Consider the following 57,671-nt stretch of genomic DNA (forward strand, 5'->3'; position numbering starts at 1 on the left):
GAGCTACGCCTGAGAAAAGATCGCGGAAATACGCTACATCTGTCTCTGGAGTTTGTAGCTTAGGCTCATTTGCATGATGCTCTTCTTCATCATATTTTTCAGCAGTTAAAAACTGCTCTTCGATATCTGCAACATTTTCTTTGCTTAGTTGCCATGAATAGATTGCTTGAAGAGCAAATTGACGTGCATTACGACGTGCGGCTGGTTTCACACTAACCCCCATTAGGATTCGATTTGAGACAGAACATTAATCATTTCGAGTGCGCTTAGTGCAGCCTCTGCCCCTTTATTACCAGCCTTGGTACCGGCGCGCTCGATTGCTTGATCGATAGTATCAACAGTCAAAACACCAAATGCTACTGGAATGCTATATTCCAGAGATACTTGTGCTAGACCTTTATTACATTCACTACATACATAGTCAAAATGTGGTGTGCCACCACGGATAACAGAACCCAATGAAACGATAGCATCATACTTTGCTGTTTTAGCTACTCGTTGAGCAACTAACGGTAATTCTACGGCACCTGGGCAGCGAACAACGGTGATGTTTTCTTCAGATACTTGACCAAAACGCTTTAGAGTGTCGATAGCACCTGAAAGTAGACTTTCATTAATAAAGCTATTAAAGCGAGAAATAACAATTGCAATTTTCGCATTAGGAGCAGCAACGCCGCCTTCGATTACGTTCATGAGCCTTCCTGTATCTGTTTTATTCCAATTAAACTGGTTTCTATTTATCAACTACGCATTCATAGTGAGAATCGCCGGATTCTATCACAGCTTTGTGACAAATATCTAATTATTTAGGCCCTACTCATCGAATAGGGCCATATATTTTTACTTTTATTTCGTTACGTATTCAACAACGTTCAAACCAAAGCCAGATAAGGCATGATAACGTTTCGATGTTGATGAAAGTAAGCGCATGTCTGAAATACCAATATCAGCTAAGATTTGAGAGCCGACACCCACACGGCGAGAAGTACCTTGTTTCTTCGCCATGGTTGGTGCTTCACCACTGTCTTGACGTTCAAGAACTTTCACTTTATGTACGATACTATCTGTTGATTCTTCATTACCAAGAATCACTAATACGCCACCTTCATTGGCAATACGTTGCATTGCCGTTGGCAGTGTCCAGCTGCGTTCTGCACAACGATCTGAATGCAAAATATCAGTGAACGTATCTTGTAAATGAACACGTACTAACGGTGCTTCACTTGATGTATTTTCTTTCTTCAATGCATAGTGAAGCTGATTATCAATCGTATCGCGGTACGTAACTAAATCAAACTCACCAAATTCAGTAGGTAATTTACACTCAGCTACACGTTCAATTGTGGTTTCATTGTTATTTCGGTATTCAATTAAATCAGCAATCGTACCTAATTTAATGCCATGTTTTTCAGCAAAAATTTCCAAATCAGGGCGACGAGCCATTGTTCCATCATCATTTAAGATTTCAACAATCACGCCCGCAGGCTCATAACCAGCTAAACGAGCTAGATCACAACCCGCCTCTGTATGACCCGCACGAGTTAATACGCCACCTTCTTGCGCTGCAAGTGGGAATATATGACCCGGTTGAACTAAATCTGCAGCAACGGCATTTTTAGCTACTGCCGCTTCGACTGTACGTGAACGGTCTGCTGCTGAAATACCAGTTGTTACGCCTTCTGCCGCTTCAATTGATACCGTAAAGTTCGTTGTAAATTGTGCATTATTGTCTTGCACCATAGGAGGTAGACCTAGTTTTTCACAACGATCTTTTGTCATCGTTAAACAGATTAAACCACGTCCATGAGTTGCCATAAAGTTAATGGCTTCAGGAGTGATTTTCTCAGCGGCAATAATTAAATCACCTTCATTCTCACGATCTTCGTCATCCATAAGAATAACCATCTTACCTAAACGAATATCTTCAATAATGTCTTTTGCTGAGCTAATTGCCATGTGAAATACCTTTTATATTAATTAGGTTAAGTGGTGAGGCTTAATTTAAGAAGCCTGATTTTGCCAAAAGATCCATCGTAACAGAAGACTCTGGTTGCTCTTCTTTCTGTCCGATCACAAGTCTTTCTAAATATCGAGCGATCACATCAACTTCTAAGTTAACTTTTTGCCCAACAGAAAAATTATCCATCGTTGTCTCTGCTGCCGTGTGCGGAACAATGGTCAATTTAAATGCATTTTTTCGAATATCATTAACCGTTAAGCTAATGCCATCCACAGTAATAGAGCCTTTTTCTACAACATACTTAGCGAGTGTTTGAGGTAATTGTATCCAAAACTCAATTGCACGGCCGGTTTGGTGACGTTCAATTATTTCACCTACGGCATCGACGTGGCCAGAAACAATGTGCCCACCAAATCGGGTTGTTGGCAGCATCGCTTTTTCAAGATTTACTTTATCGCCAGCTTTATAATTAACAAAACCGGTACGCTTTAATGTTTCTAAAGATAAATCAGCAGTGTAAGTTTGCTCTGTCATCGCAACAACCGTTAAGCAAACACCATTAGTTGCGATACTATCTCCAAGCTTTACATCACTCATATCTAGCTGTCCAACATTAACCGTTACGCTAATATCTTCACCTTTTGGTGTAATCGCTTGCAGTGTACCTACTGACTCAATAATTCCTGTAAACATGGGTTACCTTGCTATTGTTGCGGTAATTCGAATATCTTTACCGACCATACGAATATCTTTTATATCCAAGTCAATTGTCTCAGACATCGTTTCCAATCCAATTAAGTTAATGATGCTACGGCCATCAGCCCCCATCAATTTTGGAGCAAGATAAATAATCAATTCATCAACTAAATTTTCTTTAATCATACTTGCAGCTAATGTAGCACCAGCCTCAACCCAAATATGGTTTACATTAAAATCACGAGAAATTTTATTTACTACTTCTTTAAGATCCAATTGACCATCATCAGAAAGCCTACATTGTAGATGCTTTTCTTTAGCTACGATTGAGTGTGTTTCTTGAGGTGAGATAGTGGCGATTTCACCAGAGGCTTGAAACAGTTTTAAATCCGATGTTAATGCATGCTGACGATCTAAAATAAAACGCATTGGCTGTCGAATAGTTGTTTCTTGATAATTTTTTTGAATTGAGAGAGGAAGATCGCTCCAACGCACATTTAATGAGGCGTTATCATCAATCACGGTTTTCGCTGTTGAGAGTATTGCACCAGATTGTGCACGATAACGTTGAACATCTTGTCTTGCTTCTTTTGAAGTGATCCATTGACTCACTCCATTTTTTAATGCGGTTTTACCATCAAGACTCGCGGCCATCTTTAACTGTACAAATGGCTTTCCGGTTTCCATTCGAGTTAAAAAATGAGGGTTTAAGGCTCTAGCATCAGCTTCAAGCAGACCTGATGCCGTTTCTATCCCAGCGTCATTTAACATAGTAAGACCGCGACCTGCTACCTGTGGGTTTGGATCAACCATAGCGCAAATGACTTTCTTTACACCGGCCTTAATAAGCCCTTCAGCACAAGGGGGGGTTCGTCCGTAATGAGAACAAGGTTCTAGAGTAACGTAAGCCGTTGCTCCTTGAGCTTTGATTCCAGCTTGTCTTAAAGCATGAACTTCAGCATGAGGCTCACCCGCTTTTAAGTGCGCCCCTTCCCCAACAATCTTCCCATCTTTAACCAATACACATCCCACATTAGGGTTGGGTGCTGTGGTATAAATGCCTTGCTTAGCTAATAAAATAGCTTTTTGCATCATCAGATGATCTTGGGTAGTAAATGTCATGTTATTTCTCTAATTTTGCAATTTCTTCACCGAACTCTTTAATATCTTCAAAGCTTCGGTAAACAGAGGCAAAACGAATATAAGCCACTTTATCGAGCTCTTTTAATTGGTCCATAACAAGGTTGCCAATCATATCTGATGGAACTTCACGTTCACCAGTAGCACGAAGCTGTGATTTTATCGTATTTAATGCGAGTTCAACTAAGTCAGCGCTAACTGGTCTTTTTTCCAATGAACGATATAGGCCACCGGATAATTTATCTTCATCAAAAGGTTCACGGTTACCATTTGATTTAATCACTTTTGGCATCACTAATTCAGCGGATTCAAATGTAGTGAATCGCTCACTGCATGCTAAACACTGACGACGACGACGAACCTGATGCCCATCAGACACAAGTCGAGAGTCAATAACCTTAGTATCTGTTGCGCTACAAAATGGACAATGCATTACTTGCCTCCTAATTTTTTTCAATTAGTGTACAAGAAAAGCAGATGCCTGCCTATGTCCCTTCATTAAGTTCCTGTTTAAACCAAAAGAAAAACCCAGTTTTAATTATTAAAGTATCAATTAATGCAACCGATAAATGTATATACCCACATTAATTAAAAGGTTAACTATGATTTTATCTGTCTTTAAAAGTATAAAATATCGATTATTAATCATATCACTTCTACCGACATTGATTATCTCAACATTCTTATTTCAATTGTTACTGCAAGAAAATGAAAATGTTTATGATGCCAACTACTCTTTAGAAGCCGTGACCCTTTTTAATGCTTTAGATAATGTTGCGCATAACTTTGCAGTTGAGCGCGGATTAACCGCCGGTTTTGTCGCATCAAAAGGACGATCGGGAAAAGATAAGCTGCTCTCGCAACGACAGAAATCAGATCAAGCAGAACAAGTCCTACGAAGCTTTACTCCTCTCTACCTAGACAAACAGTTAATCAACGCGCTTCTTTCAGATATCATTCAGCAACTCAATCATAAATCAGCTGTCCGCTCGCAAGTTGATAGTCTCTCCATCCAAGACTCCCCGTTCATATATTATTCAACACTCAATCAACTTTCTCTGGATTCAATATCAATCATCATTGGTAATATTGATGACCAATTTATTCGTAATGAAATGCTTGGTCTCTCTGCACTATTACAAGTAAAAGAGGAAGCGGGGAAAGTTCGAGGGGCGCTTAATGGGGCATTTGCTGGAAAAAGCTCAAGCTTAGATAAATTTGCCGATATAAATAGTTATATTTCAACAGAATCCCTAGCGATTCGACAAGCTCAATCCGTGTTATCTAACCGCTTTACAAAAACATTAAACACCACCATTGAATCAAAAACATGGAAGCAAGTTTCTGATATTCAATCATCATATTTATCTCAAAAAGATAACTTAAATGATATTAGTGGACCTAAAGCAAGTGACTGGTTCCCTTTAGCTACTCAACGAATTGGGTTAATCAAAAAAATAACAGACAGCATCTCAACAGAGTTAAATGATGCTGCAAAACATAATATGGACGCAGCTAAACTAACTCGTAATATTTACATTGCTATTGCCGTATGTTTGATACTCCCTATAGCTGTGGTTAGTTTATTAACAACACGCTCTATCAGTAACCGTATGACATCATTTAGTCAGCGCATTAATGAAATGTCTGCGACAAAGGATCTCACGCTGACTCTTGAAGATAATAATGAAAACGAATTTGATCATATAGCAAAAGACATCAATTCTTTAATTGAAAGTATCTCCTTACCACTAAGAGCTGCTCATAGTGTGGCATCCAAAACACAAGATGAATTAAATGAATTAAGCCATCATTTAAAGCGAGCAACTCAATCAAGCCAAACAACATTAAGTCACTGTGACAGTATTGCAACAGCGATGACTGAAATGGCACAAACCAGTTCAGAGATTGCAGGAGTAACCAATAATGCTCACGAAACAACGACTCAAGCCACAACCAATGCTACTGACTGTAAAGAGCACACCCAAATCACGACTCGTGTTGTAAACGATTTACACCACAGTATTATTAACACGCATGAGCATGTTCAAAATTTAGAAAAAGAAACTCTTAATGTATCAGAGATCTTAGATACGATAACGTCTGTATCCGAACAAACGAATTTACTTGCATTAAATGCAGCTATTGAAGCAGCTCGTGCTGGTGATCAAGGTAGAGGCTTTGCCGTCGTTGCTGATGAGGTAAGAAAATTAGCTCAGCGCAGTCAAGAAGCAACAAATGATATTCGACAATTACTTGATGCTATTGGAAACAGCGCAAAACAATCTTTTATTTTAATGGAAGAAAGCAAAACATTAAGCAGCAATACTCAAGAAAGTGTGATTAATTCTTCGGATTTTATCGATTCACTGCACTCTGCAGTAACAGAAATAGACAGTTTTAATACCAGCATTTCTGCTGCAACCTTAGAGCAGTCTGAAACAGCAAATTCTGTTAATGCTGATATTGATGAACTTGCCTCGCTGGCTAATGGAACAAATGAATTAATTCAGCATCTTGAGAGTGAAATGCACAATATTGAACAAACAATGTCTGAGTTAAGTATTCAAATTAATACAATTCGAGTTTAATGAATATTTGTTAAGCAGAAATTCGCTTTCATTGGATATAAACGATATATTTAATAGATAGTCTAGTTTAAAGGAATTATCACAATGAAAAAAATCAGTTTAGCGTGCCTATTTACGCTTGTTTTAGCCGGTTGTAGCAGTGCACCAAAACAACAAGATAACTATCAAGACGCCTCTTTTGAACTGTGTAATACAGAAGTAAAAGTTTACTCTGTAAGTGATGATGGCCGTGTTCGTATCGTATGTAGTGATGGTTCTAAATTCATGCTGAATAATGAAAAAACACTGGATATTATGCGTGATATTAATGTTGATTACTGTGTGGGTGAAGGCCTAGGTAAATTTAACGAAACTAGCCGCTACTACACTTTCCAATGTAAATCTGGCGCGTTAATTAACATTAACAAGTAATACCCAATTTAATCAGTTTCTATTTTATTAAATAGCTGACAATAAAAAGCCCCCGAGCCGTGATGGTTCGGGGGCTTTTTTATCATTACCTTCTATTACTTAGGTAATGCATTAATAGATAATGGATCTTTCTTCGGTTTACTCAACTTCAATTCAGCAAGCTTACTTAAACCAGTAGAGCTAATACCACCAGAGTAAACTTTAGTACCATCGGCATTAGTCACTGATGTTTCACCAACATTCCATGTTTGGAAAAACTCACTTAAATCATAACCAGATACATAAGAACTACACACCATCATTAGATCACCAGCACTTAAGCCTGTGTCACGAGAGCTACAGTAGTTGATACCCTCATCACCTTGTTGATCACCACGAGCCTTACGGTGCATCAGCTTAATCATATTCCAACCTTGGTCTTGATTGTAGATAGCAGGTTTAGTTTCACTATCAACATACCAACGATCAATTTCGAAATGATTTTCAGCCCAAATCTTCAGTTGACCAAACATAACTAAACGAAGACCTGCATCACCATGACTCCATGCATGGTATTTTCCTTCGGAAAAGTTATCTGAAGCATTCAACCAGTTAGGCGCTTTTTGAATACTCGTTCTAATACGATCCATTTCTGGATTAGCATTACGGCCTTCCAATTCTTGCATATACAGAGCTAGAAGGTTATTTGTTACTTCTGTACTACCCGGTGCTGAGAATGGTGCAGAAGCAAGGTTATGCCCAACTTCGTGCCATACCAACCAATCATCAATTGCATTTGTTGGTGGTGTCGTTGCTTTCACGTTAAATGAACTACTCATCACAGGATAACCTGAATGGGCCGCACCAATCGAAATCTGCACATCATTCACAAAACGATGACGGAACTCTTTTAGCTCTGGGTAAGTAAAGCGACGATGTTTACCATCTGCACTCTCTTCATCACGGCCGTAAAAATCACTTGCTGCATCAGCAAAGCGGTTCATATTTTTACTGAATTCATTTAGATCAGCTGTCTTAACATTATTAATAGCTGTGGTGTAAATAAATGAGCCTGTATCAACTTCTGCGATTGGCGCAGTTGAAGAATCTGGTGTATTTACCCACTCACCAAGATTACTCGCTGGATCTTTTTTCCACCATGCCGCTTTTTCAACACCGTCCAAATTAAATTCAGCGACAGTTGAAACACCACTTAATGTTTCTGTAGGTTTAATATAAATTAAACCACCGTAAGGAACTTTAAATGTTGTTGAACGGCCATCATGAGCAAAACTCATCTGCATTCTAGGAGGACGATTTAAACTTGTCTCATGTTGTGGCTTACCAGTTAAATCATCCGCCATCATAACGGTAATCATTGCAGCCACACCATCACGAACCGTCACCTCACTTAATTGAGGAGCCCATAAACCCGTTGATTGGTTATTTCCTGCTGAATAACTTACCGCCTTGCCTGCTGTTTCGATATTAGCAACTTCAGATGCTGTAGCGCCAACAGTTCGGCCTGGGTACTTAGTCGTATCAACCGTTATTTCATGATCCCAAAAAGATCGACCTAACATAATGCGAGTTAACGGTTTTTCCATGTAGTTTAATGGATAGCTAGGATTCATTTGTCCTGCTAATTCACCTTCACCATGAATCATACCATTTGCAATTAATGTCGCTTTTAGATCAACTGGACACGCAGCTTCTGGAACATCAGTCTGATGTTGATTATCTGTATAACAATTTAAGAAGTTAACCGCAGTTTTAAACCCTAATTCATCTTGAACATTAGGATCATAAGCGTATGGGTTATCATTCCACATCCAAATTGAAAGATTATCGTACGTCTGATTTAGCTCAACGGTAGATAAACGAGCACCCTGCTTACCTTTAGTGCGGTAATACATTTCATGCTCCATTAGGGCATTGAAGTTATCGCCAAGGTTTGCAGCTTTAACCATGCTTTCTACAACATCTTGGTTCATTTGATAACGATCGAAATCCGCACGCCAATATGCGCCACGAACTTGTATACCATCACCCTGACGAGTTTCTATACAGTTAAACTCATACTCATAAGAGTGAGAACATAAAGGCGTTCCTTTAAATGCTTCTTGTAATTCAGATATAGCTGCGGCTCTCTCTTCACCATTCTTAACGAAAATACGAGCGAACTTAGTCTCCATTACAGGATTGCCATCTTTGTCTAATAAAGGATCACCTTTATCATCGCGTTTGATAATTTCATACGTTGGAATTTCAAACTTGATCTTAGTTTCATCTTTAGTCCATTCTACCGAACCATCTTGATTCACGGTATAAGGCTGCTGTCCATCCACATCTTGGAAACGCTCAAGAACCACCATCTCATATTGGCTCTTCACATGAAGGTTTGGAGATGGCGCTTGGCAGTAATATGACGAACCACAAAATGCTTGTGATGTTGGGGTAACGTTACTTCCTCCCAATGAAACACCCGCTGAGTCAGCTAAACGTCCAATTGGTTCAGGGTTAGTCACCTTATCAATCGCATCCATAAATAAAACACTACCACCTTCATTAATATAAGTAATTAAAGCAGTAACATCATCTTGGCTTAGATTTGGGCTCTCTAAATCAGCGATAAAGCGGTGACTCATGCCGTCACCTTGAGGCTTAGGAGGATAAGCCTGAAGGATTAATAATGGCGTTTCACTTGCAGACAAACGTCCAGAGAAACCATCCTTAGTTAATTTTTCAACAGATGAAAAACCAAAAGATGGGTTTACAAAGAAGTCATATGCGTTGCCGTGAGAAGTACCTGAACGTAAGGCTGTAGCAACGTCGATATTTGTTGCAACGTTAATACCTTTGATTGACTTATCATTATTTAACCACGTAAAAAGGTTATTAAAGAAAGTCTTCATACTGCCATTATCATTACGAGGATCGTTAGCTAAATCAAACGATGATGTACATGATTGTAATGCAGGATCAATTCTTAGTGCATCATTAGCCCAGTAATTATCTGGACATGAAATAATGCTTGGGTACATGCTATTACCCATAAATACCACTTTACCAGAACCAATTTCGCCAGCGGTAACAAAAGGAAAACCAAAAGTAGCGTTATCTTTAGAAACTAGAGGGATCGGTGGCATCTCAATAGTTGGATGAATTGCAATATAAGGACGACCTTCACGAGTCCATGCTTGCTGCTCTCCAAAAGGAATATCCTTATTGATATCCGCACGAGGCATCATAATAGGAAATGCTCGGTTAGATAAATTTAACGCTCGCATTCCTCGAGTATAACCCGTAGCACCATAAAAGCTGCCGTTGTCATTGAAGACATGAAAGCTCGTTACTCCATTGAATATTTTCGTCAAAGAATCGGTCACATAAGTGCCATTATCCAATGAAAAAACATGTGGAAAATCTGAAAAATAAAATGATGCTCGTTGCTGTTGTAACTCAGCATCAATAGCAGCAGTTAGCCCATTTTGGAACTGTGCATCAAATTCATCAGGTAATGAAAAATTCGTCCCTTCAATTTTTCCACCATTAGGTAAACTCAAATTAATCAGTTCATTAATTACATTTGGATAAAGAGAAAATGTCTCTTGAACTTTTTCAGTGATAAGTAACCCGTTATTGTTATTATCTGCATATCGTGTAATTAACGATTGGATATTCGCTTTAACAACTGCATTATCACTAACGTCTGTGATCTTATAACTAACTTGGTTACCAGCAACACTACCAAATTCAAAGGTATCAATACCAAAGGTAAGCTTGTCGCCCCACAAGTATTCGAATTCACCATTTTCGTCCGTAATACCTACCGCATTAGCAGAGAAGAAATTAACTCCAGCTAATGGTGTACCTGTACTATCCGTTAACTGGCTCTTAGTTAAGACTTTCGCTTCAGCACTTGGTTTATAGGCATAGCTATCTTCTGCACTAGCAGAAACAAAATCACTATTTAAATCATTACTTGTACCAGGTGTTACTTCAGGAACAATTTCAGCATCAACGTGTGAACTAGGTGCTTTACCCACTTCATCGGTCGCTTCTTCTTCTTTTGACTTCAAAAATGCATCAACAGAATCCTTATTGTCCAAATCTGAATAGATCTCTTGAATGTCAATAGAATCAAAGTCATCTAAACAAATACTATCTTGTTGCTCACATGTAGAAATAGACTGCAAAACTCTCGTTGCATTTCCTCCTTTTACATCTTGAAGGTCAAAAGAGGCTTCTAGTGTAGTATTTGCCACATCTACAGCCTTAGCTTTCGGGCTTGGCGCAATGAATTCACCTAGAGTCAGTCCACCTAAAGAACAATCAAATGCCGATCCTTCTTTTACTGTAAAAGTTCCAGTGTCTGAATTTAAAGACTTTCCATTACAATAGACATCACCTGTAATGGTTTTTCCTGATGCCATTAATGTACTGATATAAGTCGTAGGAATTACTGGGGGAGTAGGTGGCGTTGTAGCCCCACTATCAGAGCCACTTCCTATATTTATTTCTTCTTGATTACAGCCAGCTAGCAGCATTGGTATCAATGACGCTAATAATAGTTTTTTATTCATGATTCAACCTTTTAGAAGTGCTGAAACTAAACGTTCAGTTCACTAAGATCGAAACATACCACAACTATTTTCAGTTATTCTCAAAAATAATACAGAAATAGAATTAAAATCATGAAACAGAAAATACTTTGCATGTTTATCATTATTTATCTGTACTTTATTTCACACTTGTTAACGTAAAAAACCATACTAATAACTGATTAAACACAAAATAATCGTATAAAAAATAAATAGTTAAAACTATCAATAAAAAAGGCTAGCCCATTACAGGCTAGCCTTTAACATTTTAATAAAGTAAAAAATTAAGCGTAAACTGGTAGACGCTTACAGATTTCTAATACTTTTGCTTTTGTCGCTTCAATCACAGACTCATCACCCATGTTATCTAGAATGTCACACATCCAGCCAGCAAGGTTTTTTGCATCTTCTTCAGTGAAACCACGACGCGTAATTGAAGGTGAACCAATACGAATACCAGAAGTAACAAATGGACTACGAGGGTCATTAGGTACTGAGTTCTTGTTTACAGTGATGTTAGCTGAACCAAGTGCAGCGTCCGCTTCTTTACCCGTAATATCTTTATCAATTAAATCAACTAGGAACAGATGGTTCTCTGTTGAACCAGAAACAATGTTATAACCACGAGCTAAGAATTCAGCCACCATTGCTTTTGCGTTAGCAACAACGCGCGCTTGGTATTCTTTGAACTCAGGCTCTAGTGCTTCTTTAAATGCCACCGCTTTACCAGCAATAACGTGCATTAAAGGACCACCTTGGCCACCAGGGAATACTGCTGAATTCAGTTTCTTGTAAAGGTCTTCACCTTCATTAGAAAGAATAAGACCACCACGAGGGCCAGCAAGTGTTTTGTGTGTTGTTGTTGTTACAACGTGAGCATGTGGCACAGGGTTAGGGTAAACACCTGCAGCAATAAGACCTGCTACGTGAGCCATATCTACGAAGAAGTAAGCGCCTACTTTGTCTGCGATTTCACGCATACGTGCCCAATCACATACTTGAGAGTAAGCAGAGAAACCACCGATGATCATCTTAGGTTTATGTTCTACTGCTAATGCTTCCATTTCTTCATAGTCAATTTGACCATTTTCATCAATACCATAAGGAATGATGTTGTAAAGTTTACCAGAGAAGTTTACTGGAGAACCGTGAGTTAAGTGACCACCGTGAGCAAGGCTCATACCTAATACAGTATCACCGGCATTTAGCAGTGCCATGTAAACAGCGTTATTTGCTTGTGAACCAGAGTGAGGCTGTACGTTTGCGTACTCTGCACCAAACAACTCACATGCACGTTCAATAGCAAGTGTTTCAACTTTATCTACGTACTCACAACCACCGTAGTAACGTTTGCCAGGGTAACCTTCAGCATATTTGTTCGTTAGTTGCGAACCTTGAGCTTCCATTACTCGTGGGCTAGTGTAGTTTTCAGAAGCAATCAGCTCGATATGCTCTTCTTGACGTACTGTTTCTTCCTGGATTGCTGCAAATAAGTCTGCATCGTAATCGGCAATGTTCATATCACGCTTAAGCATCTGTATCTCCTGACTCAGATAAATATAAAACCCAAAAATAGCCCAATGACGCAAACGTTTACGTCACCAGTCTTAACTGCAATGTATTCTACATAATTTGATCTGGATCAGATACCCTAAATTGCATATTAATTTGTTATTTTTGTTGCGGATTACTCATTATCAACATGAAATATATTCATAATCATCAATATAAATAACTAGTTATTCAAATAATTGCATGAACGAAAACAGAGGTATGACATTTTAATATTGTTATATATGTCAATTTTTCTGCTTTACACTCTGTAAAGGCTTTACTACAAATCCTCTATTTATTTACGCCTAGCTAATTGCATAAATTCCGATTCACTCTATCCTAGCGAGCATTATTATGTTCGTCGCAAGGTATTGCACACTGTGGAAAAAATAAAACATTCACATAAAGAAGATGTGATCGCTATTTTGACAGGCACTTTTTTAGTATCACAAGGGATTTTCTTTTTACAAGCCGCACATTTACTGACTGGCGGAACAACAGGACTAGCCTTATTAATTAGCCAAATGAGTGGCATCAGCTTTGGTATTCTTTACTTTTTATGTAACTTGCCTTTTTATGCACTTGCTTGGCAACGCTTTGGAAAACGTTTTGCATTAACCAGTTTAATTTCTGGGGCGCTTGTTTCTATCATGACTGATCATTTAAATATGATGATTTCAGTGGATCATATCAATGATATTTACTGTGCAGTTGCTGGTGGATTATTGATGGGTTTAGGTATGTTGATATTATTTAGACACCGCTCAAGCTTAGGTGGTTTCAATGTATTATGTCTGTTTATTCAAGAGAAGTTCGGGATCTCTGTAGGAAAAGTTCAAATGGCCATTGACTGCTGTATTTTAACGGCTTCATTTTTCTTTATCACTCCATGGTTACTTCTTGTTTCTGTATTAGGTGCTGTTGTTCTCAATATTGTATTGGCAATGAACCACAAACCAACTCGTTATATTGTCACCTACGGCTCTTAAGTTGATTTCTAAATACAATAATGCCCATACAAATGAATGCATGGGCATTTTAGCGGCTATCTTCCTAAATAATATTTAGGATATATGACCTTTCGTAGCTATTACTATTTTGAAACGGTGCAATTTTTCAAAACAACTCGACCAAGCTCTAAAATGGCTTCATCGCCTTTACCATGAAATACAATTGCAGAGCTAACATCGGGCATACCATCATTTAATACATACTTCATTCCTGATGCAGATACCGCACGCTTTAATACGTATTCCTCTTTTGGTAGTGTTAACAACGCATCATCATTATTGAACGTAATATCAAAATTTCTTCCAGCTTCACATTCATAATGCACAGGTTTCGCTGCCCCCATATCTGGAACCGTTGTTGAAGAACAACCACCAATCACACCAAAAATAGCCAACACCAATAATCTCTTCATTCTTTTAAGCCTATGTTAATTCTAACCTTGTAACTATAGGATAAAACAGAGACATTAAGATGTTTCAAAAAAGATATTTATTTATATAAATGGCAAGCCACTTCATGCGCATTATTATCAAGCAATTGTCTTTTGGGCTCATCATGAAAACACAGTTCCTCTGCTTTTGGGCAACGAGTTGAAAAACGACATCCCTTTGGGGGATTAATTGGTGAGGGTACATCGCCTTTTAATATAATCCTCTCCTTCCCTCTAAACTTGGGATGTGACACGGGAATAGCGGATAATAATGCCTTGGTATAAGGATGTTTAGGTGAATGATAAAGAGCCTCTGAATCACCATATTCAACAATTTTACCTAAATACATCACCGCAACTTTATCTGAAATGTGCTTTACTACTGATAAATCATGAGCAATAAAAATCAACGCCAGATTCATCTCTTTTTGTAAATCGAGTAATAAATTAACGATTTGCGCTTGAACAGAGACATCTAATGCAGAAACCGATTCATCACACACGATTAATTTAGGTTTTAATGCAATAGCTCTGGCGATACCGATACGCTGTTTTTGCCCACCTGAAAACTCATGAGGATATCGAGTAGCGGCACTTGGTGGCAATCCTACTTTTATTAATAACTCTTCGACCCATTGCTTTCGCTCTTCTTTTGTTCCTACATCATGAATAACAAAAGGTTCTTCTAAGATCATTTCGATGGTATGGCGAGGGTTTAATGATTCTGTTGGATCTTGAAAAATAATCTGCATTTCTTGGCGCAATGAGCGCATCTCTTTATTACCTAAATGGGTAATGTCCTCTCCCTCAAAAAAAATACGCCCAGTTGTTGGTTCAAATAATTTAAGTAAACTACGGCCTAGCGTGCTTTTACCACAGCCAGATTCGCCAACTAAACCTAAGGTTTCGCCCTTATTTACACTTAATGACACCCCATCAACGGCATGAACGACGTAACCTTTATTAAAAATCCCTTTTCCTGAATAAAAGTGTAATTTCAGATCATCAACTCGTAATAATTCACTCATTTTGCCTCCTCATTACTGATTAATGCTTCACTAAAATGACAACTCACTTGATGTAACACACCGACTTGATTCATTACTGGTACTTCTACATCACACTTGTTTTGCTTATATTTACAACGAGTAGAAAAACGACAGCCACTTGGCATTTCATTTAAAGAAGGAACGGTTCCAGAAATGGTATCCAACTCAGTTTTGGGTTTTAAATGTAAGCTCGGCATTGATGCCATCAAGCCTTGTGTATAGGGATGCTTAGGATTATCAAATAATTCAAAGATCCCCGCTTGTTCGGCGACACGCCCTGCATACATCACGACCACTTCATCACAAATTTCAGCGACAACACCAAGATCGTGAGTAATAAAAATGATCGACATACCCGTGTCATCTTGAAGCTTTTTCATTAACTCTAAAATTTGTGCTTGAATCGTGACATCCAATGCCGTTGTTGGCTCATCACAAATCAAAATATCGGGCTCACAAGCCAAGGCAATGGCAATCATGACTCGTTGACGCATACCACCAGATAAATTATGAGGGTATTCATGAAGACGTGATTCAGGCGATGGGATTCCTACTTTTTCAAGCATTTCTAAAGAATAAGTAAGACGTTGTTTTTTATTAAGATCAGTTCTATGAAGTTCTAATACTTCGTTGATCTGCTTTCCTATGGTATGTACAGGATTAAGCGCTGTCATTGGATCTTGAAAAATCATCGAAATACGATTACCGCGCATTTCATATAATTTATCAGGGCTCAGTTGAATTAAATCCGTATCTCCATACAAGATCCGCCCACTGACGACATTGCCATAAGGTTTAGGCAACAATCCCATAATCGACATTGAGGTAACACTTTTTCCACATCCTGATTCACCTACAATGCCAATGGTTTTTCCTTTTGGAACTTGAAAACTGACGCCATCAAGCACCCTTACAGTTCCATCATCCGTTTGAAATTCTGTAACTAAATTTTCCACCGATAAAACAATATTTCTATCCATATGCTTCTTCACTATTCTTATTATTATTTTGAACTAGGAGATCCCTCTCCTAGTCTTTATTACTGATTATCAATACGTACTTATGCCCTTATAATTTATAGGTATCATCGATAATCGTAACGGGTTCAAACGTTTTACCCGATTTCATTGCTGCTTTTGTTTCTTTCTTTATCTCTTCATCAATCCAGAATGTACTGAAAGTTTGGGCAAAACCCCAACCATGAAATAAATAACCAGTCTGCTTAGTGGCCATTTGCTCTGGTAACTTCATCCAACGCCAAAAACCAGCACGAGCGTAAGGCACCATATAACCCGGCACAATAACGTTAGCATCAGCAATCACTTGTTGGATCTCACGAGAAAGCGCACGTTTTTTTTCAATGTCGAATTCATTTTTAAATGAGTCGATCAACCCATCGAGTTCAGGAGAGGTGAAGTTGGTGAAATGATTAGTTTGCGGTTTATTGGCATTATCTGAATGGAAATACTCCCAATAGGCAGGAATGTCTCCTGTTCCCATATTATGGAAGGAAATATCGTGTTTTTTCTCAAGTACGTATTTAAACATACTAGAACCATCAATCAGATTCAGTTCAAAGTCTAAACCCGCTAATTTTGCCTGTTCCTTTAATACAGCAACTCGAGGGGTAAATGACTGCTGTGAATAGGTAACAGCAAAACTTAAACGCTCCCCTTTATCATTGATACGGATACCATCAGAGCCTACTTTGCCAAACCCTGCCTTTTCAAAATACTCAATGGCTTTTTTAACATCAAACTTAGGTGCTTTTATGTCGGTATTATCGTAACCCGGATGACCAAAGCCCATGCCATTTGGCTTACGTGAATAATCATTACGTAAGACTTTAGCTATCATCATGTCAAAGTCCGTTGCATACATAATACCTTTACGAACATTAATATCATCTAGCATTGGTTTTGCCGTATTCAACCAAAGCCCTCCGGCTCCAACCGCGGCTTGGTTATACACCCATGCTTTTTGTATGTAGCCACTTTGATAGTTTTTACCATCCGATTTCTCATGCCACAAATCAGGTCGCACTAAATCAAACGAATCTAAATTGCCTTTTTCAAAATGTTTAAGGGCAATGTCCGCATCACGGATCACTTTAATGTTAATTTTTTCGACATTAAAACGGTGTTGATTGTATTTATTTTCATAACCCCACCAATCCTCACCTACGTGTTTAAACGCAATGTTTTTTCCTTTTTTAATCTTATCGATGTAATAAGGTCCAGTCACTGGCTCTGGTTTGAAGTTGTATTTACGAACAAACTTATCATCAATACCGTCGTTATTTTTATCGATTTTCGGCTTACCGTAAAAATGCGCCGGACGCGGCATTAAGTTTGTGTATTCAATTAATTCATCCCGGTTACGAGCTTTAGCTGAAACAATGGCGATCGTATGTTTATCAAAAGAAATGACATCTGCAATTTCATTAGTAAAAAAGTCGTTATACCAAGGAGCAACAATGTCTTTTGAACGCATTAATTTGAGCATGAACTGATAGTCGTCTGCCGTAACGGGTTTTCCATCACTCCATGTCGCTTTAGGGTTTAACTTAAAATAAACGGTTTTATTATCATCACCAAACGCCCAAGATTGCGCTAATCCGGGTAACCATTCATTGGTGTTTGGGTGTTTAATTAAGGGCGGTAAATTGGCTTGTAATATCCACGAGCGAAAAGTGCCATTAGAGTCCGGCCCTACCGTTCGAAACGTTTGAGGAAAACTCAACGTATAGGTACGAAAAGTACCTCCAAAGGTCGCTTTTGGTGATGAAAATGTCGGTGCTGAATCATTCGTTTCCCATTGCAGATTTTTGGGTAAGTCAGCAGAGAATGCTTGAAAGCTCAATAAGGTAGCGATAGATACCGCTAATGTTGTCAGTCCTTTCTTCATTATCGATTCCTTTCTTATTATTTATCTTCGATAGGTATTAAACATATCTTGTGTGTTTTTTCGGGTCGAACGCTTCACGGATCCCTTCCCCAATAAACGTCACCATAATTAATACGGTGACAATAGCAGTAACAACAGAGCTCGCTATCCATGGTGAATCTAAATTGGATTTACCTTGTTGCAATAGTTCTCCCCAACTTGGTGTCGGAGGCATTAAACCTAATCCTAAATAATCCAAAGCAGTAAGAGCTGTGATATTTGCGACAATGGTAAATGGCGCTAAGGTAACAATCATTACCATGGTGTTTGGTAAGATATGATGGAATAAAATTCGTGTATTTGATGCACCTAATGCTTTAGCGGCCATAACATATTCCCGCGCTTTCTCTTTGTACGTCATGGTTCGCATATACCATGTCATCCCCATCCAGCCAAACATGACATTGATTAAGGTAAAGAGCATAAAACTGGGTTTCATGATGGAGACTAAGATCATGATGACATATAAGAAAGGTACCATAGACCAAATTTCAATAAAGCGTTGGAAAAACAAATCAAACTTTCCGCCAAAGAATCCCATAGCACAACCAACAGAGACACCAATGGCGTAAGATATTGCTAAGGTAATTAAAGCAAAGCCCATGGCAATCCGAAAACCATAAACCAAACGAGATACAATATCTCGACCTATGGTATCCGTCCCTAAATAATGTTGATTGTCTATACTCGGTGCCGTTGGAGGAAAGTCCCCTGAAAAATCTTGCTCATAAGGGTTCCAAGGTACAACGGGCATGATAACGAAATTCCCTTTCCCCTCTTGTTCAAATTGAACTTTCAAATCTCGATAATTAGTTTCATGTACGTAATCGAGACCAAAGGTATTTCCAGGTTTCACATCGCCATAAGTTGGAAAATGCCACTCACCTTGATAACTCACCAATAAAGCACGACTATTTACAAACACTTCTGCAAAAATAGAAAGGACCAATAGAACGGATAAAATTAAGAACGACCAATAACCTCTTTTAATCCCCTTAAAGCGTTGAATTTTCTTTTGCGTTAATGGACTTAAATTGAATAATAATGTCATAACTAGGCTCCAAACTTCACGCGTGGATCCACCACAGCAACACACACATCAGACAAAATATTGCCTATCATTAACATCATGGCGTTAATAGCAAACAACCCCATCACCACAGGGTAATCACGCTCCATAATGGCTTCGTATCCAAGCAATCCAATACCATCAATATTGAAAATAACCTCAATTAAGAATGAGCCCGTCATAAAGAACATCAGCGAATTACCAAAATGACTCGCAACAGGAATTAAGCTATTACGCAATGCGTGTTTACGCACCGCTTTTCTAAATGGCAATCCTTTTGCAATGGCAGTACGAACATAATCAGACGCTAAGTTCTCCATTAAATTATTTTTCATTGTCATGGTAAGTAGTGCAAAGTCGCCAATCAAATAACAAAATAGAGGAAGGATGGCATGCCACATGATATCTTTGATTTGTTCAAATGCACCGAAATCATCAAAGTCATCACTAATAAAGCCGCCCATTGGAAACCACTCTAATTGATAACTAAACAAGCTAATCAAAAAGACCCCAATAACATAACCGGGTAAAGCAAAACCAACAAAGATGGCAATTGATGAGGTAGAATCTAAGATAGAGCCGTGCTTTAATGCCTTCAAATAACCAAGCGGAATGGATATGAGATAACTGAGCAGAAACGTCATCCCTCCATAAAAGAGAGAAACAGGTAAACGTTCGGCTATCATGTCCCAAACCGGTTCATAATAACGGGTGGACTCACCCAAATCTAAAACAACCAACTTGGTTAACCAATCATAATACGCTTCAAACACAGGCTTATCTAAGCCATAAAAGGCATTCAATTCTTCAATCTGCTCTTCAGATAAGGCGTTATTTCCATCGGTAACACTGCTTGTGCCGCCCGTTTCTGACGCACCTTGCATTTGTAGACTTAGCAACATACGCTCTACTGGCCCACCGGGAACAAATCGAGTAAGCGCAAAAATAAGTAAAGTAATACCGATAAAGGTAGGGACAACTAATAAAAGTCGCCTAAGTAGGTAAGATATCATCCGTGACAGTACTCCGTGTCCTTCGACAAACTCCGTTGTCGTAATACGAGTTAGGCTATATTTCTGGTCTTAACTGTATTTATTTTTATAATAATTTTATTAAGTTAGTTCAATAGTTAAGTAACTACAAAGGCAACCATTGATAATGTAATTGAGTTAACAGTTTGCAGAATAGAGCTAGGATAAGGAAGTAAAAGGCGAGTTTTTGACACAATTGTTATGAAAGTGTCACAAATTAAACCTCATTGGATTAAATTATCTACAGATACAAAGAGAATTTTCAAACGAGGTTGTTACTGAAAAGGAATTTCACTTAAGTGAGAAAGTATATCTTGTTGTTGTTCATCCGTAAGTAGATCCCACGAATTAACCGTTTCATCTACGGGAGCTTTTTGATGGCATAATGCTTTTGGTTGCTCTTTATCTAAAAGCAAACTCTTACCTTTATCAAGCTTATTCATAACTACCACCTTCATCTGTAATCCTTAATCAGATCACTTAAAATCCATCTATATGTTCAACTCTAGGCAAATTTGTTTAATAAAGATACACTTTTTTTATCTTATAAATAAGACGGAAAGAAAAAGCTCGCTAACATATTCATTGTTAACACATAAAAAAACGCCCACAGATTTACTCTATAGACGTTTCATTTATATTATCTTTAACGAATCTATCTAAGCAGACAAGAACTTTGGTACATCCGCAACACTATCAAGAACTGCTGTTGCTAATGTTTCACCTTCTTCCGTCACAGGCTTACCAGTTCGAACTAAAATACGAGTTCCCACTCCAGCAGCTTGTGCCGCCATCATGTCTTCTTTCTTATCACCGATCATGATTGAATTTTCCATGTCGATATCTAAGAAACGTTGTGCAGAAACCAACATACCCGGATTTGGTTTACGGCAGTCACATGCTTCTTTGTATTTTTCAACAGTCGCTTCTGGGTGATGAGGACAATAATAAATACCATCGAAGTCGACGCCATTATCAGCAAAGTTCCAATCCATCCACTCAGTAAGGATTTCAAATTGATCTTCAGTGAACATACCGCGAGCGATACCTGATTGGTTAGTTACCAATACTAATAGGTAACCCATTTCTTTGAGTTTCTTCGTAGCCTCAAATACACCATCAATGTATTCAAAATCATCACGTTTATGAACATAGCCATGATCAACATTGATCACGCCATCTCTATCAATAAATACCGCTGGTTTGGACAAGGTGACACCCTCTATGAATCAAATCGGTTAATATCAAAAATTATCTCATGCTTTTTACTTATTGACATCTTATTTGTGCGTTTAGACGTCTAGACGTAAAAATATCTATTGACTTAAATCAGTATCCGAAATAGCATCAGTAAAACATAAAAAATGAGAGATTGCTCAGGTTTTGTAACCTTTGTTAACTATCTTTTTACGAAATGCAGTTCAAGGCGAATCATGATTGAAATAAACCGTGTTAATAAGATTTTTTATCAAGGAGCAAAGGAAATTAATGCTCTTAAAGATATTAATCTTCATATTGCTCAAGGCACCATCTTTGGTGTGATTGGCTCATCGGGTGCAGGGAAAAGCACACTGATACGCTGTGTAAACATGCTAGAAAGACCAACTGATGGTGAAGTGATTGTCGACGGCGTAGATTTAACGAAACTCTCTTCTAGTGAGTTAAGTAAAGCTCGTCGTAATATTGGGATGATCTTCCAGCACTTTAATCTTTTAGCATCACGAACTGTATTTGATAACGTTGCTTTACCTTTAGAACTTGCTGGTAAATCAAAACAAGAAATTCAAAAGAAAGTAACTGAATTATTAGATTTAGTTGGCTTAGCAGATAAACACCATACTTATCCTGCAAACCTTAGTGGTGGTCAGAAACAACGTGTTGCTATCGCTCGTGCACTTTCAACGGATCCAAAAGTGTTACTGTGTGATGAAGCAACTAGCGCCCTTGATCCTGCAACAACAAAATCAATTCTAGAACTGATTAAAGATCTAAACCGTAAATTAAGCATTACTATTCTTATCATTACCCATGAAATGGAAGTGGTAAAAAACATCTGTCATGAAGTAGCAATTATCGGTGGTGGTGAATTGGTTGAGAAAGGGGCTGTTAGCGATATTTTTGCGCATCCAAAAACAGCACTAGCTCAAGAATTTATTCGTGCGACATTAGATCTATCAATCCCTGAAGATTTCAAAGCTCGTTTAACAGACACTTATGTTGAAGGTAGCTACCCTCTTATTCGTTTAGAGTTTACAGGATCAACGGTCGATGCTCCTGTTATCAGTCAAATCTCTCGTGAATTTGATATTGATATTAGTATCTTAAGCTCTGATATTGATTACGCCGGTGGTGTTAAATTTGGTTTAATGCTTGCTGAAGTATTTGGTAATCAAGAATCAACTCAAAAAGCAATTGAGTTCTTACGTAATCATCATGTAAAAGTAGAGGTGTTAGGTTATGTCGTTTGATGTAATTTCTGCATGGCTTGATTTAAACAGCAAGTTATTATTAAACGCAACTGGCGAAACCCTTTATATGGTTGCGGTTGCAGGTATCGTTGGCTTTGCTATTGGCATTCCTCTTGGTGTCGTTCTTCATATCACTAAAAAAGGTGGTTTAATGGAAAACACAGCATTTAATAGCGTACTTGGTGCGATTGTAAACGTAGGACGTTCTGTACCTTTCTTGGTGTTAATGGTTGCAATTATTCCGGTAACAAAACTGATTGTTGGTAGCTTTATTGGCACAACAGCAGCTATTGTTCCGCTGACAATAGGGGCAATTCCATTTGTTGCTCGTTTGATTGAAGGTGCGCTAATCGAAGTACCAAGTGGTCTGGTTGAGGCGGCACAATCAATGGGCGCAACACCACTGCAAATTATTACAAAAGTACTGCTTCCTGAAGCACTACCAACTATTTTAAATTCAGTCACTATCACACTAGTCACGCTGGTAAGCTACTCTGCGATGGCAGGTACTGTTGGCGGCGGTGGTTTAGGTGATGTTGCAATTCGATATGGTTTCCACCGTTATGATTTAACTATCATGGCTGTGACCGTTGTAATGCTGATTGTTTTGGTTCAAATCATTCAATCTGTTGGTGATGCTTTAGTTAAAAAAGTCGATCACCGTTAATTTTATTTAATATGGAATTCATTTTTAAGGAGTAAATAATGAAATTGAATCTGAAAAAACTGGCTGCTGTTGCTGGCCTAGCATCAACACTTATCCTTACGGGTTGTGGACAAGAAGAAGCAAAAACAAATTCAATTAAAGTAGGTGTAATGGCGGGTGCAGAAGCACAAGTTGCTGAAGTTGCAGCTAAAGTAGCAAAAGAACGATATGGTCTTGATGTTGAGCTTGTTACTTTTACCGATTATGTAACACCAAACGCAGCATTGGATGATGGTTCTATTGACCTAAACGCATTCCAACACAAACCATACCTAGATCAACAAGTTGCTGATCGTGGTTACAAAATTGAAATTGCAGGTAACTCTTTTGTATACCCAATTGCTGGCTACTCTAAACAAGTAACATCAGTTGACCAAATTGAAGATGGCGCTCGTATCGCCGTACCAAACGATCCTACAAACCTAGGTCGTTCTCTACTTCTTCTTCAACAACAAGGGTTAATTACTCTTCGTGAGGATGCAGGTCTTGCAGCAACGGTTCGTGATATTACAGCTAACCCTAAAAACATCACTATTGTTGAATTAGATGCGGCTCAATTACCTCGCTCTCTTGATGATGTTGCGTTATCTGTAATCAACACAACTTACGCAAGTAGCATCAACCTAGTACCAGAAAAAGACGGTATTTTTGTAGAAGATAAAGAGTCTCCATACGTGAACCTAATCGTTGGCCGTACAGACAACGTAAACTCAGAAAACGTAAAAACATTTGTTAAAGCGTACCAATCTGAAGATGTTTACCAAGCTGCTCTTAAAACATTCAAAGGTGGCGTAGTTAAAGGTTGGTAATCTCCTTCATTTTAACAAGTAATTCCACAAAAGGTTGACGTGAGAGCGTCAACCTTTTTAATGCCTGTAGATATTAATAATGAAAAATGGCCTCATGACTTATCACATCGACCCTATTGGTTTTATTCAATCTCCTTACAAAGAAAAATTTGCGGTGCCTCGTCAACCTCGTTTGGCTCCGAGTGCCACATCAAGAATTAAACTCGTCGGTGAGGCTAATTCACCTGAAGCCATTCGTGGCATCGAACAATTCTCTCACCTATGGCTACTTTTTCTATTTGATCAAAACCTTAAAGCAGGCTGGAGACCAACAGTTCGTCCACCACGATTAGGTGGGAATGAACGTATTGGTGTATTCGCTTCTCGTGCCACATTTCGTCCAAATGGCATTGGTATGTCTGCTGTAGAATTAAAAGAGGTTATTCAAGAAGGTAATCAAACCTATTTAGAATTAGGCAGTGTCGATTTAGTTGATAACACGCCGATTATTGATATCAAACCCTATATCCCTTATTCAGATTCAATTCCCGATGCTCTTGGCGGTTTTGCCGATAAAGAACCCGATGTGTTGGATGTATTTTTATCCATAGAGGCACAAAAATCACTGAGTTCTCACCCACAAAGAAAAGAGATAGAGGCGGTGATCAAAGAGGTGCTAGGACAAGATCCTCGTCCTGCTTATAAAAAAGGAAAAGTCGATAACAAAGAATACGCCGTAAATTTGTTTGATTTAAACGTAAAATTCCTTGTTGAAAGCAATTCTATTACAGTTACTGCAATTGATCGCTTTTGAGATCGCTTTAGGGCTGATATTATATAGGGCTTAATTTTAGATTTGAGCCCATTCTTACGAGAACAGACTCTATACTAAGGTTGAACTCTCGGTTTAACTGTTTAAATCGAGCTATTCCAATATTCATAACTAACAAATGGATGAAAACATGCGCACTAGCAAATACCTTCTTTCAACACTGAAGGAGACTCCAAACGACGCAGAAGTAGTAAGCCACCAGCTTATGCTACGTGCAGGTATGATTCGTAGACTGGCTTCAGGTTTATATACTTGGCTACCTACTGGTCTACGTGTACTGCGTAAAGTCGAAAACATCGTTCGTCAAGAGATCGACAATGCAGGTGCAATCGAAACATTGATGCCCGTAGTTCAACCATTTGAACTTTGGGAAGAAACAGGCCGCTCTGAAAAAATGGGTCCTGAGCTACTTCGTTTTACTGACCGTCATGTTCGTCCGTTTGTACTTAGTCCAACAGCTGAAGAAGTTATCACTAGCCTTGTTCGTAACGAAGTTAGCTCTTACAAACAACTTCCGCTAAACCTGTACCAAATTCAAACTAAATTCCGTGACGAACGTCGTCCACGTTTTGGCGTAATGCGTGCTCGTGAATTCTGCATGATGGATGCATACAGCTTTGACATCGACAAAGAAGGCCTACAAAAGTCTTACGATGCAATGCACGATGCATACTGTAAAGCATTCGACCGTATGGGTCTTGAGTACCGTCCAGTACTAGCTGACTCAGGCGCAATTGGTGGTAGTGGTTCTCAAGAGTTCCACGTACTTGCTGAAAGCGGCGAAGATTTAATCGCATTCTCAACAGAATCTGATTACGCAGCAAACATCGAAAAAGCAGAAGCCGTAGCACCAACAACAGAACGTGCTGCTCCTACTCAAGAGATGACAACGGTTGATACTCCAAATGCGAAAACTATCGCAGAATTGGTTGAACAACACGGTATCGCAATTGAAAAAACAGTAAAAACACTGTTTGTTAAAGCATCAGATGAAGTTGATGCAGATATCATCGCACTTATCATCCGTGGTGATCACGAGCTTAACGAAGTTAAAGCTGAAAACCTTCCACAAGTTGCTTCTCCACTAGAAATGGCTGACGAAGCACAACTTCGTGACCTAATCGGTGCTGGTGCTGGTTCTCTTGGCCCTGTTGGCCTAGAACTTCCATTCATTGTTGACCGTTCAGTTGCTGTAATGAGTGATTTTGGTACTGGTGCAAACATTGATGGTAAACACTTCTTTGGTGTTAACTGGGAACGTGATGTACAACTTGGTCAAGTTGAAGATTTACGTAACGTTGTTGAAGGTGACCCAAGCCCATGTGGTAAAGGTACACTACAACTGAAACGTGGTATCGAGGTTGGTCACATCTTCCAATTAGGTACAGCTTACTCAGAAGCAATGAACTGTGGCGTTCTAGATGCAAACGGTAAGAACGTAATTCTAGAAATGGGTTGTTACGGTATCGGTGTATCACGTGTTGTTGCATCAGCTATCGAACAAAACAACGACGAATACGGTATTGTATGGCCAGAAGCGATTGCACCATTTACTGTTGCTATCGTTCCTATGAACATGCACAAATCTGAGCGTGTTAAAGAAGCTGCTGAAAAACTGTATGCTGAATTAACAGCAATGGGTATCGAAGTTCTATTCGATGACCGTAAAGAGCGTCCAGGTGTTATGTTTAAAGACATCGAACTTATCGGTATTCCACACACTATCGTTATTGGCGATCGTAGCATGGATGAAGGTAACTTCGAGTATAAGAACCGTCGTGCAAACACGAAAGAAGCAGTTGAAATGGCAAACATTGTTGAGCACATTAAAGCGCAATTAAGCTAATTTCACATAGCATTAAATACCAAAGGCTAAGTATATTTACTTAGCCTTTTTTATATCAATGAAATAATTTTACTTTCATTGATTTATTTCTTGATTACTTGAAATCTACTGATAAAATCCGCTGCAACAAAATTGCTCTCTATTTTTACCGTTGTTCTACGGCTTGCAATTTTTTATATACCGATGTGTTTAACTCTCTACTTGTTAATACCATCACACTCGATCTGATATTATTTATCATCAATCTATACGTATTTAGTGCTTTAATTGCTAATGAGTAATTACCTTTTTATTAAGGTGCTTTGTACTGCCTCAAATATAACCGAATCACAATCGTTATATTCGAATGATGAGTTTAGATCGCCACTTAATTTCTAATGCAGTTCGTAAATGCATTCTCTCATTTACCTGCACTACTTCTTTTATATTGGAAAAAAGTTGTGAATACATTACTGAATAAAATGAATAGAAAAAAAACACGTATTCTTTCTCTATTTATTTGTACCTTACTAACGATGACAAGCTTTGTTACGCTAGCGACTGCATCCCCCTCTAAATACCCAGAAACCTTAAAAGTTGCTCTTGGTAGTGAACCAACAACAGGGTTTGATCCTATTCTTGGTTGGGGAAAATACGGTAATCCACTATTCCAATCGACTCTATTAAAAAGAGATAAAGACTTAAATTTTGTTGGCGATTTAGCAACGGAATGGCGTCTAACTAACAACAAATTAACTTGGATTATCACCCTTCGAGATGATGTGCTTTTTAGTAACGGTGCCCCCCTTACAGCTGAAGATGTTGCATTTACCTACAACCAAATCTTAGCTCAAGGCAGTACCCACGATTTAAGCGCATTAGAAATGGCCGAACCATTAACGCCAACCTCTGTTGCTTTTCATTTAAAGCGTTGTGATATTACCTTCTTAGATCGTTTATCTTCTATTGGTATCGTTCCAAAAAAATATTACCAACTACGTAGTGACAGTGCGATAAAGTACGGTTCCCAGCCTATGGGCTCAGGCCCTTACATTCTCAATAAATGGGAAAAAGGCCAATACGTTAGTATGAGCTTAAATCCTTATTATTATGCTAAAAAACCTAAGTTTAATAACATCATTGCCGTGTTTGGAAACGAAGATTCTCGCTTTATTCAATTAAAAACACATCAACTTCACTTAAGCGTCATCCCACAACGTTACGCTAATCAAAGCATTGGTGATTACAAGCTATGGTCAGTACCAACGCTAGATAACCGTGGTATTGTTTGGCCGATGAATTATCATGAAGGATCAGATATGACGTTTGTAAGCTCTGATCCAGCAATACGTGAAGCATTCGAATGTCTTATCGATAAGCAGTTAATCGTTGAAAAACTACTGGATGGTTATGCAACGCCAGCCTACTCAATTGCTGATAATATGCCGTGGGGATTAGATACAACCTCTATAATTCCAACGCCAATAAATTTAGCTCATATAGAAACACTGCTAAAACAAGCAGGATGGAGTGATACTAATAATAACGGCATTATCGATAAACAAGGTTATGAGGCCTCCTTTACTCTTCTTTATAAAGCTGGAGACAGCGTAAGAGAGCAACTGGCTTTAGCTATTAGCTCTATGGCAGATAAAATTGGCATAAAAGTGACGGTTAAAGGACTTGAGTGGAACGCTATTGCCCTTCAAATGACAACCACGCCTGTTCTTATGGGGTTTGGCAGTCATTCAGCCAGTGAAGTGAATTATGTTTATCACTCTGATTTCGCTCATACTGATTTCTACAACTCTGGTGGTTACAGTAACCCACAAGTCGATTTAGCTATTGATAATGCATTAAAAGCTGACACTTGGGATGAATCTATTCCTTTTTGGCAACAAGCTCAAAAACAAATACAACAAGATCGCCCTTGGACATGGTTAGTTAATATTAACCATCTATATATGGCTGACAAATGTTTAGATTTAGCGCAACCTATTACAGAGCCTCATGATCACGGTTGGCCATTAACCGCAAATATCGAAGAGTGGCGTTGGCAGTGTCAATAAATACTCATCATCCTCGCATTGTTTGCTTTAGTATCACACGTTTACTACTGCAACTTTGCTTGGCTCTATTCATTATTAGTGTATTGATTGCGTTTCTCCCTATCGATCCTATTGCTCAATATTTTAATGGTAATGTGCTTGCAGTATTTGGCGAACAAAAAACGCAGTTAATAGCGCGACTCGGATTAAATCAATCCATTCTTGAGCAAATAATGACATTTGGCCACGCCTTATTCTCTGGAGATCTAGGGTACTCTTACCATCGCCAAGAAGAAGTTAGCCAAATCATTTGGCAGCGCAGTCGGTACTCTATTATTTTAATGAGTAGTGCGAGTCTGCTTGCCTTAATTTTTGGTTACAGCATTGGGTTGTTTCTTGGATTAAAACCCAACACTATATTAAGTAAGATCATCACTCAATTAGCATTAATGATTAACGCTATTCCAAGTTTTTGGATTGGCTTGATTTTAATTACAATCTTTGCAATTAAACTGGTCTGGTTGCCAATAGGAGGAATATCACCTATTGGGGTATCACCTGAAACAACCTCTTTCTATGACAAAATACCTTATTTCATTTTGCCATTAACCACGTTAATTATTGGTTTGATTGCTCCCATCATTTTACATACCAAAGAGAAAGTGATTGATGTTATCCAGAGCCAACATGTGCAATACGCACGAATTCATGGGTTATCAACATTATCGGTTGTTCGTTTTCATCTATTAAGAAACACCTTAATACCGGCAATTGTTATTCAACTCGCGGGATTCTCTGAGTTATTTAGTGGTTCTGTCATTATTGAAACGGTGTTTAACTTTCCTGGTATAGGTCAAACCTTAGTGCAAGCAGGGTTAAGTGGTGATACGCCATTATTGTTCGGTATTACCTTATGCTGTGCTGTGTTTGTTTTTGTTGGTAATGCAACAGCATCACTATTGAGTAAACGACTCTCTTTATCAACATCGTTTTAATTTTAAAGGAGATATCACATGCTTAAAAAGCACCTTCCTTTATTATTATTTTGCTTCTTAATTTTAATTTCGATTACTTGGCAAAATAATGGCGAATCCATTGATTTATTCAATCGAAATATCGCCCCTAATGTACATGAATGGTTCGGCACCGATTGGCTCGGTCGAGATGTATTTAGCCGCACACTAAAAGCATTATTATTTAGCCTTGCTATGGGGGGACTCTCTTCTATTTTATGTGCATTACTTTCATTGTGTTTCGCGCTAATTGGAAACATTAACAATACCTTCAATAACTTAATCAATCTTATGGTCGATGTATGGAGTTCACTCCCGCATATCCTAGTGATGATCGTATTATCTGTGTTAGTTGGTGGGGGTTTTGAAGGATTAGTTATAGCAATTACATTAAGTCACTGGCCAAAGCTAACACGCCTATTAAAAATTGAAATTGAACAACTTAGAAAAAAACCATATGTCCTACATTCGTTATCATTTGGCTATTCAAAAATACACACTTATGCCGTACATATTACTCCGCATATTTTACCTCAAATGCTAATAGGTATGCTTATGCTATACCCCCAAGCCTTGGTTCACGGTGCTGGCCTCACTTTTTTAGGTTTTGGTATAGAACCTTCAACACCATCAATGGGAGGCATGCTATCAGAAGCGAGTCAATATTTACTCAGTGGCCAATGGTGGCTCGCTCTATTTCCGGGGATTATGCTAGTAATAAGCTCATTGCTATTAATATCAATTGGAAAATCTTATGAAAAATCAAAGCAGCATAATGCTTGAATTAAAAGACATAGAGATAAGATTAAAAACAAAGACAACACCTTTGTTTTCCAAGCTATCATTATCTTTAAAACAAGGTGAAATACTCGGTATTATAGGGTCAAGTGGCAGTGGAAAAAGCACATTAATTAATGCCATCATGCATGCATTACCCTCTGGATTTGAACTATCCGGAAAAATTAATATAACACCAGGGACACGGTTAGCTTTAGCTGCTCAAAGTCGTAATGCATTAAACCCTACGACCAAAATAGGCCGACAACTATCACAATTCATTCCAAAAAAATCATGGTTTACGCGTAATAATAAAGAAAAAGTTCATAACGCATTAGCTCATGCACAGCTGCCTTATTCCGTGGCAGAACTCTACCCACACCAATTATCTGGTGGAATGGCAAAGCGAGTGCTTTCCGCGTTAGCTTTTATTCAGCAACCAGATATTTTAATTGCAGATGAACCAAGTTGCGGGATTAATGACGAATACAGCGCTCCCCTCTTTCAACATTACCAGCACCTTGCTCATAAAGATGGAAAAACCGTCATTATCGTTAGTCATGATTTATCTCATATCATTGATATTGCGGATCATATCTTGGTTCTAAAAAACAATAATAATGATGAAAATACCGCATCTATTGAACACACTACGCCAAGCCATATTATCAATGGTGAAAGTGACGCATATAGCCAAGCATTGTGGCATGCCCTACCAAAGAACTGGAATTAATATGATTTCTTTAACTAATGCGACTGTTGAATATCAAGAGAAAACACTCTCACTACCCAATATCAACCTCCATAAAGGAGAAATACTTGGATTAAATGGAGTTAGTGGCTCAGGTAAATCTACTCTTGCTATGGTATTAGCCGGATTTATCAAACCAAAAACGGGAGAACTTAACGTTCCTGTTTATGGAAAAAAAACACCTAACCCAGTTCAATGGGTTGGTCAGCATCCTGAACTGGCTTTTAATCCTAAATGGCACATACTTAAATCATTACAAGAAAGTTTTAGAGAACATGACTTCGAATACCTTCTACAACAGTTTGAGATTGATAAACAATGGTTAACTCGTTTTCCTACAGAATTATCCGGTGGACAGTTGCAACGCTTAGCTTTACTTCGTGCTCTTACACCTAGTACTCAGTATTTATTATGTGATGAAATCACCGCTCAACTTGATTCAATAACTCAACAAACCATTTGGAAGCAATTATTAATTTTGCAAGAAAAAAGAAATGTGGGGCTCTTAGTTATTTCACACGAAAAACACTTACTCAATTCCATTTGTAAAAAAATAGTTACTGTAAATTAAGAAGAAGTCTTCTGTTATTTCTATCAAATAAAAGAACAAATTTTCTTTTTATTTTGAATAAAAAAAACGAGTTAAAAAAGTGCCTTTTTTCGTTATTTATCTATTGCCAAGTACAAATTATAGGATTAATATCCGCAGGGTAAATCGTTCAAAAAGTCTTTTCTAAAGATAGTTTATTTATTCATATTCATGTTTACACAAAATAAATTCTCTTTAATTTAAACCAGAGTGTTTCACTCGACGCTGCCTAGATTTAGGCACTAAAAATTTATTCAGAATACTTATTTCTCTAGTTTTAAGCTGGAGGCGTACGCTATTTGTTTTCATTCTTTCTTCTTCAAGAAATATGCTATATCGGCAGGGTTAGTTATGCCAAAAATAAATACATCATCTTCCGGTTGGTTAGCTGATATTTCCCTTTTCTATGAAAAAAGAGGGGCAAATACCAAGTTGGTTCATCGTGAGCAAGTTGGTCCTTTAATGGTGCAACGGCCTTTTTATCCTGAAACCGGTGTTGCCCATACCTACCTACTTCACCCTCCTGGTGGCGTCGTTGGTGGGGATCAATTAAATATCAATATTCAGGTTGCACCACATGCTCATTCACTCTTAACCACACCCGGCGCGACTAAGTTTTATCGTAGCTCTGGCGCTATATCGTCACAAACACAAAACCTCACTGTGGAAAGAGATGGTTTTTTAGAGTGGTTACCTCAAGAGAATATTTTCTTTCCTGATAGTCAGGCTCAATTAAAAACACAAGTTGAACTTCATAAAGACGCCCATTTTATTGGATGGGAAATGAATTGCTTTGGCCGTCCGGTACTTAATGAAATATTTGAAAATGGGTTTGTTACCGGTAGAACCAATATCAAAGTAGATGATCAACTACTGCTTTCTGAGTCTATGTACATTGACTCGATTGATGAGATAAAACACGCAGCAGGCATGAGGCACTATCCCATGCTTGGCAATCTTTATATTTACCCAGCGTCAGAAGCACTAGAAGAAAAATTAAGAACACTGATTGATGAAAATTTCCATGAACAACCTGAGTTATTTGGCAGTAGCAACCCTATTTGTGGGATTACTGAGATTGATGGCTTATTGGTTATTCGTTATTTAGGTCACCAAACAGAACCTATGATGGCGTGCTTTAGCACCTTATGGCAGCACACTCGCCAGCATTGGTTAGGCAAATTACCCGAAGTCCCACGAATCTGGGCTACATAATTAAGTTGGAATAGCTATGGAATTAACACCAAGAGAAAAAGACAAACTGCTGCTTGCCTCTGCCGGCATGATAGCGGAAAGACGTAAAGCCCGTGGACTAAAACTGAATTATCCAGAAGCCGTGGCTTTAATCTGTTTTGAAATAATGGAAGGAGCACGTGATGGACGCACAGTGGCTGACCTTATGAACTTCGGTCGTACTATTTTGACTGCTGATGATGTAATGGAAGGCGTGCCAGAAATGATCCCAGACGTTCAAGTTGAATGTACTTTCCCTGACGGCACCAAGCTTGTCTCAATTCATGAGCCAATTGTTTAAGGAGTAAATCATGTTCCCTGGAGAATTAAGAGTGAATGATGACCTTGGTCAAATCGAATTGAACGTAGGCCGAACAACACAAACTCTTTCTGTCGCTAATTATGGTGACCGCCCTATTCAAGTTGGCTCTCATTATCATTTTTATGAAGTGAATGAAGCGCTTCATTTCGACCGAGAACCAACCAAAGGTTTCCGTTTAAATATCCCCGCGGGCATGGCTATTCGTTTTGAACCAGGCCAACGACGCACTATTGAATTAGTTGAATTTGCAGGTAAACGTGAAATTTACGGTTTCCAAGGAGCGGTAATGGGTAATGTCGATGAACACATTACTATCACTGCAACCATTGACGATAAAGAGGTGAAATAATGGCACATATATCTCGTACTGCTTATGCCAATATGTTTGGACCTACAACAGGCGATCGCCTTCGTCTAGCAGATACTGAACTGTTTTTAGAAGTAGAAAAAGATTTTACTACCTATGGCGAAGAAGTGAAATTCGGCGGCGGTAAAGTGATCCGTGATGGCATGGGTCAAAGCCAAGTGGTTAATAGTGAATGCGTTGATGTCGTTATTACCAATGCTTTAATTCTCGATCACTGGGGTATTGTTAAAGCGGATATCGGCATTAAAGATGGTCGTATCTTTGGTATTGGTAAAGCGGGTAATCCCGATGTTCAACCGAATGTCGATATCGTTGTTGGCCCTGCAACCGAAGTGGTAGCTGGTGAAGGCAAAATTATTACTGCTGGCGGCGTAGATACTCATATTCATTTTATCTGCCCTCAACAAGCAGAAGAAGGGTTAACATCGGGTGTCACAACCTTTATTGGTGGCGGTACAGGCCCAGTTGCTGGTACCAATGCAACCACGGTAACACCGGGTATTTGGAATATGCACCGCATGCTAGAAGCGGTCGATGATTTACCGATTAACGTTGGTCTATTTGGTAAAGGCTGCGTAAGTAAACCTGAAGCGCTACGTGAACAAATTGAAGCTGGTGCAATGGGGTTAAAAATCCATGAAGACTGGGGCGCAACACCTGCTGCTATTCATAACTGCTTAAACGTGGCTGACGAAATGGACATTCAAATTGCCATTCACTCAGATACCTTGAATGAAGGTGGTTTTTACGAAGAAACGGTTAAAGCCATTGGTGATCGTGTTATTCACGTATTCCACACCGAAGGCGCTGGCGGCGGTCACGCTCCAGATGTAATTAAATCAGTTGGTGAACCCAACATTTTACCAGCATCAACCAATCCAACCATGCCATATACCATCAATACCGTTGATGAACATTTGGATATGTTGATGGTCTGCCATCACTTAGATCCTTCTATTCCAGAAGATGTTGCTTTTGCTGAATCTCGTATTCGTCGTGAAACCATTGCCGCTGAAGATATTCTTCATGATATGGGCGCAATTTCTGTGATGTCATCGGACTCACAAGCCATGGGCCGTGTTGGTGAAGTGATCATTCGTACTTGGCAATGTGCAAATAAAATGAAACTTCAACGTGGCATTTTAGAAGGTGATAACGAGCATAACGACAACGAACGAATTAAACGTTACGTGGCTAAATATACCATCAACCCAGCGATTGCTCATGGTATCTCGCACGAAGTTGGCTCTGTTGAAGTCGGGAAATTAGCCGATTTAGTCGTGTGGAACCCTGCATTTTTTGGTGTTAAACCGGCGCTTGTTATGAAAAGTGGCTTAGTCGCTTACGCCCCAATGGGTGACATTAATGCGGCAATTCCTACACCACAACCAGTACATTACCGTCCAATGTATGCGTGTTACGGTAAAGCAATGTACAAATCATCAATGATCTTCTTATCTCAAGCAAGCATCGAGGCTGGTGTTCCTGAGAAATTGAATCTACAAAGTCAAATTGGTGAAGTTAAAGGATGTCGTAATATCTCGAAAAAATCGATGATTCATAACAGCTATACACCAAACATTGAATTAGACAGCCAAACCTATGAAGTAAAAGCCGATGGCGTTCCTCTTGTATGCGAACCCGCTACAGAGTTACCAATGGCACAACGTTACTTCTTATTCTAACCCCCTCGCCTCGCTGGTTTTTTACCTATTTGCCGGCGGGGCACTTTTTAGAGTGAACAATCATGATTAAATTTACTCATCTTGTACATCACCATCATGATGAACATCATCACGATGAAGAACATACACACAACACAGCTGAGCTAACCATTTGCCTAACGATGCAAGAGCGCACCAAAAGTCGTTTAAAAGTGATGCTAAGTGATGGCTCTGAAGCGGGTCTGTTTTTACCTCGTGGAACCGTATTAAAAGAGCACGATATCGTTGAAAGTGACGACGGCATCCAAGCTATGATCACCGCGGCAGAAGAGACGGTTTCAACGGTTTATAGCGATGACTTATTGCTACTTGCAAAAGCGTGTTATCACTTAGGTAATCGTCATGTTCCTCTACAAGTTGAAGCTGGTTGGTGTCGTTACCTACACGATCACGTACTTGATGACATGGTGCAACGTTTAGGATTAAACGTAAAAGTTGAACAAGCGAAATACCAACCTGAACCGGGTGCTTACGGTGGTTCAAGTGCGGGTTCACACGATGGTCATCACCACTAAGGGCGGTCATTGTGTTAGAGGATTTACGGCTCTATCAATTAATTAGTCCGTCATTACCCGTTGGCTCATTCACTTATTCGCAAGGATTAGAATGGGCGATTGAAAAAGGCTGGGTAACGAATGTTACTGAGCTAAAGCATTGGTTGAGCAATCAATTAATGGACAGCTTAGCCACTCTAGAGCTGCCTGTTTTAGCCAAATTAACTCAGTTATTGCAGCAAGAAGAATGGCAACAAGCTCAAGATTGGTGTGATTTTATTATCGCCAATCGAGAAACCAAAGAGTTACGTCTTGAAGAAAGACAAAGAGGACTCGCCTTCTCTATGTTATTGCCAAAATTAGGGATCGAATTAAATCAAACCACCCTACCAATGGTAAAACAAACTCAAGTTGCCGCTTTTGCACTTGCGGCCAATCATTGGAACTTAACACCAACCAAACTCGCCGCAGCGTATGCGTGGGGATGGTTAGAAAATGCCGTTATCGTTGGTATTAAATTGGTTCCATTAGGACAAAGTGCCGGACAACAACTGCTATTAGAAATGGCTGATGTTATCCCGCAAGCAGTAGAAAAATCACAGCTCTGGCCTGAACACTTGATAGGTAGCTTCACCCCAGCGCAAGTATTGGCAAGCTCTCGACACGAGAGCCAATACACTCGACTATTTAGATCGTGAGAAAATAAAATGCAAGATTACAAACAACCTTTACGTATTGGTGTTGGCGGCCCTGTTGGTTCAGGAAAAACAGCATTATTAGAAGTTCTGTGTAAAACATTACGTGATACGTACCAAATCGCCGTAGTTACTAATGATATTTACACTCAAGAAGATGCAAAGATCTTAACTCAAGCTGAAGCGCTAGCAGCCGATCGCATCATTGGTGTAGAAACCGGTGGCTGTCCTCACACTGCAATTCGTGAAGATGCATCAATGAACTTAGCGGCCGTTGAAGAGTTAGCACAACGCCATAAAAACCTTGATGTGGTATTTGTAGAAAGTGGCGGCGACAACCTAAGTGCAACCTTCAGCCCTGAACTAGCTGATTTAACTATCTATGTGATTGATGTTGCTGAAGGCGAAAAGATCCCACGTAAAGGTGGCCCTGGTATCACAAAATCTGATTTATTGATCATCAACAAAATCGACTTAGCACCATATGTTGGAGCGTCTCTTGAAGTAATGGAATCAGACACAGCGCGTATGCGTCCAACTCGTCCATACGTATTTGCAAACCTTAAAGAAGGTGTTGGTTTAGATAAAATCATCGAATTTATCGTTGATCGAGGCATGCTAGACGCAAAATAATGACGCTAAGCGAATTGCGATAAGCAAGCATCAATATAAACCTTTCTAAATAAGACAAAGCCCTGATACTACTTATGCCATAACTAAGTACGTATCAGGGCTTTTATTTTCAATTAATTAAGCTAACAAACTACGGTGAACTTTAATCACTATCTTCTTAATCAATCCTGATTGAGATACAACACACCCCGGTTTATGCGGTTCTTCAGGTAAGAACACGGCAAACATTTTAGGGTACATAATCACGTCATTACATTGATTCATACTTTCAACTAAGTAAAAATCATTTTCTTCATCATAGGATTTAGCTATTGGGTTAACCTCATCTTCTAATGAATATTGGATACGCTCTTCACCACGAATCAAGCATTGCACATCAATGTACTCTTTATGCACTTCAGCTTGTTTGCTGCTTGCCTCACCCGTTTCAAACTCCATGACATTAGCAAAAATGTTCTCACCATCAATAATGTGTTTTCCTGTTGGTAACGCTTCCAAATCAGTTTCATTTAAATACGCCAAACACTGCTGAATAACACGTGGTAAATACTGGTTTGTTTTTTGGTGCTCAATATGACCATAAATCATAAAACTGTCCTTAAAAGAGCCTTATAAATACAAAGGCTCAAACTCAATTATCAATTACGCTTTTTCAGCTGTGGTTGAACGCTTTTCTTTTGTTGCACTTAGCTCATCAATTTCATCACTGTTTAAATTATTCTTAAACATTGGTGCAGTTAGATAACCCACGATAACCACCATCAAAGTACCGATAACACCGTAGAAGAAGAAGTTTAAATCCGTAGCTGAACGTACCCAAAGCACAGTAGCAATACTTGCAACTACACCTAGTAACGCGCTGTTTGCATTTGCACGGCGAACGAATATACCAAGCATAAATAGTCCTGTCATTGGGCCACCCATTAAGCCAAGTAAGCTGTTGAACGCATCCCAAATTTCACTTTCGTTAGACATAATTAAGTATGTAGAAGCGACGACACCTAAAAGACCAGCAACAACCGTTAGTGTTCGACCAATTCTTAGCTTCTGCTCTGAAGTTGGGTTCTTGCTCACTTTTTCATAAATATCAGAAGTAAAACATGCTGCAATACTATTTAAACTACTTGAAATACTTGATTGTGACGCAGCAAAAATAGCCGCGATAATCAGACCTGCAACTCCTACAGGCATTTGAGAAATAACGTAGAAAGGTAAAATACCGCCCGTGTTAAAGTTCTCAGGAAGCAACTCTGGATTTTGAGTGTAGTAAGCAAATAATGCAGAACCTACAGCGAAGAAGAAAATAGGAACACAAGCCACTAATTTTGCATTCGTGATCAGTGCTTTTTTAGTTTCATCAATATTGTCGGTAACGATATAACGTTGAACCACATCTTGGCTTGCTGTGAATTGTTGTAGAGAGGCAAAGAAGAAACCAATCATTAATACCGGAATCGTACTGTCCGTCCAGCTCCAGCTAAATTGCTCTGCAGGGAAATATTTATCCGCTTGATTTGACATGCTAAACACTTCAACAAGACCGCCATCCACATTAAAGCAGATAACAACAAAGATAAGAATGGCAGCAACAGAAAGCATCACACCTTGAATTACGTCGGTCCAAATTACCCCTTCAATACCACCAAGGAAGGTATAAATAATACAAAGAACACCAATTAAGAACACAATCATTAACGGGCTAATATCAATAAATGGCATTAACGCCAATGCCGTTAAATAGGTAACAATAGCAATACGACCAATATGGAAAAGCATGAAAGAAATACTGCCAAATAAGCGCATTCTTACATCAAAACGTCTTTCTAGGTATTCATATACAGAAGTCAGATTTAGCTTTCTAAAAAAGGGAATATAGAACCAAAAAACGATAGGAAGAATAGCAATAGCGACATACTGACCAATTAAGAAAGTCCAGTCACTTGTATACGCTTTTGCCGGAATAGACATAAAGGTAATCGAGCTTAACGTTGTTGCAAATACACTGAAACCAGCAGCCCAACCGGGGATCCTTCCTCCAGCTTTAAAGTAATCATCAGCTGATTTTTGACGACGTGCAAAATAAACACCCACTGCCATAATTGCCCCTAGATAGACAAAGAGAGCAATGTAATTTAATGTACCAAATGATTGTGCTTCCATCGGAATATACCTTGTATAATTTTTGTAGGGTTAAATTACTATTTCTTAGAAGTTCTTTTTTAACGTATTGTGTTAGCCCAATGAGCGACACCAATCAATCCTGCATCAGCGCCGCAACGGGCATGCTGAACCTTGGTTTGATATGGTGAAGGTTGTTGTGCTAGATAATGCTGTACAAGTTCTAAATAATGAGGTGCAAGACCAACACTGCCCCCTAAAGCGACCAATTCAATGTCTAATACCATTTTTAAATCAGCAATTAAGTTGGCTATCGCCTTAGCTGAACCGTTTATGATATCTGTAGCATTAGGATCATTTTGCGAAAAATGCTTAAAAACGATTTCTCCCGAACAGTCATCACCAAAAAATGCTTTTCCGGCTTGACCTATCGCGGTACCTGAAGCAATACTTTCGACACAACCTCGACGACCACAACCACATATTGGCCCATTGGGATCCGCAAGCGTATGTCCTGCGTGACCAGCAATACCATTCGCACCAATAAGCAGCTCATCATTAATAACAACACCTGCACCAACGCCAGTAGATACGGTAATAAAAGCCATGTTTACCAGGTTTAACTCAAGTGTTTGATACTCAGCCCATGCCGCAGCTTGCGCATCATTAATGACTGTTGTTGGCTTTTTCGTTATTTTTTCAATCACGGTTCTTAGTGGATAGTTATTTAAACCACCCAGATTTAACGGATTTAATGCTGTTAATACTCCATCATTAATGATCCCAGTTGATGCTACTGCAACCGTTGAAATATCATCTAAAAATGGCGTTAATAGTTTATCTAACGCTTTATCCATCTCTTCTGGTTGGCTAGAAGATGGTGTAGCTATTTGCTGACGACGTAGCACCTTTCCTGAGTCAATGATTGCTGCCGCAATTTTAGTTCCACCAATATCAACCGCTAGACAAGGCTTCATGCGATGTCCTTAATCATGTTTTTCTTACCAAGCTCAACTTCAGATTTAAACCAACCACAAATATGTTCAATACGCGTAATCGCAGAGCCAACAGTGACGCAAGATGCCCCAGCTTCTATTGCCTCTCTAGCCAGTTGTGGTGAATTAAAACGTCCTTCAGCCATAACAAAACACCCTTGATTTGCCAATTTCTGAATGAACTGAAAATCCGGTTCTTTTGGAGTGATTGGTGTGGTATATCCAGATAATGTCGTGCCTATAATTTCAACACCGAGTCCATGGCAAAACATTCCCTCTTCATAAGTCGAAGAGTCCGCCATGACTAAGCAACCTAAGCTTTGAATTTTCTTTACTAATTCTTCGACGGGTACCGGTCGAGGTCGGTGAGTTGCATCAATGGCAATGATATCTGCCCCAGCTTCTTTTAATGCGATTACGTCCTCAATATAAGGTGTAATTCGAACCTCTGAGTCATCAAGATCACGCTTAATAATGCCAATAATAGGAACCGATACGTGTGGTCTTATCGCTTTTAAATTATCAATGCCTTCAATTCGTAAACCAATGGCGCCCCCTTCAACACTTGCCATTGCCATCGCAGCAACAATTTCAGGTTTATCCATTGGACCATCATCAACAGGCTGACACGATGAAACGAAACCTTGAGATAATGCATTTAATGTCTTGTCGATATTGCTTCCCATAAAGCTGAACTCCAAACTTAATAGCAACATAATAGTATTACTCCAAATTACACCAACGGAGTAATACTTCAATCCAAAGATGTAAAAATGGAGATCTAGATCTCTTTAAAAATAAAACCAACAAAATTGAAAGATACAAATCGCCCTATTTATAAGGATTTTAATTGATTGCATTTCGACATTACTGTATTTTTGACTGTATAAAACTCGGAGTGTAACTCCAATAGGAGTGAATATTTGATGGATAAGGCAGAAAAATGAACAATACAAATGCTCAAAATAATCAGTATATGATTACCAATGTTGATGTATTTAATGGTCAAAAAATAGAAGAAAAACAGGCTATTATTATCAATAACGACTCAATTTCATCCATAATTTCAATGAAAGAAGCTGATTCTTTAACTCTAGATCGCATTGATGGAGAAGGTGCATTAGCAACCGCAGGTTTTATTGATATTCAATTGAATGGTTGTGGTGGCGTGTTACTCAATACCGATATAACGCTTTCAACCTTAGAGACAATGAATAAAACCAACGTAAAATACGGAACAACTCAATACTTACCAACCTTAATTACCAGTACTGAAATCGACCTTCAAAATACATTATCAATGATGACCACTTTTGAGAATGCAGAGCAAGAAGGTGTATTAGGACTTCATCTTGAAGGACCTTTCATCAATATTGAGAAAAAAGGCGCTCATCAAGCTCAATACATTCGTGAACTAGATCTAAATACAGCTCAGCTGCTTGCGCAACATCGTGAGCAGATAAAGGTCATTACTCTTGCTCCAGAACGTATCAAACAAGACGTCCTAGATTGCTTAACAGCAGCCGGGATCACGGTTTCAATTGGACATACCAACGCCACTTATGAGCAAGTCAACACTCGTACTGGTTTCACTATGGCTACGCATTTATATAATGCAATGACACCTCTAGGTTCAAGAGAACCCGGTGTGGTTGGTTATATTTTCGATCAAAAACCCCATGCAGGTATTATTGTTGATGGCATTCATGCCTCTTACCCATCAGTTAGAATTGCTCACCAACAGCTAAAAGAAAAACTCTTTTTGGTAACCGATGCAGTCACTCCAGCAGGAACAGATTTAACAGAGTTTGATATGGCAGGAACGCCTGCTTATGTGACCGATGGAAAATGTCACTATAAAGACGGCACCATTGCAGGTGCAGCCATTACCATGATTGATGGGGTACGTAACTTAATTAATCATGTAGGTTTATCAAAAGAAGAAGCATTAAGAATGGCAAGCTTATACCCAGCCCAAGCGTTGAAAATAGACAATGAATACGGTCAATTAAAAGAAAACTACAAAGCAAACATTGCTCTTATTGACAGTAATAATGACATTACAACAACGATTCAAATGGGGAAATTGGTTTATCAGAAATAAAAAGTAGGCCGTGAATATGTGTATATTCACGGCCTTATAATTTTATACAGTCAAAGAATTACGATTGATTAGAAAGCGCTTCTGTAGTCTTCAGCTTATTAGCTTTTGCACCACTAATATCACGTTTAACTAATAAGGTATAAATTAGATCCAATACGAACAACTGCGATATTTTAGTACCAATCGAGTCACCTTGAAGTTGTCCCTGCCTGTTACCGTTCACTAAAACATAATCAGAATACTTGGTAATATCCGAGCGAGGGTTATGCGTAATGGCAATCGTCGTCGCTCCATTCTCTTTTGCTAAACGTAATGCTTTCGTCGTTTCAACTGAATTACCAGAGTGGCTAAGCCCTACAGCAAAATCCCCAGGTTGCATTAACGATGATTTAATATACATAAAATGGTTATTGGTAAATGCATCCACATTTAAACCAATTCGCATGAATTTATGTTTTGCACTTTCAGCGGTTAAACCTGATGAACCAACACCAAAAAAGTAAATCGCTTTTGCATCTTTTAATGCTTCAGCTACCGACTCTAAAGACTGGAAGTTAAGCAAATTCATGGTTTCAGCAAGGACACTTTCAATGGTTGATTGAAGCTTATGCCCTATCACTTCCGCATTATCTTCAGCAGTAACATCGGTATCAAAAATCTCTTTCTCTCGACCTTGAAGGTTAGAAACTTCAATCGCCAATTCCATTTTAAAATCTTGATAACCCTTAAAACCAAGAGTTCGACAAAAACGAATAATGGTTGCATCACCCGCATTTACAATCTGTGATAGTTCAGCAATCGAGTGTTTACTCACTTGAGTCGCATTAGACATAACATAATCAGCGATACGCTTTGAAGATGGAGTCAAACTATTATAAAGACTGCCTATCGTATCGATGATGTTGCCCGCTTTTATTTGAATATTATGGTTGGACATCAGAAAGTAACCCTTGAATAAAACACGTTATGAATTCCATTTTGTCACGCTACTCTCATTTTGTGAAGTGTAACTCCATAATTATTATTCGCATTATTTGCACTAAAAAAGAATAAATACGACACATATAAAAATAATTAGCGCTAAATTTACTCTCACAGATCACATTTACGACATTACGCTGTGATTTTCATGTTGCTAAATGAAACTTTACTCCATAAGATTAGTTTAACTCCAATATTGATATTTAAATGAAGAATAACTTCATTAAAAATAAACTAACGAGGCTTAAATGAAAAAGTTAACCGGTTTAATTGCTGCTCCACATACTCCATTTGATTCTTCAAACAACGTAAACTTTGAAGAGATTGATAAAATCGCCAAGCATTTAATCAAAGATGGCGTAAAAGGCATTTATGTATGTGGGACAACTGGAGAAGGCATTCACTGTAGTGTTGAGGAACGTAAAGCCATTGCTGAGCGTTGGGTAAGCGCTTCTAATAATCAATTAGATATCATTGTACATACAGGTGCATTAAGCATTGTTGATACGCTAGAACTTACACGCCATGCAGATACACTAGATATTTTAGCTACATCTGCAATTGGTCCATGTTTCTTTAAACCAGGTAGCGTTGCAGATTTAGTTGAATATTGTGCAACCATTGCAGCAGCTGCACCATCAAAAGGCTTCTACTACTACCACTCTGGTATGTCTGGTGTGAATTTAAATATGGAAGAGTTTTTAATTCAAGCTGATAAACGTATTCCTAATTTATCAGGCCTTAAATTTAACAGTGGTGATTTATACGAATACCAACGCTGCCTCCGAGCTTGCGATGGTAAATTTGATGTTCCATTTGGTGTTGATGAGCATCTACCTGGCGCACTTGCTGTTGGTGCAAAAAGTGCAGTAGGTAGTACTTATAACTACGCCGCTCCACACTTTAATTCAATTATCGAAGCATTTAATCGTGGCGATCAAGAAGCGGTATTCAATAAGATGACAAATGTTATTGAGCTTATCCGTGTATTAGTTGATTTCGGCGGTGTCGCCGCAGGTAAGGTTGCAATGGAGCTTCACGACATCAATGCTGGAGATCCTCGTTTGCCACTAATGCCATTAACTACAGAGCAGAAAGTAACCGTAGCAACTCGAATGAGAAACGCTGGTTTCATGCAATAAAATACAGACTTATCTTTGCTCTAAAGCTGAAAAACTTCCCCCTAGGTTTTTCAGCTTTTTTTGATCTATGTTTTCCCTTTTTCAACGTGTAAACTCAGTATAGTTATCATTTATATGAGAAAAATTATGAAAGTTTATGATTGTTGTGACAAAGTTCGTGAGTTGTATTCGTTAATTGGTAGTGGTGATCAAGGCTATATCCCACAAGCCATCACGTGTGCAGTAAAAACACTAAACGATATCGCTGCAGATGAATCACTACCTAAAGAAGCTCGTGAGCGTGCTGCCTTTGCTGCTGCTAACTTATTAATTTCAGATTTTGAGGATAAATAATGACACCTGAAAAAATGGCTTCAATGGATCCTGTCATGCTGATGAGTATGGTTAATATGAAAATCAGAGATGAATTTGGTGATTTAGATAGCTACGTAAAATTCTATGAATTAGATAAAGACGCTCTCATTAAAAAGCTAGCTGATGCAGGGTTTGACTACCTAAAAGAAGCAAAACAATTTAGATAAAACAAATCCAATCAAAAGTAAAAAGCCAGCATAATTAACATAATGCTGGCTTTTTTTATATTTTAGGACGAGACAGTTTGAATGTTGAGTATTTATAACTAACTAGAATGACGCCCATAAAACCGTGATAACCAAAATAGGACACACAAATTTCACATACAGAGGCCAAACTTTACCAAAGAAACCTTGCTGGAACTCAGGATAACCCTGCTCAAGTTCTTTAATTTTAGAATGACGGCTCCATACCCAACCACCAAACACACAGAACAATAATGCTGCAATTGGCTGTAAATACTGGGTTGCAATCATAGCAACTAAACCAAATAACTCACCAAAATTAAAGACAATAACAACGCTGAATGCTGCAATTAATGAGCCTAACACCCAGCTTGTTGGTGTTCTCTTTGTTTCAAATCGCTCGCTAACCAATGATACTGAACACTCAAGCATAGAAATCGATGACGTTAAGGCTGCAATAGTTAACAGTGCAAAGAAAACAATCGCAAATAAATCACCAAACAAACCTAAGCTATCAAACATCATAGGTAAAACAGTAAATACCAAAGTATCAGAGCTTAATAATGAACCATCCTCTGCATAAATTTGAACGCCTTTTTGCATAGCAACAAACATTGCAGGCATAACAACAAGACCCGCAATAAAAGCAACAGCGGTATCCACTAATGCTACGTTCATGGCCATCTTTGGTAGGTTCTCTTTCTTACTTAAATAAGAACCATAAATCAGCATTGAACACCCACCAATAGTCAGAGAGAAAAAGCCCTGTCCCATTGCGGCTAAAATCAATTTCTTATCCATTACCTTTTCAAAATCAGGTATAAGATAATGCTTTAATCCTTCTACAGCACCTTGCTGCATCATGATATAAACAAATAATAAGCCAAATAATATGAATAATGCAGGCATCAAGCGAGTTGACCATTTCTCAATACCGTCTTTAATTCCACCTTGTACGATTAGAATAGTTAATACATAAAAAAGTATCGTACCTAGTAAATTGCGCTCAATACTAAACCCTTTAAACCATTCAGCAACATCATTTAATCCAACGACATTTGCCATAGCGCCTAGTAGAAAACAAATTAACCACCCACCAACAATGCTATAAAACATCAGTACAGCGCTAGGTACGCTTAATCCAATCCAACCAACAAATGCACCAAACCTCTTACCTAGCGGATTAGAAGTCAACGAACGCATACTATCTACCGGATTTGCTTGTCCATGGCGACCAATGGCCATTTCGACAACCAACATAGGAAAAGCAACGACTAAGATCATAATTAAATAAACAAGTAAGAAGGCACCACCACCATTACTTGCCGCTTGAGTAGGGAAGCCCCAGATGTTACCAAGGCCAACCGCAGCCCCTGCTGCTGCCAATATAAAACCTAATCGTGAACTAAAACTTTCTCTATTACTGCTCATTAAAACGTATCATTCAACTAGTACAATGCGATTATATTACCTCAGATTTCATTAAAAACCAGAAATAATTATCAAAGTAATTGATTTATTTCTTATTGATCGCGATTTAAAGCTATTTTCACTATTCTGTAATGAATATAAGGAATTATAGTTATTCATTTTTCTTTATAACTTGCCTTACTGAACTGCTTTTTTTTTAATCAGAACAAATAGAACGACTTATTCTATTCACAATAAATAAGCATTAGAAAAAGTAATCCAAAAGCGTCAAAATTATAATCAATATTTTATTTGACGAAATTAAAAACTACTGATAAATTCGCCGTCATTGAGTCACGGTGTACACATCCTATAACACCTCTCTACTTACTCCACCAAACTCCAGACTACTGAGTAACACACTCAGACAATTAGATGGTAGCCAAATGGGTTAGATATCCGCCAAGTATTAACTATACTTAGTGTGGATTTTTTCTATTTGAGACAAATTAATGACAGATAAAATCATTGTCGGATGGCGCGAATCACTAAGCCTTCCAGAACTTGGTATTAAATTAATTAAGGCAAAAGTTGATACTGGCGCCAAAACTTCTTGTTTGCATGCTTTTAAAGTAGAGCCCTTCACAAAGGATGGTGAAGACTGGGTCCGCTTCTGGATTCACCCAGAAAAGCGTAATAACGATTTTGTGCAAATTTGTGAAGCACCAATCGTAGACCAACGAAAAGTAAAAAGCTCAAGCGGTCAAGAAGAGATGCGCTACGTCATCAAAACAATGATCCGACTCGCAGGCCAAGAGTGGCCAATTGAAATTACATTAAGTAACCGAGAAACAATGGTGTTTCGTATGTTACTTGGAAGAACCTCAATGCAAGATCGCATTGTTGTAGATCCATCGTCATCTTACCTTGTTGATTTTGAGGAAACTGTATAATGAAAATCGGTATTTTATCGCGTAACCAATCTCTTTACTCTACTAGCCGTTTAATTGAAGCTGCTGAGAGTCGTGGACATGAAGTAAAAGTGATTGATGCATTACGTTGTTATATGAATATCAATTCAGAAAAACCTCAAATTCACTTCAAAGGTGAAGAGTTGGTTGATTACGATGCGATCATTCCACGTATTGGTGCTTCTGTTACTTTCTACGGTACAGCGGTATTACGTCAATTTGAAATGATGGGTGTATACCCAGTAAATGAATCTGTTGCAATTACTCGTTCTCGTGACAAATTACGCTCAATGCAATTACTGTCACGTAAAGGCATCGGTATGCCAATTACTGGCTTTGCAAGTAAACCAGATGACGTTAAAGATCTATTAGACATGGTTGGCGGTGCGCCAGTTGTGATCAAGCTCTTAGAAGGCACTCAAGGTATTGGTGTTGTTCTTGCAGAAACACGTAAAGCAGCAGAAAGTGTTGTTGAAGCATTCATGGGCTTAAAAGCAAATATCATGGTTCAAGAGTTCATCAAAGAAGCTGGCGGTGCAGATATCCGTTGTTTCGTTATTGGTGGCAAAGTGATTGCAGCAATGAAACGTCAAGGTGCAGAAGGCGAGTTCCGCTCTAACTTACACCGTGGTGGCTCTGCATCACTTGTTAAATTAACTCCTGAAGAGCGTAAGACAGCAGTAGCTGCTGCAAATATCATGGGCTTAAATGTTGCAGGTGTAGATTTACTTCGCTCTGAGCGTGGTCCACTGGTTATGGAAGTGAACTCATCTCCGGGCTTAGAAGGCATTGAAAAAGCAACAGGTAAAGACGTTGCTGGCCTAATTATTGATTTTATTGAGAAAACTGCAGCGACTAAAAGGACTAAAACTCGTGGCAAAGGCTAAAAAAAATCAAGCGTTTGAATTATTAACGCACTCGGTTGCACCTGGTGAAAGAAAGGTAATTGAGATTGAAGCCGCTAAGCTTTATACGCATTCACCTTTATCGATCCCTGTTGAGATCATTAACGGCCAGCATGCTGGCCCAATCCTGATGGTAAATGCTGCCATTCATGGTGATGAACTTAATGGTGTTGAAATTGTACGTCAATTAATCAATAACATTGATCCGAAGAAACTAAAAGGCACACTGATTGCTGTGCCTATTGTTAACGTCTTTGGTTTCATTCATAAATCACGCTATCTTCCTGATCGCCGTGACTTAAACCGTTGTTTCCCTGGTTCTGAAAAAGGGTCTTTGGCATCTCGCATGGCAAATACCTTTTTCACTCAGATTGCACAACGTTGTGATTATATTGTTGATTTACATACAGGTGCGATTCACAGAACGAACCTTCCTCAACTTAGAGCTGACTTAAGCAATCCAGAAACGTTACGTATTGCACATGCATTCGGTACACCAGTGATTGTTGATTCACCTCTTCGTGATGGTTCTCTTCGTAGTGAAGCTGAAAAATGCAATATCCCTGTATTAACCTATGAAGCAGGTGAAGCATTACGCTTTGAGCCAATTGCGATCAATGCTGGTTATGTGGGTGTACAACGTGTAATGCAAGCGATTGGCATGCTAAAGGCGAGCAGAAAACGCTTACCAGAAGCAGTTATAGCTAAATCAACAAGTTGGTTACGTGCAGAAAGCGACGGTATTTTACGTACTGTTGTGACTTTAGGTGAGCAAGTTGAAAAAGGTCAAGTACTGGCTTACATCAGCGCACCATTGGGTCATAGTGAAATTGAACTGCGAGCTCATAAAGGTGGCATCGTTATTGGTCAACAAACTCTACCTTTAGTTAATGAAGGGGATGCTGTTTTCCATCTTGCTTACTTTACTGAAGATGACGAAATGGTTGGTCAAACTGTAGAAACTTACATTGATGAAATCATTGAGGCTGATACTGATCAGCTAACTAATGGTCAAATCGCCGTTCCTAGCGTTTAATCACCTAGCTAAAATCAAATTTTAAAAGAGAGGTTCGCCTCTCTTTTTTGATCCAAAAAAATCACTGAACATCAATAATTTCGTATTGCTGTTTTTTCCCTGCTAAATTCAATTCAAATTCATCCCCAAGCTGCTGCCCTATCATCGCTTTCCCTAATGGTGCTGATGGTGTAATCAATGAAAACACTAAGTCTTGATGACCAACTTTCACCCCACCCGCTGACGGACCAATAAAAAAAATACTCTCAACATCATCTTGATTCACTAGCGTAACCAAAGCACCTTGGTTAATACTGCTGTCTTCTGTATAAGTCAGCCTTGGTAATTTTCGATAAGCTAAAATATCAGCTTCACATTCGGAAACCCTAACCGCTTGTCCATGTGCCAGATAAGAAGCTTCTAAGCCAAACGTCTCATACTTACTTCGAGCTATCGCTTCTTTATCTGTTGCTTGATCAATCGCTCTTTGAGTAGCATCCAACGCTAATTGATGGATCTTGCGTAACTCATCAATAATTGAATCTAATAATGCTTCTTTATTTATCATCTTATATAACCCATAAAATAGAACAGCTGATGATAGCAATAATAAAGGTGAATACTTTAAATACAAAAAAGGCGCTTTAATTAGCGCCTTTTTTATTTAATTCTATTGTGAAGATTACTCTTCGTCGAAGTCGTACTCGTCTTCTTCTTCATCACGAGCTGCTTCATATGCTGCTTTTTGAGCTGCCGCTTTTTCTTTCTTACGTGCGATCATTTCTTCACGCTCAGAACGTTGCTCTGATTTACGCTCGTTACGTACAGCTTGGTTTTTAGCAAATTCAACAAGCTCTTTTTCAGCCCATTCAACAGCTTCAGCTTCAGTTTCAAAACCAAGTTGACGTTTAGATACAACCGTTCTGCGAGAAGTTACTTGGCGTGTAATTTCAGCAGCCCAAGCGTTACGTTTTTCTACAATACGGTAATCAAATTTTGCCATTTTTATTTCCTAGAATTCGATAGTTAAGGGATAGATCATTAAAAAAATTCCATCTATAACTGCTGCATCATCACAGCATTCCCTTTAATGCCCGCTATTAGAACACATTTCGATAAAAATGCACCAAAAAGATGAGATCAATACTGTCAGATAATTGAAAATATAAGTAGTAAAAAAGCACAACTAAAAAAATGACTGGTATAAAAACCAGTCATTTTCCATTTAGAACAAAAATTAGCTTTGAGAAGCAGCTAGTTCTTCTAATGCTTGGATACTGGTTTGAGAAACAACATAGCCATCCATGTAGTAAGTAATGTTATCTCCATCTCTTACTCCCATGAGTATCGCTTTATCACCATTATTATATGTAATGTCCATTTGAATCGTATTTTCATCGATTGCTTTCATTTCACCAGACTCAATTACTCTATTTGATGAAATAGGATCAATTGGTGCCGTTTTTAATGAATCATCAAGGCCATCATTAATATTCATCATGGTATCAACTTTACTATCAAAAATGTGTGGCGAACCACTAAGCACGTTTTTACCAGTCCAAAACTCCAACGAGTTAAAAACAATGTAGTCGCCAGCAAGGGTAAGAGCATAAACAGGAGAAAGTAAAAAGTTAACTCCGGCACGAGCGTAACGATTATCTACCACTTGAACGTTAAATTTCATCAACATACCTGTTAGTGCATTACTACCCACACACCCAGATAACGACATTACAACCGTTGATATTGCAATTATTTTGATCAGACTTTTTGTCATAATTCCCTCGACTTTTATGATTAGTATTCATTAAAAGCATAGGTCGTATATCAAAAAGTTCCAGAACCCTTATTTTTATTCTTAATTACTAAATGATTACGATTATCGCGGCTGCTTCGAATTAATTCATCACCTTGTACAATATCTTCCGATTTTGCTAATCGATCATATAAAAGGACATTCACTGTCGCAGCTAGGTTCATACATCCTACTGTAGGAACATAAACCACATGGTCTGCACGATCCGCTACTTGCTGAGTTATCGAGCCATCTTCAGGACCAAACACATAAATTGCTTTATCTGGATGTTGAAACTGAGGAAGAGAGACTGCCCCTTCAGCTAATTCAACACAAACGACCTTCATGTCTTCTGGTAAATCGTCTAATAAACAATTTACGCTTGTTAATGGAATTTTGTTGGCAACTTTTTTCGTATCCGTTTGAAATTTAGCTGCACGATCATATCGCTCACCAGTATAGCGAACATCATCAACTTGATAACAACCAGCAGCACGCATTACTGCACCAACATTTGTCGGACTTTTTGGATTACTTAACCCGATAGTCACATGCGTTTTTTTCATTGCTTATTCCAACAGATAAAATTAAAAAAGCATTCTAACAAAAAAACCGCTGAAGCCTAAACTTCAACGGTTTTATTTGAAAAGAGCCGTCTTTACCCAACCCTTTTGTTTATTATAGAACAGAGTCTCAATTCAATATTAAGATTATTATCACATTTTTACACATTAGTGATAACCAACTGATTATTAACTTAAACATCAAGAGTGCATTTTATAAATGCACCTTAATTATGCGCTAAATCAGCCAATATTCTTACGTGCATTTTGGAACATACGCATCCAAGCACCATTCTCGCCCCAACCTTCTGGAGACCAAGAGTTAGCAACTGTACGGAATACACGCTCAGGGTGAGGCATCATGATAGTCACGCGGCCATCTGTAGTTGTTAAACCTGTAATAGCGTTTGGTGAACCATTCGGGTTATTCGGGTATTGCTGCGTTGGGTTACCGTTATTATCAACGTAACGTAGAGCAACCGTGCCTGAATTTTCAATCGCGTTTAGATGATCGTTGTCACGTACTTCTACGCGCCCTTCACCATGAGAAACGGCGATAGGCATACGAGAACCTTCCATTCCGTTGAAGAATACAGAATCAGATTTCTGAACTTCTACTAGGCTGAAACGAGCCTCAAAACGCTCAGATTCGTTACGAACGAAACGTGGCCAGTACTCAGCACCAGGAATGAGTTCACGCAGGTTAGACAGCATCTGACAACCGTTACACACACCTAGAGAGAAGGTATCTTCACGCTTGAAGAAGTTTTCAAATTGCTCACGAGTCGAATCGTTAAACAGAACCGACTTAGCCCAACCTTCACCAGCGCCCAGTACGTCACCGTAAGAGAAGCCACCACATGCTACAAGGCCGTTGTACTCATCAAGTACAGCTTGACCAGTAAGGATGTCGCTCATGTGAATATCAGTCGCTTCGAATCCTGCACGGTCGAATGCTGCTGCCATTTCAACGTGGGAGTTAACACCCTGCTCACGTAGAATCGCCATCTTAGGCTTGGCACCTGTGTTGATAAATGGCGCTGCAATATCTTCGTTTACGTCAAAGCTTAGTTTCACGTTCAGACCTGGATCTGAGTTGTCTTTCTTCGCTTCGTGTTCTTGGTCTGCACACACTGGGTTATCACGTAGACCTTGCATCTTGTGCGTTGTCTCAGCCCAGATAGTACGTAGTTCAGTACGGTTACGTTCAATAACAACCGTTTCACCAGACTTAATCACTAGCTCATTTGAATTTTCAACAGAACCGATTACGTGTGAACACGCTTCTAGACCGTTTGCTGCAAGAGTTGAAAGAACCGCGTCTAGGTCGTCGTTACGAACTTGGATTACCGCACCTAGTTCTTCGTTGAATAGTGCTGCTAGTGTGTCTTCGCTGTTCTCTGATGCAGATAAAAGTGCTTCAATGTTTGCATTAACACCACAGTGACCTGCGAACGCCATTTCAGCTAGTGTTACGAATAAACCACCGTCGCCTTTATCGTGGTAAGCCACAACTTGGTCATTAGCAACCAGTGCTTGAACGCCTTCGTAGAAACCTTTTAGCTGTGCCGCGTTGTCTACGTCTGCTGGTTTATCACCAAGCTGCTTGTAAACTTGCGCTAGTGCCGTTGCACCTAGACGGTTTTTGCCATTACCTAGGTCGATAAGAACTAGTGATGTATCACCTTTGTCAGTGCGAAGCTGAGGCGTGATCGTCTTACGAACATCTTCAACACGAGCAAATGCAGTGATAACAAGAGATAGCGGAGAAGTTACTTCTTTCTGCTCGCCGTTCTCTTCCCATTTAGTCTTCATAGACATTGAGTCTTTACCCACTGGGATAGTTAGACCCAGTGCTGGACATAGTTCTTCACCAACCGCTTTAACCGCTTCGTAAAGACCTGCATCTTCACCTGGGTGGCCTGCTGGAGACATCCAGTTAGCCGACAGTTTAATGTGTTTGATATCACCGATGTTGGTCGCTGCAATGTTTGTGATTGCTTCACCAACCGCTAGACGAGCCGATGCACCGAAGTCTAGTAGTGCCACTGGTGTACGCTCACCAAGAGACATTGCCTCGCCGTGGTAAGAGTCGTAACTTGCTGCCGTTACTGCGCAGTTTGCAACCGGAACCTGCCATGGGCCAACCATTTGATCACGAGCAACAAGGCCAGTTACCGAGCGGTCACCGATGGTAATAAGGAATGTTTTCTCAGCGACTGTTGGTAGGCGAAGAACACGGTCAACTGCTTCGTTCATTTCAATACCAGAACGGTCAATCGCAGGATTGTTTACTTTTAGCGTTTTCGCGTCACGGTGCATCTTAGGTGTTTTACCTAATAGGATGTCCATTGGCATATCGATTGGCGTGTTGTCGAAGTGTGAATCTTCTAGTTTAAGTTCACGCTCTTCAGTTGCTTTACCAACCACTGCGTACGGTGCACGCTCACGCTTACAAATCGCATCGAACGTTGCCATGTCTTTGTCAGCAACAGCCATAACGTAACGCTCTTGAGATTCGTTACACCAAATCTCAAGAGGGCTCATGCCCGGCTCATCGTTTGGTACGTCACGTAGATTGAAGATACCACCACGCTCGCCATCGTCTACTAACTCAGGAAGTGCATTTGAGATACCGCCAGCGCCCACATCGTGAATGAATGCGATAGGGTTCGCATCACCTAGCTGCCAACAACGATCGATAACTTCCTGACAACGACGTTCCATTTCTGGGTTTTCACGTTGTACCGAAGCGAAATCGAGATCTTCAGAAGAAGAACCTGAGTCCATAGAAGATGCCGCACCACCACCAAGGCCGATGTTCATCGCTGGACCACCAAGAACGATTAGACTTGCGCCTACTGGGATCTCTTTCTTCTGAACATGTTCATCACGGATGTTACCAAGACCACCAGCTAGCATGATTGGCTTGTGATAACCACGTACTTCTTCACCTGCGTGAGAATTTACTTTCTCTTCGTAAGTACGGAAGTAGCCTAGTAGGTTTGGACGACCAAATTCATTGTTAAATGCTGCACCACCAAGAGGACCTTCAAGCATGATATCTAAAGCTGTAACGATACGGCTTGGCTTACCAAAGTCAGTTTCCCAAGGTTGAACGAAGTTCGGGATCTTAAGGTTCGAAACAGAAAACGCTACTAAACCAGCTTTTGGCTTACCACCAATACCTGTTGCGCCTTCATCACGGATTTCACCACCAGAACCTGTAGATGCGCCCGGCCATGGAGAAATAGCGGTTGGGTGGTTGTGCGTTTCAACTTTCATCAAGATGTGTGTTTTCTCTTGATGATAGCTGTACTGACGAGTTTTAGGATCTGGGAAGAAACGACCTACAGTAGAGCCAGTCATCACTGCTGCATTATCTTTGTATGCAGAAAGTACGTTATCAGGAGTAACTTCAAACGTATTTTTGATCATTTTAAACAGTGACTTTTCTTGCTTAACGCCATCAATAGTCCAATCAGCGTTAAAGATTTTATGGCGACAATGCTCTGAGTTCGCTTGTGCAAACATCATAAGTTCGATATCTGTTGGGTTACGTTCTAGTTTTTCAGTGAAGCTTTCAAGCAGATAATCAATCTCATCTTCTGCCAAAGCAAGACCTAGGGTAACGTTTGCGTCTTCAAGCGCTTTACGCCCACCGGTTAATAGATCAACTTCGGTATATGGTGCTGGTTCAGATACAGCAAATAACGCTGATGCTGATTCGAAGTCAGTGAAAACCACTTCCATCATGCGGTCATGAAGAATCGCTTTTAATTCAACTAATTGAAGTTCTGATAATTCTTCAGAGCTTTCAATATAAAATGCCGTTCCACGCTCTAAACGTGCAATTTTATCTAAACCACAGTTATGAGCAATATCAGTAGATTTTGAAGACCAAGGAGAGATCGTTCCTGGACGAGGAGTGGTAAGAAGCAATAAGCCTTCTGGCTCATGTTCTTCAATGGTTGGACCGTAAGTTAGTAATTTTTCTAATTTCTGTACTTCAGACGCATCAAGATCTGCTGTTACATCAGCAAAATGGGCAAACTCAGCATAAATACCAGTAACAGGTAAACTCAGCTCGCGACAAAGCTCAAGCAGCTTGTTAACACGAAATTCAGATAGAGCAGGTGAACCACGCAAAATTCTCATGTACTAGGTCTCTTTGGCAATGAATTAAAGGTAATATTGGAATAGTTTCATAAGATTATGATGTATATAACTCAATTAAATACTCATGGCTCATAGTGACTATGCCGATGTTACCTCTGCTATTGCGAGCGCATTATAAAGGATTTTTTTTTGTGAAGTAACACCAAAAGCAACCGTTTGCGTATTTTTTTTAAAAAAAAGGGTAACGAACCGTTATTTACCTAAAAGAGAACAAGAAATAACCACACGATGCATTTAATCTGTCTCAATATCTAATTATTGTTGTAATTTGTTACCGCACTTTTGCCTCTTTATTTACCATTTGATATAACTACGCCTTAAATTTTAAAAAGAGCATCCTGACTTGAGCCGCATTCGACATCACCGATTTATACAATCTTGTTTGGTTATTTCTACCCTCCTTATCACCTTAACAGGTTGCCAAGTAGAATCAGAGCCGAAAACCAAGCTAGAACAAATTAGAGAACGTGGCATTTTACGAGTCAGTACATTAAACAACCAACTCTCTTATTACATTGGTTCTAATGGCCCTACTGGGTTAGATTATGATCTTGCTAAAGCCTTTGCAGAAAAGTTAGAAGTGAAACTTGAGATCACTCCTGCCTATACTTATTCAGGCTTATTTCCTGCGTTAGAGCGTAATGAAGTTGATATCATTGCTGCCAACATGACAATAACACCTGAACGCTTAGAAAAGTTCCGCCCAGGGCCTGTCTATTATTATGTCAGTCAACAGGTTGTTTATAAGAAAGGAAGTTGGCGACCACGCAACATTAAAAACCTAACTCAGCTTGATGAAAATCTTACCATTGTTAAAGATTCAAGCTTTGAAGGTACACTTATAAAATTAAAAGAAAAATACCCAAATCTTGATTGGAATACTGCTGCAGATACTGATGTAAGTGAGCTTCTGAAAAAAGTAGCAACAGGTGAAATTCATTATACCTTAGCTGATTCGGTAGAGTTATCACTCACTCAACGTATTCATCCAGATCTGGCTGTTGCTTTTGAAGTTACAGAAGATCAACCCGTTGCATGGTTCTTACAACAAACCGAAGATGACAGCTTACAGGCGCTATTAATTGAATTTTTTGGTGAGTTGAAAGAAAGCGGTAAACTTGCCCTTCTTGAAGAAAAATATTTTGGCCATGTAGAATCTTTTGATTATGTAGATACTCGCGCCTTTATCCGCGCATTAGAAAGTAAACTACCAAAGTG

The 57,671-nt window shown here is 39.0% G+C and carries 55 protein-coding genes (2 of these 55 only partly in view); 28 read left to right on the forward strand and 27 right to left on the reverse strand.

Annotation, left to right across the window (positions count from 1 at the left end):
• The 6 genes from nusB to nrdR all read right to left on the reverse strand — a co-directional run.
• Nucleotides 1-223, reverse strand: partial view of a transcription antitermination factor NusB gene (gene nusB / locus GNP81_RS09550; RefSeq protein ID WP_005418093.1) — the 5' portion only. 245 nt of this gene lie to the left of the window's left edge; the window shows 223 of its 468 coding nt (coding positions 1-223); it begins with the start codon at nt 221-223; its stop codon lies beyond the left edge, outside the window.
• Nucleotides 223-693: a 6,7-dimethyl-8-ribityllumazine synthase gene (gene ribH, locus GNP81_RS09555; RefSeq protein ID WP_005418092.1), complete on the reverse strand. Its 471-nt coding sequence runs from the start codon at nt 691-693 to the stop codon at nt 223-225. Before ribH ends, nusB begins: the two co-directional genes overlap by 1 nt.
• Before the next feature lie 153 nt (nt 694-846).
• The gene (gene ribBA / locus GNP81_RS09560) at nt 847-1,956 is read right to left on the reverse strand and encodes a bifunctional 3,4-dihydroxy-2-butanone-4-phosphate synthase/GTP cyclohydrolase II (RefSeq protein ID WP_005418091.1); all 1,110 of its coding nucleotides are present in this window, start codon (nt 1,954-1,956) and stop codon (nt 847-849) included.
• Between the two features lie 40 nt (nt 1,957-1,996).
• On the reverse strand, nt 1,997-2,653 hold the full coding sequence (locus GNP81_RS09565) for a riboflavin synthase (protein ID WP_012533394.1): 657 nt from the start codon (nt 2,651-2,653) through the stop codon (nt 1,997-1,999).
• A gap of 3 nt (nt 2,654-2,656) precedes the next feature.
• A complete protein-coding gene (ribD, locus tag GNP81_RS09570) occupies nt 2,657-3,778 on the reverse strand; it encodes a bifunctional diaminohydroxyphosphoribosylaminopyrimidine deaminase/5-amino-6-(5-phosphoribosylamino)uracil reductase RibD (RefSeq protein ID WP_155671458.1) in 1,122 nt (373 codons plus the stop codon).
• A 1-nt stretch (nt 3,779) separates the two neighbouring features.
• Nucleotides 3,780-4,229, reverse strand: a complete 450-nt coding sequence (nrdR, locus tag GNP81_RS09575) for a transcriptional regulator NrdR (RefSeq protein WP_005418088.1) — start codon at nt 4,227-4,229, stop codon at nt 3,780-3,782.
• 169 nt (nt 4,230-4,398) lie between these two features.
• Here nrdR and GNP81_RS09580 point away from each other — a divergent pair, with 169 nt between their 5' ends.
• Both GNP81_RS09580 and GNP81_RS09585 read left to right on the forward strand, forming a co-directional pair.
• Entirely contained in the window at nt 4,399-6,387 is a 1,989-nt protein-coding gene (locus GNP81_RS09580) for a methyl-accepting chemotaxis protein (protein ID WP_155671456.1), read from the forward strand.
• An 84-nt stretch (nt 6,388-6,471) separates the two neighbouring features.
• Entirely contained in the window at nt 6,472-6,798 is a 327-nt protein-coding gene (locus tag GNP81_RS09585) for a hypothetical protein (RefSeq protein WP_005418086.1), read from the forward strand.
• Between the two features lie 95 nt (nt 6,799-6,893).
• On the opposite strand, the gene GNP81_RS09595 is transcribed toward GNP81_RS09585, so the two are convergent.
• Entirely contained in the window at nt 6,894-11,363 is a 4,470-nt protein-coding gene (locus tag GNP81_RS09595; RefSeq protein ID WP_155671454.1) for an SslE/AcfD family lipoprotein zinc metalloprotease, read from the reverse strand.
• A 302-nt stretch (nt 11,364-11,665) separates the two neighbouring features.
• Nucleotides 11,666-12,916 carry a serine hydroxymethyltransferase gene (gene glyA / locus GNP81_RS09600; RefSeq protein ID WP_005418084.1) on the reverse strand — a complete coding sequence of 417 codons (1,251 nt, stop codon included), beginning with the start codon at nt 12,914-12,916 and terminating at the stop codon, nt 11,666-11,668.
• 399 nt (nt 12,917-13,315) lie between these two features.
• On the opposite strand from glyA, the gene GNP81_RS09605 reads away from it, so the two are divergent.
• A complete protein-coding gene (locus GNP81_RS09605; RefSeq protein WP_011261421.1) occupies nt 13,316-13,924 on the forward strand; it encodes a YitT family protein in 609 nt (202 codons plus the stop codon).
• Between the two features lie 104 nt (nt 13,925-14,028).
• Here GNP81_RS09605 and GNP81_RS09610 read toward each other — a convergent pair whose 3' ends face one another.
• The 8 genes from GNP81_RS09610 to gmhB form a co-directional block, all read right to left on the reverse strand.
• Nucleotides 14,029-14,358 carry an MliC family protein gene (locus GNP81_RS09610; RefSeq protein ID WP_146864238.1) on the reverse strand — a complete coding sequence of 110 codons (330 nt, stop codon included), beginning with the start codon at nt 14,356-14,358 and terminating at the stop codon, nt 14,029-14,031.
• 77 nt (nt 14,359-14,435) lie between these two features.
• A complete protein-coding gene (locus tag GNP81_RS09615) occupies nt 14,436-15,404 on the reverse strand; it encodes an ABC transporter ATP-binding protein (RefSeq protein ID WP_155671450.1) in 969 nt (322 codons plus the stop codon).
• Nucleotides 15,401-16,405: an ABC transporter ATP-binding protein gene (locus GNP81_RS09620; RefSeq protein ID WP_155671448.1), complete on the reverse strand. Its 1,005-nt coding sequence runs from the start codon at nt 16,403-16,405 to the stop codon at nt 15,401-15,403. The genes GNP81_RS09615 and GNP81_RS09620 overlap by 4 nt, the downstream gene beginning before the upstream one ends.
• Nucleotides 16,406-16,493: 88 nt before the next feature.
• Nucleotides 16,494-18,332 (reverse strand): extracellular solute-binding protein, encoded by a 1,839-nt coding sequence (locus GNP81_RS09625; RefSeq protein ID WP_155674986.1) that lies wholly within the window; start codon nt 18,330-18,332, stop codon nt 16,494-16,496.
• 37 nt (nt 18,333-18,369) lie between these two features.
• Nucleotides 18,370-19,422 carry an ABC transporter permease gene (locus tag GNP81_RS09630; protein WP_155671444.1) on the reverse strand — a complete coding sequence of 351 codons (1,053 nt, stop codon included), beginning with the start codon at nt 19,420-19,422 and terminating at the stop codon, nt 18,370-18,372.
• Between the two features lie 2 nt (nt 19,423-19,424).
• Nucleotides 19,425-20,453 (reverse strand): ABC transporter permease subunit, encoded by a 1,029-nt coding sequence (locus GNP81_RS09635; RefSeq protein ID WP_005418068.1) that lies wholly within the window; start codon nt 20,451-20,453, stop codon nt 19,425-19,427.
• A gap of 293 nt (nt 20,454-20,746) precedes the next feature.
• Nucleotides 20,747-20,914 carry a hypothetical protein gene (locus GNP81_RS09640; protein WP_155671443.1) on the reverse strand — a complete coding sequence of 56 codons (168 nt, stop codon included), beginning with the start codon at nt 20,912-20,914 and terminating at the stop codon, nt 20,747-20,749.
• Between the two features lie 216 nt (nt 20,915-21,130).
• Nucleotides 21,131-21,682, reverse strand: coding sequence for a D-glycero-beta-D-manno-heptose 1,7-bisphosphate 7-phosphatase (gene gmhB / locus GNP81_RS09645; protein ID WP_155671441.1), 552 nt, complete (start codon nt 21,680-21,682; stop codon nt 21,131-21,133).
• A 222-nt stretch (nt 21,683-21,904) separates the two neighbouring features.
• On the opposite strand from gmhB, the gene metN reads away from it, so the two are divergent.
• The 17 genes from metN (at nt 21,905) to ureG (ending at nt 37,736) form a co-directional block, all read left to right on the forward strand.
• Nucleotides 21,905-22,939 carry a methionine ABC transporter ATP-binding protein MetN gene (metN, locus tag GNP81_RS09650; protein WP_155671439.1) on the forward strand — a complete coding sequence of 345 codons (1,035 nt, stop codon included), beginning with the start codon at nt 21,905-21,907 and terminating at the stop codon, nt 22,937-22,939.
• Nucleotides 22,929-23,606 carry a methionine ABC transporter permease gene (locus GNP81_RS09655; protein ID WP_005418046.1) on the forward strand — a complete coding sequence of 226 codons (678 nt, stop codon included), beginning with the start codon at nt 22,929-22,931 and terminating at the stop codon, nt 23,604-23,606. Before metN ends, GNP81_RS09655 begins: the two co-directional genes overlap by 11 nt.
• Nucleotides 23,607-23,644: 38 nt before the next feature.
• A complete protein-coding gene (locus GNP81_RS09660) occupies nt 23,645-24,454 on the forward strand; it encodes a MetQ/NlpA family lipoprotein (protein WP_155674985.1) in 810 nt (269 codons plus the stop codon).
• A 79-nt stretch (nt 24,455-24,533) separates the two neighbouring features.
• Nucleotides 24,534-25,247, forward strand: coding sequence for a tRNA (N6-threonylcarbamoyladenosine(37)-N6)-methyltransferase TrmO (gene tsaA / locus GNP81_RS09665; RefSeq protein WP_155674984.1), 714 nt, complete (start codon nt 24,534-24,536; stop codon nt 25,245-25,247).
• 148 nt (nt 25,248-25,395) lie between these two features.
• On the forward strand, nt 25,396-27,111 hold the full coding sequence (locus GNP81_RS09670) for a proline--tRNA ligase (protein WP_065621591.1): 1,716 nt from the start codon (nt 25,396-25,398) through the stop codon (nt 27,109-27,111).
• Nucleotides 27,112-27,551: 440 nt separating this feature from the next.
• The gene (locus GNP81_RS09675) at nt 27,552-29,159 is read left to right on the forward strand and encodes an ABC transporter substrate-binding protein (RefSeq protein WP_336495388.1); all 1,608 of its coding nucleotides are present in this window, start codon (nt 27,552-27,554) and stop codon (nt 29,157-29,159) included.
• A complete protein-coding gene (locus GNP81_RS09680; protein WP_336495387.1) occupies nt 29,150-30,133 on the forward strand; it encodes an ABC transporter permease in 984 nt (327 codons plus the stop codon). The genes GNP81_RS09675 and GNP81_RS09680 overlap by 10 nt, the downstream gene beginning before the upstream one ends.
• A gap of 18 nt (nt 30,134-30,151) precedes the next feature.
• Nucleotides 30,152-30,934 carry an ABC transporter permease gene (locus GNP81_RS09685; RefSeq protein ID WP_155674981.1) on the forward strand — a complete coding sequence of 261 codons (783 nt, stop codon included), beginning with the start codon at nt 30,152-30,154 and terminating at the stop codon, nt 30,932-30,934.
• Nucleotides 30,906-31,661, forward strand: coding sequence for an ATP-binding cassette domain-containing protein (locus GNP81_RS09690; RefSeq protein ID WP_155674980.1), 756 nt, complete (start codon nt 30,906-30,908; stop codon nt 31,659-31,661). The genes GNP81_RS09685 and GNP81_RS09690 overlap by 29 nt, the downstream gene beginning before the upstream one ends.
• Nucleotide 31,662: 1 nt before the next feature.
• On the forward strand, nt 31,663-32,250 hold the full coding sequence (locus tag GNP81_RS09695; protein WP_155674979.1) for an ATP-binding cassette domain-containing protein: 588 nt from the start codon (nt 31,663-31,665) through the stop codon (nt 32,248-32,250).
• 369 nt (nt 32,251-32,619) lie between these two features.
• A complete protein-coding gene (locus tag GNP81_RS09700; protein WP_155660161.1) occupies nt 32,620-33,483 on the forward strand; it encodes an urease accessory protein UreD in 864 nt (287 codons plus the stop codon).
• Between the two features lie 16 nt (nt 33,484-33,499).
• Complete coding sequence (locus tag GNP81_RS09705; RefSeq protein WP_054776026.1) at nt 33,500-33,802, forward strand: urease subunit gamma; 303 nt, start codon at nt 33,500-33,502, stop codon at nt 33,800-33,802.
• A 10-nt stretch (nt 33,803-33,812) separates the two neighbouring features.
• A complete protein-coding gene (locus GNP81_RS09710) occupies nt 33,813-34,172 on the forward strand; it encodes an urease subunit beta (protein ID WP_155674978.1) in 360 nt (119 codons plus the stop codon).
• Nucleotides 34,172-35,875 carry an urease subunit alpha gene (gene ureC / locus GNP81_RS09715; RefSeq protein WP_146864211.1) on the forward strand — a complete coding sequence of 568 codons (1,704 nt, stop codon included), beginning with the start codon at nt 34,172-34,174 and terminating at the stop codon, nt 35,873-35,875. Before GNP81_RS09710 ends, ureC begins: the two co-directional genes overlap by 1 nt.
• Nucleotides 35,876-35,937: 62 nt before the next feature.
• A complete protein-coding gene (gene ureE / locus GNP81_RS09720; protein WP_155674977.1) occupies nt 35,938-36,429 on the forward strand; it encodes an urease accessory protein UreE in 492 nt (163 codons plus the stop codon).
• 11 nt (nt 36,430-36,440) lie between these two features.
• Entirely contained in the window at nt 36,441-37,106 is a 666-nt protein-coding gene (locus GNP81_RS09725) for an urease accessory protein UreF (protein ID WP_336495257.1), read from the forward strand.
• 9 nt (nt 37,107-37,115) lie between these two features.
• Nucleotides 37,116-37,736, forward strand: a complete 621-nt coding sequence (gene ureG / locus GNP81_RS09730; protein WP_005418028.1) for an urease accessory protein UreG — start codon at nt 37,116-37,118, stop codon at nt 37,734-37,736.
• 117 nt (nt 37,737-37,853) lie between these two features.
• Here the strand turns inward: ureG and nanQ are convergent, their stop codons facing one another.
• The 4 genes from nanQ to GNP81_RS09750 are packed head-to-tail and all read right to left on the reverse strand — an operon-like array spanning nt 37,854 to nt 41,565.
• Nucleotides 37,854-38,324 (reverse strand): N-acetylneuraminate anomerase, encoded by a 471-nt coding sequence (gene nanQ, locus GNP81_RS09735; RefSeq protein WP_155674976.1) that lies wholly within the window; start codon nt 38,322-38,324, stop codon nt 37,854-37,856.
• A gap of 54 nt (nt 38,325-38,378) precedes the next feature.
• Nucleotides 38,379-39,896 carry a sodium:solute symporter family protein gene (locus tag GNP81_RS09740; protein WP_155674975.1) on the reverse strand — a complete coding sequence of 506 codons (1,518 nt, stop codon included), beginning with the start codon at nt 39,894-39,896 and terminating at the stop codon, nt 38,379-38,381.
• A 59-nt stretch (nt 39,897-39,955) separates the two neighbouring features.
• Nucleotides 39,956-40,831: an N-acetylmannosamine kinase gene (locus tag GNP81_RS09745; RefSeq protein ID WP_155674974.1), complete on the reverse strand. Its 876-nt coding sequence runs from the start codon at nt 40,829-40,831 to the stop codon at nt 39,956-39,958.
• Entirely contained in the window at nt 40,828-41,565 is a 738-nt protein-coding gene (locus GNP81_RS09750) for an N-acetylmannosamine-6-phosphate 2-epimerase (protein WP_155674973.1), read from the reverse strand. Before GNP81_RS09750 ends, GNP81_RS09745 begins: the two co-directional genes overlap by 4 nt.
• Nucleotides 41,566-41,792: 227 nt before the next feature.
• On the opposite strand from GNP81_RS09750, the gene nagA reads away from it, so the two are divergent.
• Nucleotides 41,793-42,953, forward strand: coding sequence for an N-acetylglucosamine-6-phosphate deacetylase (nagA, locus tag GNP81_RS09755; protein ID WP_155674972.1), 1,161 nt, complete (start codon nt 41,793-41,795; stop codon nt 42,951-42,953).
• A 58-nt stretch (nt 42,954-43,011) separates the two neighbouring features.
• Here the strand turns inward: nagA and GNP81_RS09760 are convergent, their stop codons facing one another.
• Nucleotides 43,012-43,890 (reverse strand): MurR/RpiR family transcriptional regulator, encoded by an 879-nt coding sequence (locus GNP81_RS09760; protein ID WP_005418003.1) that lies wholly within the window; start codon nt 43,888-43,890, stop codon nt 43,012-43,014.
• Between the two features lie 292 nt (nt 43,891-44,182).
• On the opposite strand from GNP81_RS09760, the gene GNP81_RS09765 reads away from it, so the two are divergent.
• The 3 genes from GNP81_RS09765 to GNP81_RS09775 all read left to right on the forward strand — a co-directional run bounded on the left by GNP81_RS09765 (nt 44,183) and on the right by GNP81_RS09775 (nt 45,597).
• Nucleotides 44,183-45,076 (forward strand): dihydrodipicolinate synthase family protein, encoded by an 894-nt coding sequence (locus GNP81_RS09765; protein WP_155674971.1) that lies wholly within the window; start codon nt 44,183-44,185, stop codon nt 45,074-45,076.
• 126 nt (nt 45,077-45,202) lie between these two features.
• Nucleotides 45,203-45,409, forward strand: coding sequence for a YaeP family protein (locus GNP81_RS09770; protein ID WP_005418000.1), 207 nt, complete (start codon nt 45,203-45,205; stop codon nt 45,407-45,409).
• On the forward strand, nt 45,409-45,597 hold the full coding sequence (locus GNP81_RS09775) for a DUF4250 domain-containing protein (protein ID WP_155674970.1): 189 nt from the start codon (nt 45,409-45,411) through the stop codon (nt 45,595-45,597). Before GNP81_RS09770 ends, GNP81_RS09775 begins: the two co-directional genes overlap by 1 nt.
• Nucleotides 45,598-45,699: 102 nt before the next feature.
• Here GNP81_RS09775 and GNP81_RS09780 read toward each other — a convergent pair whose 3' ends face one another.
• The gene (locus GNP81_RS09780; RefSeq protein WP_196587446.1) at nt 45,700-47,046 is read right to left on the reverse strand and encodes a sodium-dependent transporter; all 1,347 of its coding nucleotides are present in this window, start codon (nt 47,044-47,046) and stop codon (nt 45,700-45,702) included.
• Between the two features lie 491 nt (nt 47,047-47,537).
• Between GNP81_RS09780 and GNP81_RS09785 the strand changes: the two genes are divergently transcribed.
• From GNP81_RS09785 to GNP81_RS09795, 3 genes are read left to right on the forward strand one after another with little or no spacing between them, the layout of a single operon-like run.
• Entirely contained in the window at nt 47,538-47,978 is a 441-nt protein-coding gene (locus tag GNP81_RS09785; protein WP_005417997.1) for an ATP-dependent zinc protease family protein, read from the forward strand.
• Complete coding sequence (gene rimK, locus GNP81_RS09790) at nt 47,978-48,883, forward strand: 30S ribosomal protein S6--L-glutamate ligase (protein ID WP_012533521.1); 906 nt, start codon at nt 47,978-47,980, stop codon at nt 48,881-48,883. The genes GNP81_RS09785 and rimK overlap by 1 nt, the downstream gene beginning before the upstream one ends.
• The gene (locus GNP81_RS09795; RefSeq protein ID WP_005417995.1) at nt 48,870-49,937 is read left to right on the forward strand and encodes a succinylglutamate desuccinylase/aspartoacylase family protein; all 1,068 of its coding nucleotides are present in this window, start codon (nt 48,870-48,872) and stop codon (nt 49,935-49,937) included. Before rimK ends, GNP81_RS09795 begins: the two co-directional genes overlap by 14 nt.
• A 61-nt stretch (nt 49,938-49,998) precedes the next feature.
• On the opposite strand, the gene GNP81_RS09800 is transcribed toward GNP81_RS09795, so the two are convergent.
• The 5 genes from GNP81_RS09800 to purL all read right to left on the reverse strand — a co-directional run bounded on the left by GNP81_RS09800 (nt 49,999) and on the right by purL (nt 56,432).
• The gene (locus GNP81_RS09800; protein WP_155671427.1) at nt 49,999-50,484 is read right to left on the reverse strand and encodes a GreA/GreB family elongation factor; all 486 of its coding nucleotides are present in this window, start codon (nt 50,482-50,484) and stop codon (nt 49,999-50,001) included.
• A gap of 114 nt (nt 50,485-50,598) precedes the next feature.
• Nucleotides 50,599-50,919, reverse strand: a complete 321-nt coding sequence (locus tag GNP81_RS09805) for a DUF3622 domain-containing protein (RefSeq protein ID WP_005417986.1) — start codon at nt 50,917-50,919, stop codon at nt 50,599-50,601.
• A gap of 234 nt (nt 50,920-51,153) precedes the next feature.
• Nucleotides 51,154-51,693 carry a DUF3332 family protein gene (locus GNP81_RS09810; RefSeq protein WP_012533266.1) on the reverse strand — a complete coding sequence of 180 codons (540 nt, stop codon included), beginning with the start codon at nt 51,691-51,693 and terminating at the stop codon, nt 51,154-51,156.
• Nucleotides 51,694-51,743: 50 nt separating this feature from the next.
• Nucleotides 51,744-52,277: an RNA methyltransferase gene (locus GNP81_RS09815; RefSeq protein WP_155674969.1), complete on the reverse strand. Its 534-nt coding sequence runs from the start codon at nt 52,275-52,277 to the stop codon at nt 51,744-51,746.
• Between the two features lie 240 nt (nt 52,278-52,517).
• Nucleotides 52,518-56,432, reverse strand: coding sequence for a phosphoribosylformylglycinamidine synthase (gene purL / locus GNP81_RS09820; RefSeq protein WP_155671422.1), 3,915 nt, complete (start codon nt 56,430-56,432; stop codon nt 52,518-52,520).
• 364 nt (nt 56,433-56,796) lie between these two features.
• On the opposite strand from purL, the gene mltF reads away from it, so the two are divergent.
• Nucleotides 56,797-57,671, forward strand: partial view of a membrane-bound lytic murein transglycosylase MltF gene (gene mltF / locus GNP81_RS09825; protein ID WP_012533117.1) — the 5' portion only. It continues 613 nt past the right edge of the window; only the first 875 of its 1,488 coding nucleotides appear in the window; it begins with the start codon at nt 56,797-56,799; its stop codon lies off the right edge, out of view.

The sequence above is a fragment of the Aliivibrio fischeri genome, assembly GCF_009727955.1.
GTDB classification, from domain to species: domain Bacteria; phylum Pseudomonadota; class Gammaproteobacteria; order Enterobacterales; family Vibrionaceae; genus Aliivibrio; species Aliivibrio fischeri_A.

Bases quoted from the DNA above. Each gene is read 5' to 3' on its own strand.
- ribH (WP_005418092.1), bottom strand. From the start codon at position 693: ATGAACGTAATCGAAGGCGGCGTTGCTGCTCCTAATGCGAAAATTGCA.
- ribBA (WP_005418091.1), bottom strand. From the start codon at position 1,956: ATGGCAATTAGCTCAGCAAAAGACATTATTGAAGATATTCGTTTAGGT.
- GNP81_RS09565 (WP_012533394.1), bottom strand. From the start codon at position 2,653: ATGTTTACAGGAATTATTGAGTCAGTAGGTACACTGCAAGCGATTACA.
- ribD (WP_155671458.1), bottom strand. From the start codon at position 3,778: ATGACATTTACTACCCAAGATCATCTGATGATGCAAAAAGCTATTTTA.
- nrdR (WP_005418088.1), bottom strand. From the start codon at position 4,229: ATGCATTGTCCATTTTGTAGCGCAACAGATACTAAGGTTATTGACTCT.
- GNP81_RS09580 (WP_155671456.1), top strand. From the start codon at position 4,399: ATGATTTTATCTGTCTTTAAAAGTATAAAATATCGATTATTAATCATA.
- GNP81_RS09585 (WP_005418086.1), top strand. From the start codon at position 6,472: ATGAAAAAAATCAGTTTAGCGTGCCTATTTACGCTTGTTTTAGCCGGT.
- GNP81_RS09595 (WP_155671454.1), bottom strand. From the start codon at position 11,363: ATGAATAAAAAACTATTATTAGCGTCATTGATACCAATGCTGCTAGCT.
- glyA (WP_005418084.1), bottom strand. From the start codon at position 12,916: ATGCTTAAGCGTGATATGAACATTGCCGATTACGATGCAGACTTATTT.
- GNP81_RS09610 (WP_146864238.1), bottom strand. From the start codon at position 14,358: ATGAAGAGATTATTGGTGTTGGCTATTTTTGGTGTGATTGGTGGTTGT.
- GNP81_RS09615 (WP_155671450.1), bottom strand. From the start codon at position 15,404: ATGAGTGAATTATTACGAGTTGATGATCTGAAATTACACTTTTATTCA.
- GNP81_RS09620 (WP_155671448.1), bottom strand. From the start codon at position 16,405: ATGGATAGAAATATTGTTTTATCGGTGGAAAATTTAGTTACAGAATTT.
- GNP81_RS09625 (WP_155674986.1), bottom strand. From the start codon at position 18,332: ATGAAGAAAGGACTGACAACATTAGCGGTATCTATCGCTACCTTATTG.
- GNP81_RS09630 (WP_155671444.1), bottom strand. From the start codon at position 19,422: ATGACATTATTATTCAATTTAAGTCCATTAACGCAAAAGAAAATTCAA.
- GNP81_RS09635 (WP_005418068.1), bottom strand. From the start codon at position 20,453: ATGATATCTTACCTACTTAGGCGACTTTTATTAGTTGTCCCTACCTTT.
- GNP81_RS09640 (WP_155671443.1), bottom strand. From the start codon at position 20,914: ATGAATAAGCTTGATAAAGGTAAGAGTTTGCTTTTAGATAAAGAGCAA.
- metN (WP_155671439.1), top strand. From the start codon at position 21,905: ATGATTGAAATAAACCGTGTTAATAAGATTTTTTATCAAGGAGCAAAG.
- GNP81_RS09655 (WP_005418046.1), top strand. From the start codon at position 22,929: ATGTCGTTTGATGTAATTTCTGCATGGCTTGATTTAAACAGCAAGTTA.
- GNP81_RS09660 (WP_155674985.1), top strand. From the start codon at position 23,645: ATGAAATTGAATCTGAAAAAACTGGCTGCTGTTGCTGGCCTAGCATCA.
- tsaA (WP_155674984.1), top strand. From the start codon at position 24,534: ATGAAAAATGGCCTCATGACTTATCACATCGACCCTATTGGTTTTATT.
- GNP81_RS09670 (WP_065621591.1), top strand. From the start codon at position 25,396: ATGCGCACTAGCAAATACCTTCTTTCAACACTGAAGGAGACTCCAAAC.
- GNP81_RS09685 (WP_155674981.1), top strand. From the start codon at position 30,152: ATGCTTAAAAAGCACCTTCCTTTATTATTATTTTGCTTCTTAATTTTA.
- GNP81_RS09690 (WP_155674980.1), top strand. From the start codon at position 30,906: ATGAAAAATCAAAGCAGCATAATGCTTGAATTAAAAGACATAGAGATA.
- GNP81_RS09695 (WP_155674979.1), top strand. From the start codon at position 31,663: ATGATTTCTTTAACTAATGCGACTGTTGAATATCAAGAGAAAACACTC.
- GNP81_RS09700 (WP_155660161.1), top strand. From the start codon at position 32,620: ATGCCAAAAATAAATACATCATCTTCCGGTTGGTTAGCTGATATTTCC.
- GNP81_RS09705 (WP_054776026.1), top strand. From the start codon at position 33,500: ATGGAATTAACACCAAGAGAAAAAGACAAACTGCTGCTTGCCTCTGCC.
- GNP81_RS09710 (WP_155674978.1), top strand. From the start codon at position 33,813: ATGTTCCCTGGAGAATTAAGAGTGAATGATGACCTTGGTCAAATCGAA.
- ureC (WP_146864211.1), top strand. From the start codon at position 34,172: ATGGCACATATATCTCGTACTGCTTATGCCAATATGTTTGGACCTACA.
- ureE (WP_155674977.1), top strand. From the start codon at position 35,938: ATGATTAAATTTACTCATCTTGTACATCACCATCATGATGAACATCAT.
- ureG (WP_005418028.1), top strand. From the start codon at position 37,116: ATGCAAGATTACAAACAACCTTTACGTATTGGTGTTGGCGGCCCTGTT.
- nanQ (WP_155674976.1), bottom strand. From the start codon at position 38,324: ATGATTTATGGTCATATTGAGCACCAAAAAACAAACCAGTATTTACCA.
- GNP81_RS09740 (WP_155674975.1), bottom strand. From the start codon at position 39,896: ATGGAAGCACAATCATTTGGTACATTAAATTACATTGCTCTCTTTGTC.
- GNP81_RS09745 (WP_155674974.1), bottom strand. From the start codon at position 40,831: ATGAAGCCTTGTCTAGCGGTTGATATTGGTGGAACTAAAATTGCGGCA.
- GNP81_RS09750 (WP_155674973.1), bottom strand. From the start codon at position 41,565: ATGTTGCTATTAAGTTTGGAGTTCAGCTTTATGGGAAGCAATATCGAC.
- nagA (WP_155674972.1), top strand. From the start codon at position 41,793: ATGAACAATACAAATGCTCAAAATAATCAGTATATGATTACCAATGTT.
- GNP81_RS09760 (WP_005418003.1), bottom strand. From the start codon at position 43,890: ATGTCCAACCATAATATTCAAATAAAAGCGGGCAACATCATCGATACG.
- GNP81_RS09765 (WP_155674971.1), top strand. From the start codon at position 44,183: ATGAAAAAGTTAACCGGTTTAATTGCTGCTCCACATACTCCATTTGAT.
- GNP81_RS09770 (WP_005418000.1), top strand. From the start codon at position 45,203: ATGAAAGTTTATGATTGTTGTGACAAAGTTCGTGAGTTGTATTCGTTA.
- GNP81_RS09775 (WP_155674970.1), top strand. From the start codon at position 45,409: ATGACACCTGAAAAAATGGCTTCAATGGATCCTGTCATGCTGATGAGT.
- GNP81_RS09780 (WP_196587446.1), bottom strand. From the start codon at position 47,046: ATGAGCAGTAATAGAGAAAGTTTTAGTTCACGATTAGGTTTTATATTG.
- GNP81_RS09785 (WP_005417997.1), top strand. From the start codon at position 47,538: ATGACAGATAAAATCATTGTCGGATGGCGCGAATCACTAAGCCTTCCA.
- rimK (WP_012533521.1), top strand. From the start codon at position 47,978: ATGAAAATCGGTATTTTATCGCGTAACCAATCTCTTTACTCTACTAGC.
- GNP81_RS09800 (WP_155671427.1), bottom strand. From the start codon at position 50,484: ATGATAAATAAAGAAGCATTATTAGATTCAATTATTGATGAGTTACGC.
- GNP81_RS09805 (WP_005417986.1), bottom strand. From the start codon at position 50,919: ATGGCAAAATTTGATTACCGTATTGTAGAAAAACGTAACGCTTGGGCT.
- GNP81_RS09810 (WP_012533266.1), bottom strand. From the start codon at position 51,693: ATGACAAAAAGTCTGATCAAAATAATTGCAATATCAACGGTTGTAATG.
- GNP81_RS09815 (WP_155674969.1), bottom strand. From the start codon at position 52,277: ATGAAAAAAACGCATGTGACTATCGGGTTAAGTAATCCAAAAAGTCCG.
- purL (WP_155671422.1), bottom strand. From the start codon at position 56,432: ATGAGAATTTTGCGTGGTTCACCTGCTCTATCTGAATTTCGTGTTAAC.